Source organism: Actinomadura rifamycini DSM 43936, assembly GCF_000425065.1.
GTDB lineage: Bacteria > Actinomycetota > Actinomycetes > Streptosporangiales > Streptosporangiaceae > Spirillospora > Spirillospora rifamycini.
In genome coordinates this window covers 1-57,671 of the sequence record NZ_AULB01000028.1, presented here as the reverse complement: position 1 = coordinate 57,671, position 57,671 = coordinate 1, and the positions used below count along the sequence as shown (strand labels likewise).

Genomic DNA, 57,671 nt, shown 5'->3' with positions numbered 1-57,671 from the left:
CAGCGGGTCGTCGGCGCCGAGCGCGATCGGGACGCCCGCCTCCTGCAGGGCCCGCACCGGGACGTCCGCCGCCGTCGCCGCGACGCCGAGGCCCACGTTCGACGCGGGGCACACCTCCAGCGTGACGCCCCGGCTCGCGATGGCGTCCAGCAGCCGCGGGTCCTCGACGGCGCGCACCCCGTGCCCGATGCGGTCGGCGCCGAGCGTCTCCAGGCACTCCCGGACGCTCGCGGGCCCCAGCAGCTCGCCGCCGTGCGGGTCCGACAGCAGCCCGCCGCGCCGCGCGATCCGGAACGCGCCCTCGAAGTCGTAGGCGCGGCCCCGCCGCTCGTCGTTGGACAGCCCGAACCCGACGACGCCCTGCCCCGCGTACCGGACGGCGAGCCGCGCGAGCGTCTTCGCGTCCAGCGGGTGCCGCGTCCGGTTCGCGGCGATCACCAGCCCGATCCCGACGCCGGTCGCCGCCGACGCCTCCCGCGCCGCGTCGAGCACGAGCTCGACGGTCGGGGTGAGCCCGCCGAACCTCGCCGCGTACCCGCTCGGGTCGACCTGGATCTCCAGCCAGCCCGACCCCTCGGCGGCCTCGTCCTCGGCCGTCTCGCGCAGGAGCCGCCGCAGGTCGTCCGGGGTCTGCAGGACGGAGCGCGCGATGTCGTAGAGCCGCTGGAACCGGAACCAGCCCCGCTCGTCCGTCGCGTGCAGGCGCGGCGGCCAGTCGTCCACGAGGGCGTCCGGCAGGTGCACCCCGTGCAGCCGGGCCAGCTCGACCAGCGTCGAATGCCGCATCGAGCCGGTGAAGTGCAGGTGCAGGTGCGCCTTCGGCAGCAGCGCCGTGTCCGGGCGCGCGGCGCCGCGCGCGACGGGCCTCTCGCGGGCACCCTCGTCGACCGGACGGGCGGGAACGGTACGGGCCTCCATGGACCAATGTTGCCGGATGGCGCGCCGCGGTGACCGTCCGCCCCACCAGGATCATCACTCCGGACTACCTCCCATGACACGCGGCGGCCATCACGCCCCATGGGCATGCCCGAAAAATCTTGTGATTTCCGTGCAACCCTGCTCACCGTCCGTGCGTAGACGAGGGGCGCAAGAGTGTTGCGGGGCAGAAGGGAATCACGATGATCACGCTCAAGGCCGCCCTCGTCGCCGCGTCCGCCGTCGGGACGCTGTCCGTCGGCGGCGGCGTCACGTGGGCCATGGCGGGCGCGGGCTCGGACACCGCCGTGCCCGCGGGCGCGAACGCGTCCGCCCCCGCCGCCGCGCGGGAGGCGGGCGGCGCACCGGCCGCGGCGCCGACCTGCGTCCCGGCTCCCGGCGTGAAGCTGCCCGGGACGGAAGAACTGCGCCGGCAGGACGCACCGAAGGTGCCGACCATCGTCCTGCCCACCGAGGCGACCGAGGCCGCAAAGGCCCGCGCGAGCGAAGCCGCCAAGGGCGCGACGGGCGCGGCGGGTGAAGCCGCCGGAGGTGCGGCGGGCGCTGCGGGCGGAGCCGCCGAAGGCGCGAGGGCCCGCGCGGGCGAAGCCGCCGGAGGCGCGACCGGCGCTGCGGGCGAGGCCGCCGGCGGTGCGACGGGCGCTGCGGGCGAGGCCGCCGGAGGCGCGAAGGCCCGGACGGGTGAGGCCGCCGAGGGCGCGAGGGCCCGCGCGGGCGAGGCCGCCGGAGGTGCGGCCGGGGCCGCCGGGGCTGGGCAGGAGGTCGGGGAGCTGCCCGTGTGTCCGACTGCGGGTGGGGATGTGCCGGTGAGTGCGCCTGCGGGTGCGCCGGACGCGCGGGTTCCCGCGGCGCCCGCCGTGCCCGAGGCGCCGACGCCGCGCCTCGACTGCCGCGACCTCGACCCGGCCGTCCCGGTCGGCGGGCCGGTGGAGAAGGCCCTCGTGCTCACCAAGGGCCTGCGCCACGAGGCGACGTCCCGCGCCGCCCGCGACCTCGGCGGCGAGAAGGTCTGCACGGTCGCCCAGAAGTGGACGGGCGCCGCGGGCCGGTGGCTCGCCGTGCTGGTCGTCGAGGCCCCGTCCGGCGTCACCGGGCAGGAGCTGCGCCGGGGGCTGAAGCTGCCCTTGGGCGGCACGCCCGTCGCCGTCCCCGGGGCGGCCGCGTGGCAGCTTCCGGGCGGGCACGGCGTCCTCGTCCACGAGCGGGACGGCCGCTTCGTGCACGTCCACGGTTCGCCCTCGCTCGGCCAGGTGAAGGACGTCGCGGCCGGGCTGCGCTAGCACCGCCGGCCGGACCCGACCCGAAGACCGGCGGGCGGTCCCGGGCGCCGACCCCGCGGCCCGGGACCGCCCGTCCCCGATGACCGTTACCGCACGAGCCGGACGGAGCACAGTGGGGCGTCGAGACGACGAGTCGTTCGTGGAGTTCGTGGCGGCACGCGGCAACGCGCTGCTGCGCACGGCGGCGCTGCTGTGCGGCGCCGGGCAGGACGCCGAGGACATGCTGCAGACCGCGCTCGAGAAGGCGTACCGGCACTGGGGCAGGCTCGACCCCGACGCCGACCCCGAGCCGTACGTCCGGCGGATCCTGGTGAACCTCATGATCAGCCGGGCGCGGCGGTGGAAGGTGCTGCGCGAGATCCACATGGCCCGGCTCCCCGAGACGCCGGCCGTGTCGCCGCACCACTCCGTCGAGCTGAGAGGGGCGCTGATGGACGAGCTGCGCCGGCTGGGCCCGCGCCAGCGCGCCGTGCTCGTCCTGCGCTTCTGGGAGGACCTCTCGGAGGCGGAGACCGCGCGGGTGCTCGGCTGCTCCGTCGGGACCGTGAAGAGCCAGGCGTCGCGGGGACTCGCCAGGCTCCGCGAACGCCTCGACACGAACCTGGCGCCGATGGGGGGATGACATGGACGTAGAGGACGAACTGCGCCGCGCGATGGCCGAGACGGTCGCGGGCGCGCGGGCGCCGAGGTCGCTCGCCGCGGACGTCCGGCGCCGACACCGCCGCCGCAAGGCCCGGATCCGGACCGCGGCGGCGGTGGCCGGGGCGTCCGTCGCGGCGCTCGCGCTGGTCCCGGCGTACCGGTCGATCCAGCCCGCGCCCGCCGGGGCGCCCGAGGGCGTCGTCCCGTCCGCCGCCGCGTCCGGGGACGGCGCGCCCGAGCGGGTGCCCGCGCCCGCCCCGTCCCGTCCGGCCGAGTCCGGGAAGGGCGGGACGGCGGAGCCGCGGACGCCGCGCCCGTCCACCGGCGCCCCCGACGCCCCGGCCGCCGAGGCGCCGCGCGCCGAGCCGTCCCTGCCCGCGTGGCTCGCCTACCTGCCGGACGGCCTCGACGCCGCGCGCCCGTGCGCCACCGAGCGCGGCACCGCCCGCACCACGACCGTCTGCGAATGGCGCGGCGACCCCGGCTGGGTGCGGATCCGGCTGGTCGAGGGCACCGGCATCGGCGGCCCCGAGGAGCTCGCACCGCCCGTCGGCGTGCCGGTCCGCACGTCCGTCCGGGGGACGCCCGCGCTCGCGGGCGCCGCGCCCGGCTCGGGGCGGCAGGTCTCCTGGCTGCCGCGCGCCGGCCTCGGTGCGACCGTCCAGGCGGGCGGCGCCGCCGCCGGCGACCTCATGCGCATCGCCGAGGGCGTCCGCCCATAGGGAAGGGCCCCGAGCCGGAGCCCGGGGCCCTTCCCTCGTCCGCGCCGGGCCTCAGCCCGCCTCGGACAGCAGCTTCGCGACGCGGGAGACGCCCTCGACGAGGTCGTCGTCGCCGAGCGCGTACGACAGGCGGAAGTAGCCGGGGGTGCCGAACGCCTCGCCCGGCACCAGCGCCACCTCGGCCTCCTCCAGGATCAGCGAGGCCAGCTCCACGGACGTCGCGGGGCGCTTGCCGCGGATCTCCTTGCCCAGCAGCTCCTTGACCGACGGGTACGCGTAGAACGCGCCCTCGGGCTCCGGGCAGAGCACGCCGGGGATGTCGTTCAGCATCTTGACCATCGTGTGGCGGCGCCGGTCGAACGCCTTGCGCATCTCCGCGACGGCGTCGAGGTCGCCCGTCACGGCGGCGAGCGCGGCGGCCTGCGAGACGTTCGCCACATTCGACGTCGCGTGCGACTGCAGGTTCTGCGCGGCCTTCACGACGTCCGCCGGGCCGATCATCCAGCCCACCCGCCAGCCGGTCATCGCGTACGTCTTCGCGACCCCGTTCAGGACGAGCGTGCGGTCCGCGAGCTCCGGCACCACGACGGGCATCGAGTGGAACTCGGCGTCCCCGTAGACGAGGTGCTCGTAGATCTCGTCCGTGATCACCCACAGGCCGTGCTCGTCCGCCCAGCGGCCGATCGCCTCGATCTGGTCGCGGGTGTAGACGGCGCCGGTCGGGTTCGACGGGGAGACGAACAGCAGCACCTTCGTCCGGTCGGTGCGGGCCGCCTCGAGCTGCTCGACGCTCACCCGGTACCCGGTCGTCTCGTCGGCGACGACGTCCACCGGGACGCCCCCGGCGAGCTTGATCGACTCGGGGTAGGTCGTCCAGTACGGGGTGGGGACCAGCACCTCGTCGCCCGGGTCGAGCAGCGCGGCGAACGCCTCGTACACGGCCTGCTTGCCGCCGTTGGTGACCAGGACCTGGGACGGCTCGACCTTCAGGCCCGAGTCGCGCTCGGTCTTCTCGGCGATCGCCGCGCGCAGCTCCGGCAGCCCGCCGGCCGGGGTGTACTTGTGGAACCGCGGGACGCGGCAGGCCGTCACCGCGGCCTCGACGATGTAGTCGGGCGTCGGGAAGTCGGGCTCTCCGGCGCCGAACCCGATGACCGGGCGCCCGGCCGCCTTCAGCGCCTTGGCCTTGGCGTCGACGGCCAGCGTGGCGGACTCGGAGATCGCGGATATGCGCTTGGAGATGCGCGGACGGTCGGTGCTCATACCCCTATCGTTACAGACGCCGGACGGTGACCAGAGCGATATGTTCGGGCCGGTGGGGGCGCGTTCCGCGCGCCGGCCGCGCGTCCGCCGCGACGCCCGCGGCGGGTTTCGGTTCGACGCGGGGGCCGCGGCCACGTAGACTCCTGCGACTAGTGACGCGTCACCGGCTATGAGGCTGTCCGCACGAGCGACCCTCGGGAGGCCGTAAGCTGGTAACCGGCACGAGCTCGGCCACCCGGCCGGGCAGTTCTCCGTCACCGGAGAATGAAGGGCAGTGGCTCAATTGGTAGAGCACCGGTCTCCAAAACCGGCGGTTGGGGGTTCGAGTCCCTCCTGCCCTGCGAGGTGCGGTGCGCGCACCCGTGCCGGCCGCGTCGCGGCGGCCGACGCCGTGACGCGCGAAGGCGCGAACGGCGCGGCGACCACGAGGTGGTCCGAACACGACCGATGGGGTGAACGGCGGCATGGCGACTGAGACGCGCGGCGAGCCCGAGGCCAAGGACGAAGGCAAGGGCAAGCGGAAGAAGGTCGGGAAGCGGACCTCCCCCGCGCTGTTCGTGCGCCAGATCGTCGCCGAGCTGCGCAAGGTCATCTGGCCCACCCGCCGGGAACTGATCACCTACACGACGGTCTCCCTGGTGTTCGTCATCTTCATGGTCGCGCTCGTCTCCGGCGTCGACTGGGGTCTGCAGGAAGGCATCTACGCCATCTTCGGCTGATCCCGCCCCGCGGGGACGACCGCGTCGGGACGACCGGCGCCGGGGCATCCGGGCCGCGCGGCCCGCCGAACGGCCACATGCCGTACCGTCGTACAACCAGTCAGCGCAGACCGAGAGAAAGAGACACCGTGTCCGAGTCCTCACAGCCCTACGACGAGGCCGTGGAAGAGGCCCAGTCCGCTGCGGCTGCTGCGGCCGGCCAGGCGGCCGAGCCCGCCGACGAGGCGGCCGAGGCGGCCGTCACCGCCGGGGAAGGCGAGCCCGCGGACACGAAGCTCGAGGGCGAGGAGCCCCCCGGTCCGGAGGTCGCCGAGGGCGCCGCCGACCTCGCCGCCGAGGTGCGCGCCGAGGACGAGGACGCCGAAGCGGGCGAGGACGCCGAGCCGGGCGAGGAGGGCGAGGAGGCCGAGGCCCCCGCCGGGCCCCCGGCCGACCCGTACGCCGACTTCAAGATGGAGCTGCGGCTCCAGCCGGGCGACTGGTACGTCGTGCACACCTACGCGGGCTACGAGAACCGGGTCAAGACCAACATCGAGACCCGGACGCAGACCCTCAACATGGAGGACTACATCTTCCAGATCGAGGTCCCGCAGCACGAGGTCACCGAGATCAAGCAGGGCAAGCGGCAGAAGGTCAACGAGAAGGTCCTGCCGGGCTACATCCTCGTCCGCATGGACCTCACCGACGAGTCCTGGGCCGCGGTCCGCAACACCCCGGGCGTCACCGGGTTCGTGGGGCTGCTGAACAAGCCGTCCCCGCTGAGCCTGGACGAGGTCGCGAAGCTGCTGGCCCCCGAGCCCGAAGAGGCCGCCGGGGCCGTCAAGACCAAGGAGCCCGCGAAGGCGCAGGCGACCGTCGACTTCGAGGTCGGCGAGTCCGTCACCGTCATGGACGGCCCGTTCGCGACCCTCCCGGCGACGGTCAACGAGATCAACATCGAGGCGCAGAAGCTCAAGGTCCTCGTGTCGATCTTCGGGCGCGAGACTCCGGTCGAGCTGTCCTTCAACCAGGTCTCCAAGATCTGACAGACCCGCCCCGACCAGGGGCGTACAGCGGCTCCCACACGGCGGAATCGTCCCAGCCACCGTGTTGCCCGGAACTCCGGGAGTCGGAGCCATCGAGAAAATGGGACGCGAGGGGTGAGGCATGCCTCCCAAGAAGAAGGTCGCCGCCGTCGTCAAGGTGCAGCTGCAGGCCGGTGCCGCGACCCCGGCGCCGCCGGTCGGTACCGCTCTCGGTCCGCACGGCGTCAACATCATGGACTTCTGCAAGCAGTACAACGCTGCCACGGAGTCCCAGCGCGGCAACGTCATCCCCGTAGAGATCACCATCTACGAGGACCGCTCGTTCACCTTCGTCACCAAGACCCCGCCGGCCGCGCAGCTCATCCTGAAGGCCGCGGGCGTCGAGAAGGGCAGCGGCGAGCCGCACAAGAACAAGGTCGGCTCGGTCACCGCGGACCAGATCCGCGAGATCGCCACCACCAAGATGCCCGACCTCAACGCCAAGGACATCGAGGCCGCCGAGAAGATCGTCGCGGGCACCGCGCGGTCCATGGGCATCGAGGTCAAGTAAGTCCGTCACGTGGGAGGGCCGGGCGCGGCCCGCGACCACGGGTTCCACTGGAGGAACAGCATGAAGCGCAGCAAGGGCTACCGCGCCGCGGCCGAGAAGATCGACCGCGACCGGCTGTACTCGCCGGCCGAGGCCGTGAAGCTCGCCAAGGAGACCGCGGTCACCAAGTTCGACGCGACCGTCGAGGTCGCCCTGCGGCTGGGCGTCGACCCCCGCAAGGCCGACCAGATGGTGCGCGGCACAGTCAACCTGCCGCACGGCACCGGTAAGACCGCCCGCGTGCTGGTCTTCGCCGGCGGCGCGAAGGCCGACGAGGCCCGCGAGGCCGGCGCCGACTTCGTCGGCTCCGACGACATGATCGAGCGGATCCAGGGCGGCTTCCTGGACTTCGACGCGGTCGTGGCGACGCCCGACCAGATGGGCAAGGTCGGCCGGCTGGGCCGGGTGCTCGGTCCGCGCGGCCTGATGCCGAACCCGAAGACCGGCACGGTCACCATGGACGTGGCCAAGGCCGTCTCCGACATCAAGGGCGGCAAGATCGAGTTCCGGGTCGACCGGCACGCGAACCTGCACTTCATCATCGGCAAGGCGTCCTTCGACGAGCGCCTGCTGGTGGAGAACTACGCGGCGGCGATCGAGGAGATCCAGCGGCTCAAGCCGTCGGCCGCCAAGGGCCGGTACGTCAAGAAGGCCGTGCTGACCACGTCGATGGGCCCGAGCATCCCGCTGGACCCGAACGCGGTCCGCAACCTGACGGCGGAGCTCGAGACCGCCTGATCCGTCCGGCGTGATCACAGGGCGTCCCCGCACGGGGGCGCCCTGTGGCGTTTCCGGCGAAAAACCGGGGATTACCGGATATCGGGTCCGGAAATGGCCAAACCGATATGCGAAGACCTTTGTTACCGCCGGGGAACTTGGTGTTGAATCGGGTCCGTGAAGCGTAGAACGGACCGCATCATCGCGATTTCCGCGCTCGGTGCCGTGGCGGTCGTCCCCACGGTCGTCCTGGCGGTGGTGAAGACCGGCGGCGGCCCGGGGCCGGACGCCGGGGCGATGCCGCCCGCCGCCGCCATGGCGGACCGGGAGGCCGCCGGGGAGGGGCCCGGCACGGGAACGCTGTCCCCCTCCGGCGGCGCCGTTCCCGGGTCCGGGACGGGCTCCGGCGCGGGCGCCGGGACCGGTTCGGGCGCGGGCGCGTCCGGCGGCGCCGGGACGGCCGCGGCGGGCGGCGGGAGCGCGGCCGCGAAGGCCGTGCTGCCCGACGAGCAGCCGAAGCCGAGCCCCGATCTGCGCGCGTTCGTCCGCGAGACCGAGGTGAAGCTGACGCACGGGACGGGCGGCGACTACACGCACGCGGCGGAGACCGCGACGTTCACGCTCTTCCCCGAGTTCTCGCTGACCGCGACGGGCGTCACCACCACGGTGAAGGACGGCCAGACGTCCAAGGTGACCGAGAAGGTCATCGTGCAGGACGGCGTCCTGAAGGGGTACGACGGGCAGGAGTGGACGCAGTCCAAGCTGACCCAGGCCCAGTTGACGACGCTGCAGACGCAGTCGGACCCGCGCCAGTTCACGTACCTGATGGCGAGCCTGCCCGACCTGTTCGCCGAGGGACCGGACGCGCAGGGCCGGACGCACTTCCTCGCCGACAGCAGGCTGGGCGACCTGTACGGGCTGCTGCCGCGGCAGGCGGCGGAGCAGATCGGGCGGGTCATCCCGGCGGAGACCGGGGTCGGCGTGGACCTGTGGGCGAACGCCAAGGCGCGTCCGACCTGGATCGGGCTGAAGGCGCAGGCCCCCGGTGGTGCGCTGGACGGGTCGATGACGTTCGGCTCGTACCGCTGACGTCCGGCTCGCGCCTCTGAGGCGTCCCCAGGAGCCCGTTCGTCGTCCGGGGTAACCCCCCCATGGTCGTACTCGTCCGCCGAGCATTCGTACCATCGGGGGATGCCGCGTTTCCGCCGGGCCTACAGACTGGTGGGAACGAGCAGGGCGATCAAGGAGGCTCGAGAACCGATGAACCGACGACTCATGGTCGCCGCCGGCGGAACCGCGATGGGGGCGGTGCTCCTGCTGTCCGGCTGCGGCGGGGACGGGTCGGGCGGCACGGCGGCCAACGTGAATCTCAGCGCGAACGAGGCGCTGCTGGCCTCGTCGAAGGAGACGAGCAAGGCCGACACGTTCCACGCCGACCTGACCGTCACGACCGAGGAGGACGGCGGCGGGAAGATCCGCGCCAACGGGCAGTTCCAGCTGCGGCCGACGCTGAAGTTCTCCGCCGAGCTGGACGAGGCGACGCGGGGCGGGTCGGCGATCCCGGGCCTTCAGGGACGCGCCGTCTACACCGGTGACATGCTGTACGCGAAGGTCCCGCAGCTCGCCCGGTTCGTCGCCGGCGGCAAGCCGTGGGTGAAGATCGACGTGAACCGGGTCGCGCAGCAGAACGGCTTCGACGTCCGGCAGCTCATCGACCAGGTGCGCAAGGTGAACCCGGCCGAGCAGACGAAGATGCTCACCGGCTCCGAGGACGTCCGCCGCGTCGGCACCGAAGAGGTCAACGGCGTCGAGACGACGCACTACGCGGGCACCGTCACCGTCCAGGACGCGCTCAGCCGCCTCGACGCGGAGGCGCGCGAGGAGGCGAAGCGGCACATGCCGCAGGACGCCGACGCGACGATCGAGTTCGACCTGTGGACCGACGGCGACAACCTGCCGCGCAAGCTCGAGACGGACGTGAAGGGCGACCAGGGGCACGCGGGCAAGGTGACGGTCGTCTACAGCGAGTACGGCGAGTCGGTGTCGGTGAACCCGCCGCCGGCCGAGCAGGTCGGGACGCTCTCGCTGGAGTCGTTCCTCGGCGGCAGCTGACCGATTCTTACGGAAATTCCCAGTTCGACGCGAACTTGACGGGGGTCTCCGGCGTCATAAGGAAGAAGTAAAGAGCGGTCCGGCCCCGGGTCGGGCCGCTCTTCGACGACGCAAGGAGATCGTGAAGATGATCCGTCGGTTCGCCGTGGGGACCGCGTTGGTCACCAGCCTGACCCTCTCGCTCACCGGCTGTCTCGGCGATGCCGGCGACAAGGTGAGCCAGGCGGGCGAGAACCTGAAGCTGAGCGCCGCGCAGGTGCTCGGCAAGAGCGCCGAGAAGACCGGCCAGATCGACAGCTTCCAGGCCGACTTCGACATGAACGTCTCGGCCCCCGACGGGAACGTCAAGGCGTCCGGCGCCATGCAGTACCAGCTCAAGCCCGAGCTGGCGTACAGCATGAAGTACAACGAGATGTCCGTCGGCGGCCAGTCCATGGGCGGCATGGAGCAGCTGCTCGTCGGCCGCACCATGTACATGAAGATGCCGATGCTCTCGGAGCTGCCCGGCGCCTCCGCGAAGCCGTGGATCAAGATCTCCCTCGAGGAGGCCGGACGCGCGGCCGGGCTGAACATCGACCAGATGCTGCAGCAGTCGCAGCAGATGGACCCGGTGGCGAACATGAAGAAGCTGACCGCGTCCAAGGACGTCCGCGAGGTCGGCAAGGAGAACGTGAACGGCGTCGAGACGACGCACTACTCGGGCTCGTACAACATGGCGGACGCCATCGCGGAGCTTCCCGCGGACCAGCAGGAGGCGGCCCGCGCGGCCATCGCCCAGACCGGCATGGAGTCGATGAAGTTCGACGTGTGGGTCGACGGGCAGCAGCTCCCGCAGAAGATGGCGATGTCGACGCCGTCGTCGGCCGCGGGCGCGATGACGATGACGATGACCTACCGCGACTACGGCAAGCCGGTGCAGGTCACGGCGCCGCCCGCGAACCAGGTCACCGACATGGCGGAGATGATGCAGGGGCTGGGCGGCGGCCTCGGCGGAAGCTGACCGCACGGGATTCCGACCCGGATCGAGGGGGCCGCGCCGGAGGGCGCGGCCCCCTCGCCGTTGCGCGACGCGCCGATTTGGTCTAAGGGCGTCTCTGCGCGTAGTCTGTTTCCTGCCGAAGACCGCCGGTCGCCGCCCGCTCACGGGCGGCCGAAGGACCCGAAGAGATTCGGGCGGCCCGCGTAGGTGAGACGAGAGCTTCCGCATGGCCTCCGCGTCATGCTCACGCCCCGTGCGCCTGCGCCGGGGCGTTCCCTTTTCCGAGACCTTTTTCGCCCCGGCGGCTTCCCCAAGGTAATCGGAAGGAGGGCCATGGCCAAGGACCACAAGGATGCGGCCATCGCCGAGCTCAAGAGCGAGTTCGAGAGCTCGAACGGCGCCGTGCTGACCGAGTACCGCGGGCTGTCGGTCGCGCAGGTCACCGAGCTGCGCGGCAACCTCGGCGAGGTCGCACGTTTTCGCGTTGTGAAGAACACGCTGACCAAGCGCGCCGCGAACGAGGCCGGTGTCGACGAGCAGTTCCGCGAGCTGCTCGAGGGCCCGTCGGCCATCGCGTTCGTCCGGGGCGACGTGGTCGAGGCCGCCAAGGGCCTGCGCGACTTCGCCAAGGCGAACCCGGCGCTGGTGATCAAGGGCGGCTACATCGACGGTCAGTCGATGGACGCCGCGCAGATCACGAAGCTGGCCGACCTGGAGTCTCGCGAGGTGCTCCTCGCGAAGCTGGCCGGCGCGATGAAGGGCTCCATGGCGAACGCCGCGGGCCTCTTCAACGCCCTGCCGACGCAGGCGGCCCAGCTCGCCGAGGCGCTGCGCGCCAAGCGCGAGGGCGAGGGCGAGAGCGCCCCCGCCGAGGCGTCCGCCGAATAGGCACCCGCGGTTCCGTACACCCCAGTTTTTCAGCCATAGCGGAGGAAACATCATGGCGAAGCTCAGCACCGACGAGCTGCTCGACGTCTTCAAGGAGATGACCCTTCTCGAGCTCTCCGAGTTCGTGAAGCAGTTCGAGGAGGTCTTCGACGTCAAGGCCGCCGCGCCGGTCGCCGCCGTCGCGGCCGCCCCGGGCGCCCCCGGCGCTCCGGCCGAGGAGGCCCCGGCCCAGGACGAGTTCGACGTCATCCTCGAGGGCGCCGGCGACAAGAAGATCCAGGTCATCAAGGAGGTGCGCGCGCTCACCAGCCTCGGCCTGAAGGAGGCCAAGGACCTGGTCGACGGCGCGCCGAAGCCGCTGCTGGAGAAGGTCAACAAGGAGACCGCCGACAAGGCCAAGGAGGCCCTGGAGAAGGCGGGCGCCTCGGTCACCGTCAAGTAAGACGGTCCACCTTCGCACCGGAGCCGTGCGGCTCGGCTCCACCGCGTCACGGAAGGCGGTCACCCGTTCGGGTGGCCGCCTTCTCGCATGTCCGGCTTCGGACGCGGGCCGGCCTTGTCGGCGGCTGCGCAACCGTGCTGGTCAGGGGATTCGTTTCCTGTGCCGAGGTGATAAAGGGCCGCCGCAAACCGTGTGCCACGGCGGGTTGTGCAGGTCACATACCGGGGCGTAGCGTCCCGTTCTGGTGCTGTGGCCCCACCGGGCCGCTCCCGTAACGACCGCCCGTCGGGCAACAGCGGACGGCCGGGCCGTGACCCCCGGCTTGAGGAGCCGGTTCTTGGACCACTAGTCTCATAGGCGATGTAAGTAACGATTGTCTTACGACGTCGCATTTGGCCACTGATCTGGTCCGGTACCTCTTCCATTTGCCCGGGAGGTCGCTACGGTAGTGGCACCCGTCGCGGCTACCGGACGGTAGCAAGGAGACGGGCACGCGGTGTGACGACAGAGCCTCGGTAAGACAGCCTCGGTAAGACAGAGCCTGAGTACTACTCGCTCATTGGTTCGGGATTCCCCCCGGCCTGGACGAAAGGTGACGAGTGGGCGTCGAGATCAGAGTTGAGGGCCTGACCAAGTCCTTCGGCCGCCAGGTGATCTGGCAGGACGTGTCGCTGACCATTCCCGCAGGGGAGATCTCCGTTCTCCTCGGCCCATCCGGCACCGGCAAGTCGGTCTTCCTGAAGTCCCTCGTCGGGCTGCTCAAGCCGGACCGCGGGCACATCTGGATCGGCGACCGGGACCTGCCCAACCTGCCCGAGTCGCAGTTGTACGAGACGCGGAAGCTGTTCGGTGTCCTCTTCCAGGACGGCGCCCTCTTCGGCTCGATGAACCTGTTCGACAACATCGCGTTCCCGCTGCGCGAGCACACCAAGAAGTCCGAATCCGAGGTCAAGCGAATCGTCCTCGAGAAGATGGAACTGGTGGGTCTGCTCGGCGCCGAGTACAAACTTCCCGGCGAGATCTCCGGCGGTATGAAGAAGCGCGCCGGCCTGGCCCGCGCGCTGGTGCTGGACCCGGAGATCCTGCTGGTGGACGAGCCGGACTCCGGCCTCGACCCGGTGCGCACCGCGTTCCTGAACCAGGTGTTCATCGACCTCAACGCGCAGATCAACGCGACGTTCCTGATCGTCACCCACGACATCAACACCGCCCGGACCGTCCCGGACAACATCGGCCTGCTGTACCAGCGGAACCTGGCGATGTTCGGGCCGCGGGAGATGCTGCTGTCGAGCGAGGAGCCGGTCGTCCGGCAGTTCCTCAACGCGAGCAAGATCGGCCCGATCGGCATGTCGGAGGAGAAGGACGCCTCCGAGCTGGAGGCCGAGGCGAAGATGGGCCACGACCCGGGCAAGCTGCCGCCGATCCCGCCGCAGCAGATGCCGACGAACGGCCTGCTGCGCGCGGGCCAGCACGCGCCCGGCGCGTGGTGCGCCGCGCACGGCGTCGTCCCGCCGCCCGGGTCGTTCATCGACGACCTGGGCCGCAACTGGGTCGAGGAGTGGCCGCGGTACGTGGCGTCGCTGTCGACGGCCGGCGGCGTGCCCGCCGCGCCCGGCCAGTTCCCGGGCGGTCCGCCGCCGGGGCAGTACGGGGCGGGTGCGAAGTACTGATGTCCACTCCTGGTATCGGCGCGGACCAGGGCGGTGAGAAGAGCACTTCGTCCCGTGTGTCGCTGCGCAAGATCGGCGACGGCGCGACGAACGTCGCGGTCCGGGAGCCGGGGCGGTTCTTCGCCCTCTGCCTGGACACGGGCCGCGCGATGTTCCAGTGGCCGTTCCAGTGGCGCGAGTTCATCCAGCAGGCCTGGTTCATCGTCAGCGTCACGGTCGTCCCGACGATGCTGGTCGCGATCCCGTTCGGCGGCGTGCTGTCGCTGCAGGTCGGGGGGCTGATCCGGCAGCTCGGCGCGCAGTCCTACACGGGCGCGACGGCGGTCGTGGCGATCGTCCGCGAGGCGAGTCCGCTGGTGACGTCGCTGCTGATCGCGGGCGCGGCCGGATCGGCGATGTGCGCGGACCTCGGGTCCCGGAAGATCCGCGAGGAGATCGACGCCATGGAGGTGCTGGGGATCAACCCCCTGCACCGCCTGGTCGTCCCGCGGATGCTGGCGTGCGCGTTCGTGGCGCTGTTCCTGAACGGCCTGGTGTCGGTGGTCGGCCTGATGGGCGGCTACGTCTTCAACGTCATGCTGCAGGACGGGACGCCGGGCGCGTATCTGGCGTCGTTCAACGCCATTGCGCAACTACCCGACCTGCTGCAGGCGGAGTTCAAGGCGTTCGTCTTCGGAATCACCGCCGGCCTTGTCGCCGCCTATAAGGGGCTGAACGCAAAGGGAGGCCCGAAGGGCGTGGGGGACGCGGTCAACCAGACCGTGGTCATCACCTTCATGCTCCTGTTCGTGGAGAACTTCCTGATCTCCACGCTGTACTTCCAGTTCGTTCCGTCGAAGGGCATGTAGATGGCGGCCCCAGGCAAGACGGGGAAGGCCGTCTCCCGTGCGGTGAACGCACCCCTGCAGCGACTGGACGACTTCGGGCACCAGCTGTCGTTCTACCTGCAGGCGTTCGCGTGGACGTTCCGGGCGCTGCGCCGGTACCGCACCGAGGTGATGCGGCTGCTGGCCGAGGTGAGCCTCGGCACCGGCGGGCTCGCGGTGATCGGCGGCTCGGTGGTGATCGTCGGCTTCATGACGTTCTTCACCGGCAGCCAGGTCGGCCTCCAGGGATTCGAGTCGCTGGACCAGATCGGGACGGCCGCGTTCACCGGGTTCGTCGCGTCGTACTTCAACACCCGGGAGATCGCGCCGCTGGTGTCGGCGCTGGCGCTGTCGGCGACGGTCGGGTGCGGGTTCACCGCGCAGCTCGGCGCGATGCGGATCTCCGACGAGATCGACGCGCTGGAGGTCATGGCCGTCCCGTCGGTGCCGTTCCTGGTGACGACGCGGATGATCGCCGGGATGATCGCGGTGATCCCGCTGTACATCGTGGGCCTGCTGGCGTCGTACGGCGCGACCCGGATCGTCGTGACGACGTTCTACGGGCAGTCGACCGGCACCTACGACCACTATTTCGACTTGTTCCTACCGCCGAACGACATCCTGTGGTCGTTCGGAAAAGTGATCGTCTTCTCCGTCCTGGTGATGCTGATCCACTGCTACTACGGCTACAACGCGAGCGGCGGTCCGGCCGGCGTGGGCGTCGCGGTGGGCCGCGCGGTGCGGACCAGCCTCGTCGTGATCAACGTGGCGGACCTGATGCTCGGCATGGCGATCTGGGGCACCGACACGTCGGTGCGGATCGCGGGGTGAGGGCGCGATGACCGAACGGATGCGACTGCGTCTGCTGGGCGTGACGATGGTCGTGGTGATCCTCCTCGCGCTGGCTCTGACGGTGGCGTTCTACAACAAGGCGTTCCGGCCGGTGGTGAACGTGAAGGTCTCCGCCGAGCGGGTGGGGCTGCAGCTGCTGCCGCACTCGGACGTCAAGGTGCGGGGCCTGATCGTCGGCGAGGTGCGCGACACCGAGGTGACCGACGACGGCGCCGTCCTGCACCTGGCGCTGGACCCGGACAAGGCGGAGCTGATACCGCGGAACGTCCAGGCGCGGATGCTGCCGAAGACGCTGTTCGGCGAGAAGTACGTGTCGCTGGAGATGCCCGCGCAGCCGGGGCCGACCGGTCTGACGGACGGCATGACGATCCAGCAGGACCGGTCGCGCGCGGCGGTCGAGGTGAACCGGCTGCTGGACGACCTGCTGCCGCTGCTGCAGGCGGTGAAGCCGGCGGAGCTGAACACGACGCTGAACGCGCTGGCGACGGCGCTGCAGGGCCGCGGCGACCAGCTCGGCGAGAACCTGGAGCAGGCCGACGCGCTGCTGCAGAAGATCAACCCGGAGCTGGGGACGCTGGTCGAGGACCTGCACGGCCTCGCGGACGTCGCGGACGTCTACAACGCCGCGGCGCCCGACCTGCTGCAGACCCTCCGGAACCTGAACGTGACGAGCCGGACGATCACCGACAAGGAGCGGACGATCGAGCAGCTCATCCCCGCGGTGACGGCGCTGTCGGAGGACGGGAACACGTTCATGCGGCAGAACGGCCCGAAGATCATCGGGGTGAACATCGCGAACCGGGACGTGCTGCAGATCGTCGCGAAGTACTCGCCGGCGATGCCGTGCGTCCTGGAGGGCCTCATGGAGGCCAAGCCGGAGCTGGAGCGGGTCGGCGGCGGCGGCGGGTCGAAGACCTACAACCTGACGATCGAGATCGTGAAGCCGCGGCCGGCGTACACGTACCCGCTGGACAAGCCGGAGGCCCGGGACCACCGGAACCCGCGCTGCTACGGGATCCCGAACTCGAAGGTCCCCTTCCCGGACTACCTGGCGCTGGACGGCACGCAGGACGACCTGTGGTGGAAGAACCCCGACCCGGCGAACGCCGGCGCGGCGGGGAACCGGGGCCGCGCGGTGTCGAACGTGTTCGTCGAGCCGGGCTCCGGTGACGACAACGAGACGATCAAGAACATCGTCGCGCCGCTGACCCGGACGCCGTCCGACGAGCTGTCGGACATGTCGGCGCTGATGTTCGGGCCGCTGCTGCGGGGATCGGTGGTGACGGTCGAGTGAAGACGACGGGCGCGGCGGTCAAGCTGGGGATCTTCGTGGTCCTCACCTCGCTGACCACGGGCGTGCTGGCGATGACGATCTCGAACCTGCGGTTCGGTCCGTCGGAGACCTACAAGGCGGTGTTCTCGGACGTCACCGGGCTGCTGGAGAACGACGACGTGCGCGTCGCGGGCGTGCGGGTCGGGCAGGTCGAGGACATCGAGCTGCACAAGGGCAAGCAGGCGCTGGTGACGTTCAGCGTCGACAGCGACGGGGTGTTCCGGGCGGGGCTGCCGAAGTCCACCCAGGCGCACATCCGGTACCGGAACCTGATGGGGCAGCGCTACCTCGCGCTGACCGACGGGGCCGGGCAGGCGAACCAGTTCCTCGACCCGGGCGACACGATCCCGCTGGCGCAGACCAAGCCGGCGCTGGACCTGACCGTCCTGTTCAACGGGTTCCGGCCGCTGTTCCGGGCGCTGGAGCCGCAGGACGTCAACACCCTCGCGATGCAGATCATCAAGGTGCTGCAGGGCGAGGGCGGGACGATCAACAGCCTGCTGCGGCACACGGCGTCGCTGACGAACACGCTCGCGGACCGGGACGCGGTGATCGGCCGGGTCATCGAGAACCTCAACGAGGTGCTCGGCACGATCGACTCGCGGCACGAGCAGGTCAACAAGATGGTCGTGGACCTGCGGAGCTTCGTCAGCGGGCTGTCCCACGACCGTGAGGCGATCTTCGAGTCGGTCGAGGCGATCAACGGGCTGGAGTCGGCGACGGCGGGCCTGCTGCGGGACACCCGGCCGGACATCAAGGACGACATCGCGGGGCTGCGGAAGCTCACCGGGACGCTCGACGACCACAGCGCGACCCTCGACAAGGGGCTGCAGCGGACGCCGCGGCGGCTCGAGGAGCTGCTGAACATCTCGTCCTACGGGTCCTGGTTCAACATGTACGTCTGCGGTCTCGACGCGCGGGTGCGGCTGCCGGGCGGACCGGTCTACCAGACACCGGCGATCGTGAACGAGAACGCGAGGTGCAAGTAGATGAGGATTCCGTTCCGGGAGCGAAACCCGGTCCCCATCGGCCTCTCCGCGTTCGCGGTCATCATCGTCGCGCTGCTCGTGGTGATGAACCTGGAGAGGATCCCGTTCGTCACCGGAGGGACGACCTACACGGCGTCGTTCCGAGAGGCCGCGGGGCTGAAGCCGGACGAGGAGGTCCGCATCGCGGGCGTCAAGGTCGGCCAGGTTCGCGCGGTCGAGCTCGACGGCGACAAGGTGAAGGTCACGTTCCGGGTGGACGACGGCGTGAAGCTGGGCGACCGCACCGAGGCCAGCATCAAGATCAAGACGCTGCTGGGCGCGCACTACCTCGGGCTGTCGCCGAACGGGTCGCGGCCGATGAAGGCGCACATCCCGCTGGAGCGGACGCACACGCCGTTCGAGGTCGTCCCGGCGATCAGCGAGCTGGGCGAGCGCGTCGGGCAGATCGACGTGCAGCAGGTCGCGAAGTCGTTCGACGTGCTGTCGACGACGTTCGCGAACTCGCCGGACGAGGTGAAGGCGTCGCTGCAGGGCCTGCGGCGGCTGTCGGACACCATCTCGTCCCGCGACGACGAGCTGCACGAGCTGGCCGACCGGGCCCGCAGCGTGTCGGGCCTGCTCGCGGACCGCAACAAGGACTTCGAGAAGCTCGTCCAGGACGGCGACCGGCTGCTGGCGGCCGTCCAGGCGCGGCGCGAGGTCATCCACCGGCTGCTGGTGAACACCGTCCAGCTGTCCCAGCAGGTCAACGCGCTGATCAACGAAAACCAGGCGCAGCTCAAGCCGATGCTGGACAACCTGGAGCAGGTCAACCAGGTGCTGCTGAAGAACCAGAAGAACCTGGACCGGATCCTGCAGATGTTCGGGCCGTTCGCCCGCCAGTTCGCGGACGTCACCGGCACCGGCCGCTGGTTCGACGCCTACCTGCAGAACCTCATCCCGATCCCGGCGGCCATCGACGACTCGAACGCCGGGACGAAGAGCCAGGGCGGCCACGGCGCCGCGCGGAACGGCACCCCGAACGGCGCTCAGAACGGCCAGAACCAGACCAGGCAGGGCCAGAACGGCCAGAACCAGGGCGACAGCCCGCTCCCCTTCCTCCCGTGACAGCAGGCAGGTACCGGTAGTGCGAAACTCGGCAACGATTCTCCGCCTCGGCGGCGCGATGCTCGCCGTCGCGGTGCTGGTCGCCGCGCTCGTCCTGCTGTTGCAGGAGCCGAAGCAGCGGCACATGACCGCGTACTTCACCAAGGCCGTCGGCCTCTACGCCGGCGCGGACGTCCGCATCCTCGGCATCAAGGTCGGGGAGGTGGAGCGGGTCGACCCGGTCGGCGACTCGGTCCGGGTGCGGCTGCGCTACGACGCCAAGTACAAGATCCCGGCGAACGCGCAGGCCGTCATCGTCAACCAGACGCTGGTCGCCGACCGGTACGTCCAGCTCACGCCCGCCTACAAGAACGGGCCGGTGCTGAAGGACGGCGCGACGCTGACGACGAGCCGGACGGCCGTCCCCGTGGAGGTCGACTCGATCAGCGGCAGCCTGAACGAGCTGAGCGAGGCGCTCGGCCCGCAGGGCGCCAACGCGCCGGGCGCGACGGGCGAGGGCTCGCTGTCGCGGCTGCTGCGGGTCGGCGCGGAGAACCTGCAGGGCCAGGGCGACGACATCAACGAGACGATCAAGAACACGTCGGAGATGCTCGGCACGCTGAGCACCGACCGCGAGGACGTCGCGAAGACGATCGAGAACCTGCGGATCATCACCGACGCGATGAAGCGGAACGACCAGCAGATCAAGTCGTTCACCACCCGGCTCAACTCGGTCTCCGGGCAGCTGTCCCAGGAGAAGGAGGAGCTGAGCGCGGCGCTGAACACGCTGGGGCCGACGCTGCGGAACGTCGAGACGTTCGTGAAGGAGAACCGCGGGCAGCTGTCCGACAACGTCGAGCAGCTCGCGCAGATCACCGGCGTCCTGGTGAAGGAGAAGGAGGCGCTGGCCGAGATCCTCACGGCCGGCCCGCTCGCCATCAACAACCTGGCCCGCGCGTACGACCCGATCAGCGGCACCATCCACAACCGGGCCGACCTGCGCCAGTTCAACAACCTGGCCGACTGGGTGTGCTCGCTGGCGTACTCGGTCGGGACGCCCGCCGACCAGTGCCTCGACTTCGTCGAGCCCTACAACGGCATCGGCCAGGCACTGGGCGGCCTCCACCTGGACCTGTCGTGGATCACGGCGCTGACCACGCACTACGACCCGGTCCCGATCCCGCCGGACGCCTACGGCCCGAACGACCCCGAGAACCCGAACCGGGGCGGCGCCCGGACGAACGCGCAGCCGAACAAGGCGCGGACCAACGCGCAGGGCGGCGCGCAGGGCGGCGCCCAGGGGAACGCGGCCCACGCGCCGCAGGGACTCTCCGCACTGCTGCCTGGAGGTGGCCGATGAGCAGGACACGGCCCGTGCGCGGCGCGCGGCGCCGGGCGCGGCTGCTCGGCGCGGCGGCGCTGGCCGGCGTGACGGCGCTGTCGGGCTGCTCGTTCGACGGCGTGGCGTCGCTGCCGCTGCCCGGCGGCCCCGACCTCGGCGACGACCCGCAGACCTTCAAGGTCGAGTTCGCGAACGTGCTGGACCTCGTCCCGCAGTCGGTGGTCAAGGTCAACGACGTGTCGGTCGGCCAGGTCGAGAACATCGAGCTGGCCGGCGGCGAGGGCGGCTGGCGCGCGGTCGTCACGGTCGCGGTCCGCAAGGACGTCGAGCTGCCCGACAACGCGAACGCGCGGATCTCGCAGACGAGCCTGCTCGGCGAGAAGTTCGTGGACCTGTCGCCCCCGGCGAACGAGCCGCCGCGCGGCCGGCTCGGCACGGGCGACGTGATCCCGCTGGCCCGCACCGCGCAGGGCACCGAGATCGAGCAGGTGCTGTCGGCGATGTCGCTGCTGCTGAACGGCGGCGGCCTGGAGCAGGTCTCGACGATCAGCCACGAGCTGCAGGCCGCGATGGGCGGCCGCGAGGCGACGATCAAGTCGGTGCTGAACCGGGTGAACGTGTTCGTCGGCACCCTCGACCAGAACCGGGACGCCATCACGCGGGCGCTCGACAGCCTCGACCGGCTCACGGCGAAGCTGTCGGCCGAGCGGAAGACGATCCAGGACACGGTCGACGAGACCGGTCCCGCCATCGCGGTGCTGGAGCAGAACCGCGAGGACCTCACCGAGATGCTCGTCGCGCTGGACAAGCTCAGCCGCACCACCACGAACGTGATCAATCGGTCGCACCAGGACCTGGTCGGGAACCTCAAGCAGCTCGACACGATCCTCCAGAACCTGAACAAGGCGGGTTCCGACCTGCCGAACGCGCTGGAGATGCTGATCACCTACCCGTTCCCGACGACGTTCGAGAACGTCATCGAGGGCGACTACGGCAACGTCCACCTGACCGTCGACCTGGACTTCGAGTCCCTCGCGCAGAACCTCCTGGGCGGCACCGACCTGGAGAGCTCGCTCGGCAGCGGGCAGGAGATGCGCAAGATGATCCAGGTGCCGAACCTGACGCTGCCGGACGCGCCGCTGGGCGTCCTCCCGCCGGACGGCGCCGCCGGCGCGGCGGGCGGGACGCGCCAGAAGCCCGGCGGCGGGGGCGGCGCCCCCGGCGGCTCGACCCCCGCGCCGACACCGGACGCGACGCCCACCGGGGAGAAGACCCCCGGCACCGGCGGCGAGAAGAAGGACAAGGACGGCGGGGACTTCTGGGACCTCTTCGGCGGCGGCGAGAACCGCCCCGGGGCGTTCGGTCAGCGGCCGAGCGGTCTGTCGACCCTGATGACGGGGGGCCTGTCGTGATCCTCAAGCGCGGCGTCAAAGTCCAGCTGATCGCCTTCGTGCTGATCACGATCATCGGCGTGTCGGTCGTGTCGGTGAAGTACATCGGCTTCGGCCGCGAGATGCTCGGCCGGCAGTACACCGCCTACGTCGACCTCACCGACTCCGGCGGCATCTTCACCAACGCCGAGGTCACCTACCGCGGCGTGCCCGTCGGCCGGGTCGGCCCGATCAGGCTGACCGACTCCGGCATCAAGGTCGAGCTGGAACTGGAGCGCGGCGAGCGGATCCCGCGGCAGGGCATCACGGCCGTCGTCGCGAACCGCTCCGCCGTCGGCGAGCAGTACATCGACCTGGTGCCGTCCGGGAAGAACGGCCCGTACCTCGACGAGGGCGACCCGTACACGATCCCCAAGGAGCGCACGAAGCTGCCGGTCTCCACGGCCGAGCTCCTGCAGAACGTCGACGCCCTCGTCACCTCCGTGAACACCCGGGACCTCGGCATCGTCATCGACGAGCTGAACCAGGCGTTCACCGGAACCGCCGAGGACCTCCAGCAGATCCTCGACGACACCGACCGGATCCTGGACACCGCCGACGAGGCGTACCCGGACACCAAGAAGCTCCTCGACAACAGCCTGACCGTCCTGGACACCCAGCGGAGCCAGGGCGCGAACATCCGGGGTTTCGCCCGGAACCTGAACGAGCTGAGCTCGTCCATCCGCGACGACGACAAGGCGCTGCGGCGGACGATCGACGCCGCGCCGGGCGCGGTGAACCAGACCCACCAGGCCATCAACCAGCTGTCCCCGACGCTGCCGGTGCTGCTGGCGAACCTCACCACCACCGGGCAGATCATCACGACCCGCCAGGCGGGCCTGCGGTCGCTGTTCATCCTCTACCCGGTGACCGTCGCGGGCCTGCCCACGGTCATGCCCGGCGACGGCACCCAGCACATGGGCCTGGTGCTGAACATCAACTCGCCGCCCAACTGCACCAAGGGCTACGAGAAGACCGACCAGCGGTGGCCGCAGGACACCGAGCACAAGAAGCCCAGGCTCGACGTCGGGTGCGCCGAGCCGCACGACTCCGAGAAGGCCGTCCGCGGCGCCCGCAACTTCCCGCCCGAGGCCCTGGTGCCCGCGCCGAAGCTGCCCGAGGGCGCGACCGCGGGCGCCGGGTTCCCGACGGGCGGCTCCGGTTCGGACGGCGGTTCCGGTTCGGACGCCGCGTCCGCCGCGGGCTCGTCCGGCGGCTCCGGCGGGACGTCGGACGCCACCGGGAAGGCCGCGGAATCGTCCGGCGGCGCGATGCTGGCGAACGGGCAGCTCTACATGTCATATCCGGCCGATTCGGTGAAATTCGCTGGATACGATCCTTCGACCGGCGCGGTCTACGGCGCCGACGGCAAGCGATACGTCATGCCCCGCACCGCAGGTTCGCGGGAGTTGGGAGAGGAATCATCGTGGAAGTGGCTCCTGCTCGGACCTCTGAGCCAGTGAGGCCGGCCCGATGAGCCGCCTCGGGGGGAAAGGGACCCGCGTGCTGGCCGCGGTGCTGAGCGTGGCCGTCGTCGGCCTGCTCGCCGGCACCGGCTGGCTCGGCTTCCGCGCCTGGCAGAACGGCGGCGACGCCGACGACTGGGCCCAGGCGCGGCAGTCGGCGCGGCAGATGGGCGTCAACCTGCTGACTCTGGACAGCAAGACCGCCCAGCAGGACCTCGACCGGATCGTGTCCGGTTCGACCGGCGACCTGAAGGACGAGCTCAGCTCCCAGTCCAAGGTCTTCCTGGACCAGCTGAACAAGACCAAGGCCCAGTCGACGGTGACCGACGTCGAGGCCGCGGTCGTCTCCATCGACGGGGACTCGGCCGAGGTGATGGTCTCCCTCAACGGCACGGTCACCAACGAGAAGGTCAAGAACGGCGTCACGCGCGCCTACCGGTACCTGATGCAGATGACCAAGGTCGATGACCGTTGGCTCGTTTCCCAGCTGGAGATGGTCCCGTGACAATGCTCGGCCGGGGCAAGCGCTCCTCCACAGACAAGCCAGGCAAGCCAGGTAAGGGCCGCAAGGGCGGCAAGGGCGTCCTGGAGAAGGACCCCGACGAGGGCCTGACCCAGGAAGAGGCGGCCGAGCGGGCCGCCGAGGCGGAAGAGAAGGCGCGCCTGGCGGCCGAGCGGGCCGCCAAGGCCGAGGAGGCCGCCGAGGCGGCCCGGCACGCCGAGGAGGCGGCCGCCCGCGCCAAGGAGGCCGCGCGGCTCGCGCAGATCGCCGCCGACGCCGCCTCCGCCGAGGCCGGGGCGGACGGCGACGCGGACGCCCCGGAGAAGCCCGGCAAGGCCGCCACATCGCTCGAGAAGCGACGGAAGCGACGGAAGGGCTCCGAAGTCGCACCCGAGGGTGACGAGGCCGCAGCGGACGACTCAGCGGCGTCCACGGCCGTTTCCGCCGACGCCGAGACCCGCGCGGACGGCGAACTCACCCGCGAGCGGACCGACGGCGACCGGACCGACGACGAGGACGACCTCGCCGCCGACGACGAGGACACCGACGAGGACACCGACGAGGACGACGACCTCGACGACCTCGACGACGAGGACGACTCCGAGGACGAGGACGACGAAGAAGACGAGGACGACGAGGACGAGGACGACGCGGAGACCGCGACGCCGTCCGCCGAAGCGGACGGCGGCGAGTCCGCGCGGTCGTCGCGGCGGCGCGGCTCTCCCGCCGTCGTGATCGGCGTCCTGTCCGTCGTGGCGGCCGCGCTCGCGGCCGGGGCGGTGTTCCTCGGGCTGGAGGTCCGCGAGCAGCAGGCGACCGCCGACGCCCGCCGCGACGCCGTCGCGGCCGCGTCGAACGCGGCGAAGGCGCTGTCGTCCTACGACTACCGGACCCTCGAGACCGACCTGAAGTCCGCGTCCGCGACCACCACGGGCGAGCTGCGCGGCGAGTTCGACAAGCTCGCCGCCCAGCTGCGGACGCAGGCGACGCAGCAGCAGGCCGTGTCCACGACGACGGTCCTCAAGGCCGGCGCGGTGAGCGCGAAGCCGGACGAGGTCGTCGTGCTGGTGTACGCGAACCGCGCGTCGGCGACGAACAAGGACACCGAGGCGCGGCTGCCGGAGCCGCTGCGCATCCGGATGGTCATGGTCGAGAAGGACGGCGAGTGGCTGGCGCGGAAGCTGCAGGTCATTTCCTGACCTGAGCACGCGTTCCGGACCGGGCGACCACCCTCCGCGGGCGGTCGCCCGGTCCGCGTCCGGAGCCACTTCCACACCCGCCGGACGGCCTCGTCAAGGGCCCGTCGAGAGGGTTCCGCGGGGGTCTGAAGTGCCCGGAATCGCCCGTCTCCAGGGGCCTGCCGCCGGGTAGGGGGAGGGATCCTAAACTATGGCCTTCCTCACTGCAGGTCAGAGCCCGAAAAGTCCAAGTCCGCTCTTGACTGCACGGGCGCGAGGGGCGATGCTCCAAGGCAACGTGATGCATACTGCGGCGCTAGAGTTGCGAGCGGTGTGGCGGGTCGGCTACACTGCCCCTTTGCGCTGCCCTCTGACTATCCACGTGTGAGAGCACCCCTACAGGAGTCCGTTTTGGACCCTATCGCGTAGGTCTTGGACGTGGATCGTCTGGCGTGCGTGTCGTCAGTTACGCCGCGAGCCCTCGGAAGGACCACTCTTGGCAGCCTCGCGCAACGCCTCGAATACCGCAACCGGTCCGAACCGCGTCTCCTTCGCGCGCATCAAGGAGCCGCTCGAAGTCCCGGACCTCCTTGCTCTGCAGACCGACTCTGTTGACTGGCTGCTGGGCAATGAGAGGTGGAAGGCCCGGGTCGAGGCGGCCCAGAAGGCCGATAGTAAGAGCGTCCCGACCCAGTCGGGCCTCGAGGAGATCTTCGAAGAGATCAGTCCCATCGAGGACTTCTCCGGGACCATGTCCCTCTCGTTCCGCGACCACCGGTTCGAGCCGCCCAAGTACTCCGTCGAGGAGTGCAAGGACAAGGACATGACCTACTCCGCCCCGATGTTCGTCACGGCGGAGTTCATCAACAACACCACCGGTGAGATCAAGAGCCAGACGGTGTTCATGGGCGACTTCCCGCTCATGACCCCGAAGGGCACCTTCGTCATCAACGGCACCGAGCGCGTCGTCGTGTCGCAGCTGACCCGCTCGCCCGGCGTGTACTTCGACCGCGCCCTCGACAAGGCGTCGGACAAGGACATCTACGGCTGCCGGGTCATCCCGAGCCGCGGCGCCTGGCTCGAGTTCGAGATCGACAAGCGCGACAACGTCGGCGTGCGCATCGACCGCAAGCGCAAGCAGCCCGTCACCGTGCTGCTCAAGGCGCTCGGCTGGGACGAGGCGCGCATCCGCGAGCGCTTCGGCTCCTACGAGTCGATCAACGTGACCCTGGAGAAGGACCACACCTCCGGCCAGGACGACGCGCTGCTGGACATCTACCGCAAGCTGCGCCCGGGCGAGCCGCCGACGCGCGAGTCCGCGCAGACGCTGCTGGAGAACCTGTACTTCAACCCGAAGCGCTACGACGTCGCCAAGGTCGGCCGCTACAAGATCAACAAGAAGCTCGGCCTCGACCTGGACATGAACCAGGGCACGCTCACCGAGGACGACATCGTCGCCACGATCGAGTACCTCGTCCGGCTGCACGCCGGCGAGGAGGAGGCGACCCTCGGCTCCGTCCCCGTGCCGATCGAGGTCGACGACATCGACCACTTCGGCAACCGGCGCCTGCGCACGGTCGGCGAGCTGATCCAGAACCAGGTGCGGCTCGGCCTCGCCCGGATGGAGCGCGTCGTCCGCGAGCGGATGACCACCCAGGACGTCGAGGCGATCACGCCGCAGACCCTGATCAACATCCGGCCGGTCGTCGCCTCCATCAAGGAGTTCTTCGGCACCAGCCAGCTCTCCCAGTTCATGCAGCAGACCAACCCGCTGGACGGGCTGACGCACAAGCGGCGGCTCAACGCGCTGGGTCCGGGCGGTCTGTCGCGTGAGCGGGCGGGCATGGAGGTCCGCGACGTCCACCCGTCGCACTACGGGCGCATGTGCCCGATCGAGACGCCGGAAGGCCCCAACATCGGCCTGATCGGCTCGCTGGCCGCGTTCGGGCGGGTCAACCCGTTCGGCTTCGTGGAGACCCCGTACCGCCGGGTCACCGACGGCGTGGTGACCGACCAGATCGACTACCTCACCGCCGACGTCGAGGACCGCTACGTCATCGCGCAGGCCAACTCGGCCCTCAACGATGACGGCTCGTTCGCCGAGTCGCGCGTCCTGGTCCGCAAGAAGGGCGGCGAGATCGAGCTGGTCACGCCGAACGAGGTCCAGTACATGGACGTCTCGGCGCGCCAGATGGCCTCGGTCGCGACCGCGATGATCCCGTTCCTGGAGCACGACGACGCCAACCGCGCGCTCATGGGCTCCAACATGCAGCGCCAGGCGGTGCCGCTGCTGCGCAGCGAGGCGCCGCTGGTCGGCACCGGCATGGAGTACCGCGCGGCGGTCGACGCCGGCGACGTCATCACCGCCGACAAGGCCGGCGTGGTCGAAGAGGTCTCCGCCGACTACATCACGGTCATGAACGACGACGGCACCCGGACGACGTACCGGGTGACCAAGTTCAAGCGCTCCAACCAGGGCACCTGCTTCAACCAGAAGCCGATCGTCGAGGAAGGCCGGCGCGTCGAGGAGGGCCAGGTCATCGCCGACGGGCCCTGCACCGACAACGGTGAGATGGCGCTCGGCAAGAACCTCCTCGTGGCGTTCATGCCGTGGGAGGGCCACAACTACGAGGACGCCATCATCCTCTCCCAGCGCCTCGTGCAGGACGACGTCCTGTCCTCGATCCACATCGAGGAGCACGAGGTCGACGCCCGCGACACCAAGCTGGGCCCCGAGGAGATCACCCGGGACATCCCGAACGTCTCCGAGGAGGTCCTGGCCGACCTCGACGAGCGCGGCATCATCCGGATCGGCGCGGACGTCGTCCCCGGCGACATCCTGGTCGGCAAGGTCACCCCGAAGGGCGAGACCGAGCTGACCCCCGAGGAGCGGCTGCTGCGCGCGATCTTCGGTGAGAAGGCCCGCGAGGTCCGCGACACCTCGCTGAAGGTGCCGCACGGCGAGCAGGGCAAGGTCATCGGCGTCCGGGTGTTCTCCCGCGACGAGGGCGACGAGCTCCCGCCCGGCGTGAACGAGCTGGTCCGGGTGTACGTCGCGCAGAAGCGCAAGATCACCGACGGTGACAAGCTGGCGGGCCGGCACGGCAACAAGGGCGTCATCTCCAAGGTGCTCCCGGTCGAGGACATGCCGTTCCTCGAGGACGGCACCCCGGTCGACATCGTCCTGAACCCGCTGGGCGTGCCCGGCCGGATGAACGTCGGCCAGGTCCTGGAGACCCACCTCGGCTGGGTCGCCAGCCGCGGCTGGAAGGTCGAGGGCGACGACGCCGACTGGAAGCGCGCCCTCAAGGAGATCGGCGCCGACGAGGCCCCGCCGTGGACCAACACCGCGACGCCGGTCTTCGACGGCGCCCGCGAGGACGACGTCGTCGGCCTGATCGAGTCCACGCTGCCGAACCGCGACGGGCAGCGGCTCGTCGGCCCCGGCGGCAAGGCCCGGCTGTTCGACGGCCGCACCGGCGAGCCCTTCAAGGACCCGATCTCGGTCGGCTACATCTACATCCTCAAGCTGCTGCACCTGGTCGACGACAAGATCCACGCCCGGTCGACCGGTCCGTACTCCATGATCACCCAGCAGCCGCTCGGCGGTAAGGCCCAGTTCGGCGGCCAGCGCTTCGGTGAGATGGAGGTGTGGGCACTGGAGGCGTACGGCGCCGCCTACGCCCTGCAGGAGCTCCTGACCATCAAGTCCGACGACGTCCTCGGCCGGGTGAAGGTCTACGAGGCCATCGTCAAGGGCGAGAACATCCCCGAGCCCGGCATTCCCGAGTCCTTCAAGGTGCTCATCAAGGAAATGCAGTCGCTCTGCCTCAACGTCGAGGTGCTCTCCAGCGACGGCATGTCCATCGAGATGCGCGACACCGACGAGGACGTCTTCCGCGCCGCGGAGGAGCTCGGCATCGACCTGTCCCGGCGCGAGCCGAGCAGTGTCGAAGAGGTCTGATCAACTCAAGGGGAAAACACGTTGCTTGACGTCAACTTCTTCGACGAGCTTCGCATCGGCCTGGCGACCGCCGACGACATCCGCCAGTGGTCCCACGGCGAGGTGAAGAAGCCGGAGACGATCAACTACCGGACCCTCAAGCCGGAGAAGGACGGGCTCTTCTGCGAGAAGATCTTCGGTCCGACCCGCGACTGGGAGTGCTACTGCGGCAAGTACAAGCGCGTCCGGTTCAAGGGCATCATCTGTGAGCGCTGCGGCGTCGAGGTGACCCGCGCCAAGGTGCGGCGCGAGCGGATGGGCCACATCGAGCTGGCCGCGCCGGTCACCCACATCTGGTACTTCAAGGGCGTCCCGTCGCGCCTGGGGTACCTGCTGGACCTGGCCCCGAAGGATCTCGAGAAGATCATCTACTTCGCGGCCTACATGATCACCAGCGTGGACGCCGAGCGCCGCGACCGCGACCTGCCGACGCTGGAGGCCCACATCTCCGTGGAGCGCCAGCAGATCGAGCAGGCCCGCGACGCGCAGGTCGAGGCCCGCCAGCAGAAGCTGGAGGCCGACCTGGCCGAGCTGGAGGAGGCCGGCGCGAAGGCCGACCAGAAGCGCAAGATCCGCGACGGCGCCGAGCGGGAGATGAAGCAGCTGCGGGACCGCTCGCAGCGCGAGATCGACCGCCTCGACGAGGTGTGGAACCGGTTCAAGAACCTCAAGGTCCAGGACCTCGAGGGCGACGAGCTGCTCTACCGCGAGATGCGCGACCGGTTCGGCCGGTACTTCGAGGGCGGCATGGGCGCCGCGGCCATCCAGGCCCGGCTGCAGAACTTCGACCTCGACGCCGAGGCCGAGAAGCTGCGCGACATCATCCGCACGGGCAAGGGCCAGAAGAAGGCCCGCGCGCTCAAGCGGCTGAAGGTCGTGTCCGCGTTCCTCAACACCCGCAACAGCCCGCTCGGCATGGTGCTGGACTGCATCCCGGTCATCCCGCCGGACCTGCGCCCGATGGTGCAGCTCGACGGCGGCCGGTTCGCCACGTCCGACCTGAACGACCTGTACCGCCGGGTCATCAACCGGAACAACCGCCTCAAGCGGCTGCTCGACCTCGGCGCGCCCGAGATCATCGTCAACAACGAGAAGCGGATGCTGCAGGAGGCCGTCGACGCGCTGTTCGACAACGGCCGCCGCGGCCGCCCGGTCACCGGGCCGGGCAACCGTCCGCTGAAGTCGCTGTCCGACATGCTCAAGGGCAAGCAGGGCCGGTTCCGGCAGAACCTGCTGGGCAAGCGCGTCGACTACTCCGGCCGTTCGGTCATCGTCGTCGGCCCGCAGCTCAAGCTGCACCAGTGCGGCCTGCCCAAGCAGATGGCGCTGGAGCTGTTCAAGCCGTTCGTCATGAAGCGGCTCGTCGACCTGAACCACGCGCAGAACATCAAGTCCGCCAAGCGGATGGTCGAGCGCGCGCGCCCGGTCGTGTGGGACGTCCTGGAAGAGGTCATCACCGAGCACCCGGTGCTGCTGAACCGGGCGCCGACCCTGCACCGCCTCGGCATCCAGGCGTTCGAGCCGCAGCTGGTCGAGGGCAAGGCCATCCAGATCCACCCGCTGGTCTGCACCGCGTTCAACGCGGACTTCGACGGCGACCAGATGGCGGTGCACCTGCCGCTGTCCGCCGAGGCGCAGGCCGAGGCGCGGATCCTGATGCTGTCCACGAACAACATCCTCAAGCCGTCCGACGGCAAGCCCGTCACCATGCCCACCCAGGACATGGTCATCGGCCTGTACTGGCTGACGACGCAGAAGGACGGCGCGCAGGGCGAGGGCCGCGCGTTCGGCTCGGTCGCCGAGGCGATCATGGCCTACGACCGGAGCGAGCTCGACCTGCAGGCCAGGGTCTCCATCCGGCTGAAGGACGTCCCGCCGCCGCGCGGCTGGACGGCCCCGGAGGGCTACGACCCGTCGCAGCCGTACCGGCTGGAGACGACGCTCGGCCGCGCGCTGTTCAACGAGGCGCTGCCCGCCGACTTCCCGTTCGTGGACGCGGAGATCGGCAAGAAGCAGCTCTCGGCGATCGTCAACGAGCTGGCGGAGACCTACCCGAAGGTCACCGTCGCGAACTCGCTCGACGCGCTCAAGAGCACCGGGTTCCACTGGGCGACCCGGTCGGGCGTCACCATCGCGATCGACGACGTGGTGACCCCGCCCGGCAAGCAGGAGATCCTGAGCGGCTACGAGGCCCGCGCCGAGAAGGTGCAGCGCGAGTTCAACCGCGGTCTGATCACCGATGACGAGCGCAAGCAGGAGCTCATCGAGATCTGGAACAAGGCCACGGTCGACGTCGCCAAGAACATGGAGGAGGCGTTCCCGAAGGACAACCCGATCTGGATGATGATCCAGTCGGGTGCCCGCGGCAACCCGCTCCAGCTCCGGCAGATCGCCGGCATGCGCGGCCTGGTCTCCAACCCGAAGGGCGAGACGATCCCGCGGCCGATCAAGTCGTCGTTCCGCGAGGGCCTGTCGGTCGTCGAGTACTTCGTCTCGACGCACGGCGCCCGCAAGGGTCTGGCCGACACCGCGCTGCGGACCGCCGACTCGGGTTACCTGACCCGTCGTCTGGTGGACGTCGCGCAGGACGTCATCGTCCGCGAGGTCGACTGCGGCACCGACCGCACGATCCCGTTCGAGGTCGCCGAGCGGCTGCCGGACGGCACGCTCGTCAAGCTCGCCACGACCGAGACGGCGCTGGTCGGCCGGACGATCGCCGAGGACGTCGAGGTGGACGGCACGGTGATCTTCCCGGCCGACACCGACCTGTCCGACGCGGTCGTCACGCGGCTCGTCGAGGCCGGCGTGGAGAGCGTCCGGACCCGCAGCGCCCTGGTCTGCGAGGCCAAGGTCGGGGTCTGCGCCGCCTGCTACGGCCGCTCGCTGGCCACCGGCAAGCGGGTGGACGTCGGCGAGGCCGTCGGCATCATCGCCGCGCAGTCCATCGGCGAGCCCGGCACGCAGCTCACCATGCGGACGTTCCACACCGGCGGTGTCGCCGGCGGCGACATCACGCACGGTCTGCCGCGTGTCCAGGAGCTGTTCGAGGCGCGGATGCCCAAGGGCGTCGCGCCGATCAGCGAGGTCGCCGGCCGCGTCAAGATCGACGAGACGGAGAAGGCCCGCAAGGTCGTCATCGTCCCGAACGACGGCTCCGACGAGATCGCCTACCAGGTGCCGATGCGGTCGCGCCTGCTGGTGAAGGAGGGCCAGCCGGTCGACGTCGGCCAGCAGCTCATCGCGGGCGCGATCGACCCGCACGAGGTGCTGCGCATCCTCGGCCCCCGCGCGGTGCAGCTCCACCTGGTCCAGGAGGTCCAGGAGGTGTACCGGTCGCAGGGTGTGTCGATCCACGACAAGCACATCGAGATCATCGTCCGCCAGATGCTGAAGCGGGTGAACATTCTCGAGTCGGGCGACACCGATCTGCTGCCGGGCGACCTGGTCGAGCGGCCGATCTTCGAGGAGACGAACCGGAACGTCGTCGCCGAGGGCGGCCAGCCCGCCGCCGGCCGTCCGGTCCTGATGGGCATCACCAAGGCGTCGCTCGCGACCGAGTCGTGGCTGTCGGCGGCGTCCTTCCAGGAGACGACCCGGGTCCTCACCGAGGCCGCGATGCACGCCAAGAGCGACCCGCTGCTCGGCCTCAAGGAGAACGTCATCATCGGTAAGCTCATCCCGGCCGGTACCGGCATGCCGCAGTACCGCAACGTCCGGGTCGAGCCGACCGAGGAGGCGAAGGCCGCGGTGTACTCCGTCGGCTCCTACGACGACGGAGCCGAGTACGCCTTCGGGCAGGGCTCGGGCGAGGCCGTGCCGCTGGAGGAGTACGACTTCGGGCAGTACAACCGCTGACCGGCCACGGCCGGTACCGCGCACTGACGACGCGCACGGCGAGGCCCCTTCCGACGGAAGTCGGGAGGGGCCTCGCCCTTTTTCTCGTCCTCCGGCCGGGCCGGGATTACCCACGTGAGTGATGGCAGCGGCCCCCGCCGCCGAAGAGACTGATCTCGCTTCCGGCGCGCGGGATGCGGCCGGCCATGCCGGGACGGGCGCGAGCGTCCGGTCCCGGGCGAAGGAGTGGGGGTGCCATGCGGCGGCTCGAAGTGGCGTTGATCGGCGCGGGTCTGATCGCGCGCCTGCATCTGGAGGCGTGGACCGCGGTCGGGGCGGCCGTCCGGGTGTACTCCACGGACGGCCGGGCGCCGGAGCTGGCGCGCGAGTTCGGCGCCGCGGCCGCCGGGTCGCTGGACGAGGCGCTGGACGGCGCGGACGCGGCGGACATCTGCACGCCGACGGGCAGCCACCGCGAGATCGCCCTGGCCGCCATCGCGGCGGGCGCGGGCGTGGTGTGCGAGAAGCCGCTGGCCGCCGACACGGCGGAGGCCGAGGAGATCGTGGCCGCGGCGGAACGCGCCGGCGTGCGGCTCTATCCGGCCCACGACGTACGGTTCGACCCGGCGTTCGCGCGGCTTCACGAACTGGTCGCTTCGGGCCGTCTGGGGAAAGGCGCCGTCGCCCGGTTCGACGTCAGCGGTTACCATCCGCGGCCCTGGACCGGCCATTTGTCCGCGCGGTCCGGTGGAATCCTGACCGACCAGATGCTGCACGGCGCCGACCTCGCCTATTGGATTTTCGGGGACGTGGTGCGGGTGTACGCGCAATACCAGGGCGAGATCGCCGCACCGGCCCCGGAAGGGGCCGTCGCGGTCGGCACCGCCGTTCTCACGCATGCCGGTGGCGCGCTCTCCCAGATCGTGAGCCGCTGGACGGCGACACCTGATCCGCCCGCCCGTATATCGCTCAAGGTGACGGGCACCGGTGGAACCGTCGTCTATGACACGCAATGGCCGCAGCAGGTCCGGGCGACCGGCGATGCGGTGGGGAAGATTGGAAGATTCGGTTATGTAGGGGAATTGCCTTTCGTGACCGAGATCCGGGAGTTCGCTCGGGCGTTCCAGGGCGGGCCCGAGCCGCGCATCGGGGCCCGGGACGGGCTCGCCGCCGTGCGCATCACCCAGGCCGCGGCGGAGTCCGCGTGGACGGGCCGCGCGGTGGAGCTGCCGGTCGAGGGGGCTGCATGAGGATCGCCGTGTCGTCGCCGGCCCACGGGCGCGCCGCGACCTACGCCCGGCTGCTCGCCGGCATGCCGGGGGTCGAGCTGGTCGTCGCCGACCTCGACGGCCCCCCGGACGGCCCCCCGGACCCCCCGGACGGCCCGGACCGCGGCCCGGCCGCGGCCCGCCGCCTCGGCGCGGAGTACGCCGCGACCTGGGACGAGGCGCTCGCGTCGGCGCCCCGGGCCGTGGTGGTGACCGGTGCGGCCGCGCGCCGCCGGGAGCAGGTCGAACGGGCGGCGAAGGCGGGCGCGCAGGTGCTGTGCGAGCCGCCGCTGGCGGCGGCGGAGGCCGACGCCCGGGCCATGGTGGACGCCTGCGCGGCCGCCGGGGTGCGGCTGACCATGGCGTCGCCGGGCTGCTTCGGCCCGGCGTTCGCCGCCGTGCGCGAGGCGCTCGCCGAGGGCGCCGCCGGCCGGTTGACGACCGTCCACGGCGCCTGCAACGCCCCCGGGCCGGTCCGTCCGGACTCCGCGGCGGGGGCCGGGACGGCGGCCGAGCTGTTCGCGGCCGGCGCGGCGCACCTGCTCGACATGGTGGACGCGGTCCTCGCCGGGGAGCCCGCGGAGCAGGTGTACGCGCAGGCCAACGGCGTGCTCAGCGGGTCCCCGGACGTCGTGAGCGCCGCGCTGCTGACCGTGCGCTACCCGAGCGGCGTGGTCGCGGCCCTCGACTGCAGCTGGAGCCTGCCGGGGGACCGCCCGGCGGCGGACGGGCCGACGATGGCCTTCATCGGCGAGCGGGCGTCCGCGGAGTTCACCGCCCGCCCGCGGCTGCTCGGCGGGTTCGACGCCGCCGCCGGCGGCGAACGGTGGGAACCCGCCGGGGACGACCCGTCCGCGGTCATGCTCGGCGCGTTCGTCGCCGCGGTCGGCGAGGGGCGCGCGGCCGGGCCGGACGGCGCGGCGGGGCTCCGCGCGCTCCGGGTCGTGGAGGCGGCCCGCGAGTCGGTGCGCACCGGCCGCCCGGTCGATATCGAATGACCTCACCGGCCTCGGTCGTGGGCCTACCAGGCTGAGGGATGGCGGCCGCTCCCGGCTCGTCTAACTTGGTTTTGGAAATACCGGACTTGTCGTCGGTGGCGTTTCACGAAACCGGCTGACGGCGGAATGCATGTTGTCCCGAGTGAGAAGGATTCCATGACCGACGCCATTCCTTTCGAAGTGCCCTGGGCGCGGACCGACAAGTTCGATCCTCCTTCGGTTTTCGCCGAACTCCGGGCGAAGCGCCCGCTCGCAAAAATGACTTACCCGGACGGGCACATCGGCTGGATCGTGTCCAGTTACGACCTCGTCCGCGAAGTCCTGAGCGACCCGCGTTTCAGCCACAGCTGCGAGATTGGGCATTTCCCGGTGACGCACCACGGCGAGGTGATCCCGAACCATCCGCTGATCCCCGGGATGTTCATCCACATGGATCCGCCCGACCACACCCGCTACCGGAAGCTGCTGACGGGCGAGTTCACGGTCCGCCGGGTGACCCGGTTGCAGGCGAACGCCGAGGCGGTGGCCGCCGAGCAGATCGCCGCCATGCGCGCCCAGGGCGCCCCCGCGGACCTGGTGACGGCCTTCGCCCGCCCGCTCGTCCTGCGGATGCTGTCGGACCTGGTGGGCCTGCCCTACGACGAGCGCGACCGGTACGTGCCCGCGGTGACCCTCCTGCACGACCCGGACGCGTCGCCGGAGGCGTCCGACGCCGCCTACGGGCAGGCCCAGGGCTTCTTCGACGAGATCATCGAGCGGCGCCGCAAGGAGCCCGCGGACGACCTGATCAGCCGGCTGGTCGCCGACGGGGGGCTGACCACCGAAGAGCTCCGCAACATGGTCACCCTGCTGCTGTTCGCGGGCTACGAGACCACCGAGAGCGCGCTGGCCGTCGGCGTCTTCGCGCTGCTGCACCACACCGACCAGCTCGCGGCGCTGCGCGCGGACCCGGGGAAGACCGAGGCCGCCGTCGAGGAGCTGCTGCGCTACCTCACCGTGAACCAGTACCACACCTACCGGACGGCGCTGGAGGACCTGGAGCTGCACGGCGAGCCGATCAAGAAGGGGGACACCGTCACGGTGTCGCTGCCCGCGGCCAACCGCGACCCGGCCAAGTTCGGCTGCCCGGACGCGCTGGACATCGAGCGCGACACCTCCGGCCACGTGGCGTTCGGCTTCGGCGTCCACCAGTGCCTCGGCCAGAACCTGGCGCGCGTCGAGCTGCGCGCGGGCCTGTCGGCGCTGCTCGCCGCGTTCCCCGACCTGCGGCTCGCCGTCCCGGCGGACGAGGTGCCGCTGCGGCTGCGCGGGTCCGTCTTCGCGGTGGGGAACCTGCCCGTCGCCTGGTGAGCGTTCCTCCCCCCGGCCACGAAAGGAACTGCGGCACAGTGCGCACCGACCTCATCAAGCCGCTGCCCGCCACGCTCAAGGAGCACGCGGCCCGCTTCCCCGGCAAGGCGGCTTTCGAGGACGACCACCGGGCGGTCACCTACGGGGACCTGGAGGCGCGGACCGGCAGGCTCGCCGGGCACCTGGCGGACCTGGGCGTCCGCCCGGGCGACCGGGTGGCGATCTGCCTGCGCAACTCGGTGGCCGCCGTGGAGAGCTACCTGGCGATCGTGCGCGCGGGCGGTGTCGGGGTGCCGCTCAACCCGGCCTCGGCCCGCGCCGAGCTGGAGTACCTGCTGGACGACAGCGGCGCCGCGGCCGTCGTCACCGACGCCGTGCAGGCGGCGCGGCTGCCGGTCGCGCCGCACGTCACGCTGCTGGTGACGGGCGACACCGCGGAGCGGCCGGGCGATGCCGCGGAGCGTCCGGGCGATGCTGCGGAGCGTCCGGGCGATGCTGCGGAGCGGCCGGGCGATGCTGCGGAGCGTCCGGGCGTGCACTCCTACGACCGGCTCGCCGTCACCGAACCCGCCGTTCCCGCCCGCGACGACCTGGGTCTCGACGACGTGGCCTGGATGTTCTACACGTCGGGGACGACCGGCCGGCCGAAGGGCGTGCTGTCGACGCAGCGCAACTGCCTCTGGTCCGTCGCGGCGAGCTACGTCCCGATCCCGGGGCTGACGGATGACGACCGGGTGCTGTGGCCGCTCCCGCTGTTCCACAGCCTGTCGCACATCGCGTGCGTCCTGTCCGTGACGGTGGTGGGCGCTACCGCCCGCCTCGTGGACGGCGGCGACGCGGGGGACGTGATCCGCGCGCTCCGCGAGGAGGAGCCGACGTTCCTGGCGGGCGTCCCCACGACGTACCAGCACCTGGTGACGGCCGCGCGGGAGCAGGGGTTCGCCGCGCCCGGCCTGCGGATCGGGCTGGTCGGCGGCGCGGTCCTCGGGTCCGGGCTGCGCCGCGACTTCGAGGAGACGTTCGGCGTCCCGCTGGTCGACGCGTACGGCAGCACCGAGACGTGCGGGGCCATCACCATGAACGCGCCGGACGGCGCTCGCGTCGACGGCTCGTGCGGCCGTCCCGTGCCGGGCGTCGGAGTGCGGGTCGTCGACCCCGACACCGGGCTGGACGTCCCCGCCGGGACGGAGGGCGAGGTGTGGGTGCGCGGGCCGAACGTCATGGTCGGCTACCACAACGGCGCCGAGGAGACCGCGGCGGCGATGCGGGACGGCTGGTTCCGGACCGGCGACCTTGCCCGGTGCGACGAGGAGGGCTACTTCACCATCCGCGGGCGGGTCCGGGAGCTGATCATCCGCGGTGGGGAGAACGTGCATCCCGCCGAGGTGGAGGCGGTCGTGCGCACGGCGCCGGGCGTCGCCGACGCCGCGGTGGCCGGCGCGCCGCACGGGACGCTCGGCGAGGTGCCGGTCGCGTACGTGATCCCCGGCCCGTCCGGGGTCGACGTCCAGACCCTGGTGGAGCTGTGCCGCGAGAAGCTCTCCGCCTACAAGGTGCCCGAACGGGTCTACGAGGTCGCTCGGATCCCCCGCACCGCGTCGGGCAAGACCCAGCGGCGCCTCCTGGCGGACGAGCCGGGCCGGCTGCGGTACGCGGCGAGCGGGCGGCACGACGCGCTGACGGGCGTGGACTGGGTCGCGGTGCCGGAACCGGCGGACCCCGCGCCGCCGGAGAGCTGGGCGCTGGTCGGTCCGGCGGACGGGCTCGCCGCCGCGCTGGAGGCGGCGGGCGCCCGCGTGCGGCGGTACCCGGACCTCCCGGCGGCGGCCGCGGCGGAGCCGGTCCCGGACGTGACGGTGCTCGTGCGGCCGGACGGTCCGGCGCCGGATCCGGTCGCGGCGGGCCGCGCCGGCGCCCGCGCCCTGGCGGACGGCGTGCGGGCCCGGTCGGCCCGGCCGGACGCGGCGGCGTCCCGGCTGGTCGTCCTCACCCGCGGCGCGGCCGGTGCCGTCGAGGGGGACGGCGCCCTGAACCTGGCCGACGTCCCGCTGTGGGCCGCCGCCCGCTCCTTCCCGGACGTCCCCCTCACGATCGTCGACCTCGCCCCCGGCGCGGAACCGGACCCGGACGTCCTGCGGGCCGCGGTCGCGGCGGACGAGCCGCACGTCGCGGTGCGGTCGGGCGCGCTGCTGGCGCCCCGGCTGGCCCGCCTGCCCGTGGACGGCGCGCCGCGCCCGGAGCCGTGGGCCGGAGCCGGCGGCACGGTGGTGGTCACCGGAGCGGGCACGGAGCACGGCGCGGCCGTCGCGGGCCGCCTGGCGGTGGTCCACGCGGTGAGGAGCCTGCTCCTGGTCGATGCCCCCGGCGCCGGACCGGCGCCCGCCGTGGCGGGCGCCGACGGGACGGACATCGTCCGGGTGACCGCGGACGGGCGCGCGCCGGAGCCGCTGCGGGCGGCGCTGGCCGCCGCGCGCCCCCCGGTGACCGCGGTCGTCCACGCCGCCGACGACCTCGACCTGGCGGTGCTGCTGGACGAGCTGACCGCGGGCGACGCACCCTCCGCGTTCGTCGTGGTGGCCGACGCCGCCGGGCTGCCGGGACCGTCCGGCGACCCGGGCGCGGTCGTGGACGGCGCCCTCGCCGCGGCGCTCGTGCGGAACCGCCGGCTGCGGGGCCTGCCGGGAAGCTTCGTCGCCTGGTCCCGCGAGGCCGGACGGCCGAGCGATCTGCTCGCGGCGTTCGACGTCGCCGTCACGGCGGGCCGCTCGCCGGTGCTGGCGCTGCCGCCGGGCACCCCGGCCCCGGGCGCCGACGTCCCCGCGCTGTTCAGGGACCTGGTCGAGGCGCCGTCGCGGGGCCGCGAACCCGACGCGGCCGTCACGGCGGCGCTGCGCGACCGCCTGGCGGACCTGGACGAGCGCGCGCAGCTCGCGCTGCTGGAAGAGCTGGTGCGCACGCAGGCCGCGCTCGTGCTGAGGGAGCCGGGACCCGAGTCGGTCCCGGCCGACCGCGCCTTCCGCGACCTCGGCTTCACGTCCCTGGCCATCGTGGAGCTGCGCGACCGGCTGACGGAGGGCACCGGGCTGCGGCTGCCCGCCGCGGCCGCGTTCGACCACCCGACCCCGGCGGCGCTGGCGGCCCGCCTCCGGGCCGACGTCCTCGGCGTCTCCCGGCCGCCCGCCGGGACGGCCCCGCCCGCGGAGGCCGACGCCGGCGAGCCCGTCGCGATCGTGGGCATGGCCTGCCGCCTGCCCGGCGGCGTCGCCGGGCCGGAGGACCTGTGGCGGCTGGTGGCCGAGGGCGGCGACGCCGTCTCCGGCTTCCCCGACGACCGGGGCTGGGACCTGGAGCGCCTGTTCGACCCGGACCCCGACCGCGCGGGCACCTCCTACACGAGCCGGGGCGGCTTCCTGCGCGACGCGGCGGCGTTCGACGCGGGGTTCTTCGGGATCTCGCCGCGCGAGGCGCTCGCGATGGACCCGCAGCAGCGGCTGCTGCTGGAGACGTCGTGGGAGGCGCTGGAACGCGCCGGAGTCGACCCGCTGTCCCTCAAGGGCGGCGACGTCGGCGTGTTCTCCGGCGTGTTCGGGCACGGCTACGGCGCCGGAGCGGACGCGCCGGAACTGGAGGGCTTCGCGACCACCGGGTCCGCGTCGAGCGTGGCGTCGGGCCGGGTGTCGTACGTGTTCGGGTTCGAGGGCCCGGCGGTCACCGTGGACACGGCGTGCTCGTCGTCGCTGGTGGCGCTGCATCTGGCGGCGCAGGCGCTGCGGTCGGGCGAGTGCTCGATGGCGCTGGCGGGCGGCGCGACCGTGATGGCGACGCCCGACACGTTCGTCGAGTTCTCCCGGCAGCGGGCCCTCGCCCCCGACGGGCGCTGCAAGGCGTACGCGGACGGCGCCGACGGCACCGGCTGGGCCGAAGGCGCGGGCGTGCTCGTCCTGGAGCGGCTGTCGGTCGCGCGGGAGCGCGGGCACCGGGTGCTGGCGGTGCTGCGGGGGTCGGCGGTGAACCAGGACGGCGCGTCGAACGGGTTGACGGCGCCGAACGGCCTCGCGCAGCAGCGGGTGATCGGCAGGGCGCTCGCCGCCGCCGGGTTCGCGCCGTCCGACGTGGACGCGGTCGAGGGCCACGGCACCGGGACGGCGCTGGGCGACCCGATCGAGGCGCAGGCGCTGCTCGCCGCCTACGGGCAGGGCCGCGAGCCCGGGAAGCCGCTGTGGCTCGGGTCGCTGAAGTCGAACATCGGGCACGCGCAGGCCGCGGCGGGCGTCGCGGGCGTGATCAAGATGGTGCAGGCGATGCGGCACGGCGTCCTTCCGGCGACGCTGCACGTGGACGCGCCCACGACCGAGGTGGACTGGTCCGCGGGGGCCGTCGAGCTGCTGACCGAGTCCCGCGAGTGGCCGCGCACCGGGCGTCCGCGCCGGGCGGGCGTGTCGTCGTTCGGTGTCAGCGGGACGAACGCGCACGTGATCCTCGAAGAGGCCCCCGAGGAACCGGCCGTCGAGGAGGCGGCGCCGTTCGACGGCCCGGTGCCGCTGGCGGTGTCGGCGCGGAGCGCCGCGTCGCTGGCCGGGCAGGCCGGTCGGCTCGCCTCGTTCATCGGGTCCGCCGCTGCCTCCCCGGCGGGCGCCGCCCGGGCGCTGGCGTCCGGCCGGGCGGTGCTGGACGAGCGTGCCGTCGTGGTCGCGGGCACCCCCGAGGAGGCCGCGTCCGGCCTGGAGGCCCTGGCGCGCGGCGAGCACGCGCCCGGTCTCGTCACGGGCAGCGCGGACGTCCCGGGGAAGGTCGTGTGGGTCTTCCCTGGCCAGGGCACGCAGTGGGTCGGCATGGGCCGCGAGTTGCTGGAGTCGTCCCCGGTGTTCGCCGCGCGTGTTGCCGAGTGTGCTGCCGCGTTGGAGCGGTGGGTGGATTGGTCGCTGACGGACGTCCTGCGCGGCGACACCGAGCCGGGGTTCCTGGACCGGGTCGATGTCCTCCAGCCCGCGAGTTTCGCGGTCATGATCGGCCTGGCGGCGGTGTGGCAGTCGGTCGGCGTCCAGCCCGACGCCGTGGTGGGGCACTCCCAGGGCGAGATCGCGGCCGCGTGCGTGGCGGGCGCCCTGTCGCTGGACGACGCCGCGCGGGTGGTGGCGCTGCGAAGCCAGGCCATCGCGACCGAGCTGTCGGGACGCGGCGGGATGGCGTCGGTCGCGCTGTCGGAAGCCGACGTGGCGGCCCGCTTGGAGCCGTGGGCGGGCCGGGTGGAGGTCGCGGCGGTCAACAGCCCCGTGTCGGTGGTGATCGCCGGGGACGCCGACGCGCTCGACGAAGCGGTCGAGGCGCTGGACGCCGACGGCGTGCGGGTGCGGCGCATCGCGGTCGATTACGCGTCCCACAGCAGCCACGTCGAGGACATCGAGGACACCCTTGCCGAGGCGCTGGTCGGCATCGAGGCGCAGGCGCCGACGATTCCGCTGCTGTCGACGGTGACGGGCGAGTGGGTCCTCTCCGAGGCCGGGGAGGTCGACGGCGGCTACTGGTACCGGAACCTGCGCAACCGGGTCCGGTTCGGACCCGCCCTCTCCGCCCTCCTCGACCAGGGGCACGGCGTGTTCGTGGAGGTCAGCGCCCATCCCGTCCTGGTCCAGCCGATCAGCGAGATCGCCGACGACGGTGTCGTGGTCGGGTCGCTGCGCCGCGATGACGGCGGGATGCGGCGGTTGCTGACCTCGATGGCCGAGTTGCACGTCCGGGGCGTCGACGTCGACTGGACGTCCGTCCTGCCGCCCGCGTCAGGCTGGGTGGACCTGCCGACGTACGCGTTCGACCATCGGCGCTACTGGCTCGAGCCCGCCCGGTCGGCGTCGGACGCCGCGTCGCTCGGGCAGGCGGCGGCCGACCACCCGCTGCTGGGCGCGGTCGTCGGCCGGCCGGGCTCGGCCGGGTTCACGGCGACGTCGCGGTGGTCGGCGCAGTCGCAGTGCTGGTTCGCCGACCACGCGGTGGGCGAGGCGGTCGTGGTGCCGAACGCGGCTCTGGTCGAGGTGGCCGTCCGGCTCGGCGACCTGGCCGCCGTCCCCGTCCTCGACGTCCTGACCGTGGACGCGCCCGTGGTGCTGCCGCGGCGCGGCGGACGCGACGTCCAGGCCGTCGTCGGGGAACCGGACGGCGCGACGCGGCGGCGGTCGGTCGAGATCTACTCGCGCGCCGCGGACGCCCCGCTGGACGCGGCGTGGACGCGGCACGCGCACGGCACGCTGGCGCCCGCCGCCTCCCCGGCGCCGCCGCCCGCAGACACCGCCGAGGCCGCCGAGGTCGGTCTGGACGGCGACGCGGTCCGCGACGCGGACCGCTACGGGATGCATCCCGCGCTGCTCGACGCCGCCGTCCGCACCGTCGTCCCCGACGGGGAGGTGCCGTCGGTGTGGACCGGGGTGACGCTTCGGGCGGCGGGCGCGGCCGCGCTGCACGTCCGTCCGGGCGCGGTGTCCGACCGGGGGACCGGCCTGGTGCTGACCGACCCGGCGGGCGGGCCCGTGATGACCGTGGAGGCGGTTCGCGGGACGCCGTTCTCTCCCGAGGACGCGGGCGTCGCCGGTGCGGCCGCGTCCGCGCGCGATGCCCTGTTCCACGTGGACTGGGTGCGGTCGCCGCTCCCGGCCGTGGACCGCGAACCCGCCGTCGTGCCCGTCGCGGCCCGCGAGGACGTCGCCGCGTCGGCCGCGTCGGCGCCCGACGTGCTGCTGTACGAGGCCGGGGCCGCCGCGGACCCCCGCGCCGCGATCGGCGCCGCGCTGGGAGTGCTCCAGGGCTGGCTCGCCGAACCGGCCCTGGCGGACGCCCGGCTGGCCGTCGTCACGGGGGACTGCACCGGACTCGCCGCGGCCGCCGTGTGGGGCCTGGTGCGGTCGGCGCAGTCCGAGCACCCGGGGCGGATCGTCCTGGTCGACCTCGACGACGCGTCCCGGGGCGCGCTCCCCGCCGTGCTGCTGAGCGGCGAGCCGCAGGTGAGGCTGCGCGACGGCGTCGCGGAGGTGCCGCACCTGGCGCGCGTTCCGGCGGACGAGGCGGCGGAGCGCCGTCCGCTCGACCCGGACGGCACGGTCCTGATCACCGGCGGCACCGGGACGCTCGGCGCGATGGCGGCGCGGCACCTCGTCACCGCGCACGGCGTGCGGCACCTGCTGCTGGTCAGCCGCCGGGGGCACGCCCCCGCGCTGCGCGACGAGCTGACCGCCCTGGGGGCGTCCGTCACCGTCGCCGCCTGCGACACGGCGGACCGGGCGCGGCTGGCGGAGGTGCTGGCCGCCGTCCCGGCCGAGCATCCGCTCACCGCCGTGGTGCACACCGCGGGCGTCCTGGAGGACGGGGTGCTCACGGAGCTGACCCCGGACCGCGTCGACACGGTGCTGCGGCCGAAGCTGGACGCGGCGCTCCACCTGGACGAGCTCACCCGCGACCTGGACCTGGCCGCGTTCGTGCTGTTCTCCTCGGCGGCGGGCGTGCTGGGCAACCCCGGGCAGGCCAACTACGCCGCCGCCAACGCCGCGCTCGACGCGGTGGCCGTCCGGCGGCGCCGCCTCGGGCTCCCGGGCGTCTCGCTCGCCTGGGGCTACTGGGAGACGGCCAGCGGCATGACCCGGCACCTCGGCGCCGCGGACCTGCGCCGCAACCGGCGGACGGGCATGGCCGCGCTCTCCGCCGCGGAGGGTATGGCGGTCCTGGACGCCGCGCTGGGCGCCTCCGGCGCGTTCGTGGCGGCGAAGCTCGACCCGCGGGTCCTCCGCGCGAACGCGGGCGCGGGCGAGCCGGTCCCGCCGCTGCTGCGCGGGCTCGTCCCGGCGGCGCGGCCCGCGGCGCGGGCGGCCCCGGCGGCGGCCGCGGCCGGGTCCCCGGCGGACCGCCTCGCCGGGCGCACCGCCGCCGAGCAGACCGAGGCCGTGCTGGACCTGGTGCGGCGGCACGCCGCCGAGGTGCTCGGGCACGACACCGCCGAGTCCGTCCGTCCCGACCGGTCCTTCAAGAGCGCCGGGTTCGACTCGCTGACCGCCCTGGAGCTGCGCAACCGGCTGGCGGCGGCGACCGGGCTCGCGCTCTCCCCGACGCTGGCGTTCGACTACCCGAAGCCGGCCGCGCTCGCCGAGCACCTGCGGGGCCTGCTCACCGGCGGCGCGGCGGACCGCCCCGACGGCCGCCGCCCCGCCGGGCCGGGGCCCGCGCCGGACGACGAGCCGATCGCGATCGTGGCGATGTCGTGCCGCCTGCCGGGCGGCGTCCACGGCCCGGAGGACCTGTGGCGGCTGGTGGCCGAGGGGGGCGACGCCGTCACCGGGTTCCCGACCGACCGGGGCTGGGACACCGAGGGGCTGTTCCACGCCGACCCCGACCACGAGGGCACCACCTACGTGCGGCACGGCGCCTTCCTGGACGACGCCGCCGGGTTCGACGCCGCGTTCTTCGGCATCTCACCGAACGAGGCGCTGGCGATGGACCCGCAGCAGCGGCTGCTGCTGGAGGCGTCCTGGGAGGCGTTCGAGCGGGCCGCGATCGACCCGACCGCGCTCGCCGGGCAGGACGTCGGCGTCTTCGTCGGCGTCAACGCCCACGACTACAGCATGCGGACGCACGGGGCGCCGGGCGTCGAGGGGTTCCGGCTCACCGGCGGCTCGGGGAGCGTCGTGTCCGGGCGGGTCGCCTACCACTTCGGGTTCGAGGGCCCCGCCGTCACCGTGGACACGGCGTGCTCGTCGTCGCTGGTGGCGCTGCACATGGCGGCGCGGTCGCTGCGGTCGGGCGAGTGCTCGATGGCGCTGGCGGGCGGCGTGATGGTGATGGGCGGCGTGGAGACCTTCGTGGAGTTCTCCCGGCAGCGCGGCCTCGCCCCCGACGGCCGGTGCAAGCCGTTCGCGGACGGCGCGGACGGCACCGGCTGGTCCGAGGGCGTCGGGCTGCTGCTGGTGGAGCGGCTGTCGGAGGCCCGCCGCCGGGGCCACCGGGTGCTGGCCGTCGTCCGCGGCTCGGCGGTGAACCAGGACGGCGCGTCGAACGGGCTGACGGCGCCGAACGGGCCGTCGCAGCAGCGGGTGATCCGCAGGGCGCTCGACAGCGCCGGCCTGGCCCCGTCCGACGTCGACGCCGTCGAGGCGCACGGCACCGGCACCGTGCTCGGCGACCCGATCGAGGCGCAGGCGCTGCTCGCCGCCTACGGGCAGGGCCGCGAGCCCGGGAAGCCGCTGTGGCTGGGGTCGGTGAAGTCGAACATCGGGCACGCGCAGGCCGCGGCGGGCGCCGCCGGCGTGATCAAGATGGTCATGGCGATGCGGCACGGCGTGCTGCCCCGGACGCTGCACGTGGACCGTCCGTCGTCCAAGGTGGACTGGTCGGCGGGCGCCGTGGAGCTGCTGACCGAGGCCCGCGCGTGGCCGCGGGACGGGCGGCCGCGCCGGGCGGGCGTGTCGTCGTTCGGGATCGGCGGCACCAACGCGCACGTCATCCTGGAGGCCGCCCCCGACGAGCCGACGCGCGGCGAACCGTCGCCCGACAGGCCGGAGCCCGCGCCGGAGGCGGCGGACGTCCCCGTTCCGCTGCCGGTGTCGGGACGGACACCGGCCGGGCTCCGCGGCCAGGCGGGCCGCGTCGCGCGCTTCCTGGACGACCGTCCGGACGTGCGCCTCGCCGACGCCGCCCACGCGCTCGGCACCGCGCGGGCCCACCTCGACCACCGCGCCGTGGTCGTGGCACCCGACCGGGACCGCGCCGCCGCGGACCTGGCCGCGTACGGGAGCGGCACCGAGCCGGCCGCGGTCGTGTCGGGCTCCCCGGTCGACGGCAAGCTGGCGTTCCTGTTCACCGGGCAGGGCGGCCAGTGGGCGGGCATGGGCCGCGGGCTCGCCGCCGCGTTCCCGGTCTTCCGGGACGCCTTCGCCGCCGCGTGCGCGGCCGTGGACGGGCACCTGCGCGGGCACGCGGAACGTCCGCTGCGCGAGGCGGTGTTCGCGCCGGACGGCGACCTGCTCGACCGCACCATGTACACGCAGGGGGCCCTGTTCGCCCTGGAGACGGCGCTGTTCCGGCTGTTCGAGTCGTGGGGCGTGCGGCCGGACCTGCTGGCCGGGCACTCGATCGGTGAGATCACCGCCGCGCACGTCTCCGGAATGCTCGACCTGGAGGAGGCGGCGGCGCTGGTCGCGGCGCGCGGCCGGCTGATGCAGGACCTGCCCGCGGGCGGCGCGATGGTCGCGGTCCAGGCGACCGAGGCCGAGGCGGCCGAGCTGCTCGCCCGGACCGGCGGCGGCGCGGCGTGCGTCGCGGCGGTGAACGGGCCCGACGCGGTGGTCCTGTCCGGCGCGGAGGGCGCGGTGCTCGCCGCCGCCGCGGAACTGGCCGGACGCGGCCGCAAGACGCGGCGGCTGCCGGTCAGCCACGCCTTCCACTCGCCGCTCATGGAACCCGCGCTGGCGGAGTTCCGCACCGTCCTGGCCGGCCTGCCGGTCCGCCCCGGCGACCTGCCGATCGTGTCCACGCTGACCGGCCGGGTGATGGAGGACGGGACGTTCGGCACGCCGGACTACTGGGCCGACCAGGCGCGCGGCGCGGTCCGGTTCGCCGACGCGGTCACCGCGCTGCGCGACCGGGGCGCGGCGACGTTCCTCGAACTGGGGCCCGGCGGGTCCCTCGCCGCGATGGCGCTCGGCACGCTGGGCGGGGAGGAGCGGAGCTGCCTGGCGACCCTGCGCAGGAACGGCGCCGAGGCCGCCGACGTCCTGACCGCGCTGGCGGGCCTGCACGTGCGCGGCTCGTCCGTCGACTGGGCGGCGGTGCTCGGCCGTCCGGCGGCGGAGGTCGGGCCCGAGCTGCCCACCTACGCGTTCCAGCACCGCCGCTACTGGGTCGAGGCCGGCCCGGCGGCGGGCGGCGCGGACCGGCTCGGCGTCCCGCACCCGCTGCTCGACGCGGTGGTCGAGGTGCCGGGCACCGGCGGCGTCGTCCTCACCGGGCGGCTCCCGGCGCCGGACGGCACCGGGCACCCGGCCGCCGTGCTGCTGGAGGTGCTCGTGCGGGCGGGCGCCGAAGCGGGCTGCGGCGCCCTCGAACAGGTCGCCGTCGAGGCGCCGCCGGCACCGCCGGAACCCGGTCGCCTCGACGTGCGGGTGACGGTGGACGGGCCCGGACCGGACGGCCGCCGCCGCGCGGCCGTCCACACCCGGCCCGCCGGTCGCGGGCGCGGGCCGTGGACCCGCCGCGCCGGGGCCGTGCTGGTCCCCGGGCTGCCCGAACCGGCCTTCGACCTGCGGGACGCGGCCGGCCTCACCGAACTCGCGCTGCCGGACGACGCGGCCGGGCGGGACGGCGCGTTCGTCCTGCACCCGCTGCTCGTCGACGCCGCGCTGCGCGCCGCGGCGGGCGACGGCGGCGGCGACCTGGCGTCCTGCGCCCGCCTGGCGGTGTTCGCCGAGCGCGCGACCGCGCTGCGGCTGCGGATCACCCCGGCGGGGGACGGCGGCCCGCTGCTGGAGTTCGCGGACGCGGCGGGCGCCCCCGTCGCGGCCATGGGCCCGGTGACCTTCGCCGCCCCCACCGGCGCACCCGCGGAACCGGCGGACCCGGCGGACCGTGCACGGCACGTCCGGCCGGTGCCGCTCGACCGGCGCGCGGCGGCGCGGTCGAACGGCGCGGGCGGCACGATGGCGGACCGGCTGGCCGGGCTGCCGGACGCCGACCGGTTCCGGGCCGTGCTGGACCTGGTCCGGGAGAGCACCGCGGTGGTGCTCGGGCACGGCGGCCAGGACGGCTTCGAGGAGGACCGCTCGTTCCGCAGCCTCGGCTTCGACTCCCTCGGCGCGGTCAAGCTGCGCAACCGGCTGCGCGACTTCACCGGGGTGGACCTGCCCAGCACCCTGGTCTTCGACCACCCCACGCCCGCGCGGCTCGCCGAGCACCTGCGCGCCGAACTGCTCGGCGAGCGCGCGGCGCCGCGGGCCGTCCCGGCGGCGGTCCGCGACGCCGACGAGCCGATCGCGATCGTCGCGATGAGCGCGCGGCTGCCGGGCGGCGTGGACGGTCCGGAGGACCTGTGGCGGCTGGTGGCCGAGCGCCGGGACGCCGTCTCCGGCTTCCCGCTGGACCGCGGCTGGGACGTCGAGGGGCTGTACGACCCGGACCCCGCCCGCGCGGGCACCAGCTACACCCGCTCGGGCGGGTTCCTGTACGACGCCGCGCAGTTCGACGCCGGGCTGTTCGGGATCTCGCCGCGCGAGGCGCTCGCGATGGACCCGCAGCAGCGGCTGCTGCTGGAGACGTCCTGGGAGGCGCTGGAGCGGGCCGGCATCGACCCGCTGTCGGTACGCGGCAGCGACGTCGGCGTGTTCACCGGCATCGTCCACCACGACTACGTGACCCGGCTCCGCGAGGTGCCCGAGGACGTCCAGGGCTACCTGATGACCGGCACCGCGTCGAGCGTGGCGTCGGGCCGGGTGTCGTACGTGTTCGGCCTCGAAGGCCCGGCGGTCACCGTGGACACGGCGTGCTCGTCCTCGCTGGTCGCGATCCACCAGGCCGCCCACGCGCTGCGCTCCGGCGAGTGCTCGATGGCGCTGGCGGGCGGCGCGACGGTCATGGCGAGCCCGGACGCCTTCCTGGAGTTCTCGCGGCAGCGGGGGCTGTCGGCCGACGGCCGGTGCAAGGCGTACGCGGACGGCGCGGACGGCACCGGCTGGGCCGAGGGCGTCGGCGTCCTGCTGCTGGAGCGGCTGTCGGTCGCGCGGGAGCGCGGGCACAAGGTGCTGGCCGTGATCCGCGGCAGTGCGGTGAACCAGGACGGCGCGTCGAACGGGCTGACGGCGCCGAACGGGCCGTCGCAGCAGCGGGTGATCCGCGCGGCGCTGGCCAAGGCCGGGCTCGGCCCCCTCGACGTGGACGCCGTCGAAGGGCACGGCACCGGCACGGCCCTCGGCGACCCGATCGAGGCGCAGGCGCTCCTCGCCACCTACGGGCAGGGCCGCGACCCGGAGCACCCCCTGTGGCTGGGGTCGCTGAAGTCGAACATCGGGCACACGCAGGCCGCCGCGGGCGTCGCCGGCGTGATCAAGATGGTGCAGGCGCTGCGGCACGGGGAGCTGCCCGCGACCCTGCACGTGGACGAGCCCACGACCCAGGTGGACTGGTCGTCGGGTGCGGTGCGGGTGCTGACGGAGTCCCGCGCGTGGCCCCGCGGCGGCCGTCCGCGCCGGGCCGCCGTGTCCTCCTTCGGCGCCAGCGGGACGAACGCCCACCTCATCATCGAGGAGGCCCCCGCCGAGGAGCCGTCCGGCGCGGCCGACGCCCCGGACACCGGGGTGGTGCCGCTGGTCGTCTCGGCCGGGAGCGCGGGTGCGCTGGCGGGGCAGGCCGGCCGGCTGGCGGCGTTCCTCGACGGCTCCGCCGGGACGCCGCTCGCCGCCGTGGCCGGGACCCTGCTGTCGTCCCGGGCGACGCTGGCGCGGCGGGCGGTCGCGGTGGCGGGCACCCGCGAGGAGGCCGTCGCCGCGCTGGGCGCGGCCGCCCGCGGCGAGAACGCGCCCGGCCTGGTGACCGGCACCGTGGACGTGCCGGGAAGGCTGGCCTGGGTGTTCCCGGGGCAGGGTTCGCAGTGGGTCGGCATGGGCCGCGAACTGCTGGACGACTCGCCGGTGTTCGCCAAGCGGGTCGCCGAGTGCGCCGCCGCGCTGGAGCGGTGGGTGGACTGGTCGCTGACGGACGTCCTGCGCGGCGACACCGAGCCGGGCTTCCTGGACCGGGTCGACGTCCTCCAGCCCGCGAGCTTCGCGGTGATGATCGGCTTGGCGGCGGTGTGGGAGTCGGCAGGCGTGCGACCGGACGCCGTGGTGGGGCACTCGCAAGGCGAGATCGCCGCCGCGTGCGTCGCGGGCGCACTGTCGCTGGACGATGCAGCGCGAGTCGTGGCCTTGCGAAGCCAGGCCATCGCGGCGGAGCTGTCCGGACGCGGCGGGATGGCATCGGTCGCGCTGTCGGAGGCGGACGCGACCGCCCGCCTGGAGCGGTGGGCGGGCCGCGTCGAGGTCGCGGCGGTCAACAGCCCCGTGTCGGTGGTGATCGCCGGGGACGCCGACGCGCTCGACGAAGCGGTCGAGGCGCTGGCCGCCGACGGCGTCCGCGTGCGGAGGGTCGCCGTGGACTACGCGTCCCACAGCCGCCACGTGGAGGACATCGAGGACACCCTCGCCGAGGCCCTCGCCGGGATCGATGCCCGAGCACCGGCGGTCCCGTTCTTTTCGACGGTGCTGGGCGAGTGGATCACAGAGGCCGGGGTGGTCGACGGCGGCTACTGGTACCGGAACCTTCGCAACCGGGTCGGTTTCGCTCCGGCCGTGGCGGCGCTGGCCGACGAAGGCCACGGCGTGTTCGTCGAGATCAGCGCCCACCCCGTCCTGCTCCAGCCCATCAGCGAGATCGCCGACGGCCGCGACACCGACGCCCTCGTCGTCGGGTCGCTGCGGCGCGACGACGGCGGCCCGCGCCGCCTGCTGGCCTCGATGGCCGAACTGTTCGTCCGCGGCGTCCCCATCGACTGGACGTCCGTCCTGCCGCCCGCGCCCGGACGGGTCGACCTCCCCACCTACGCCTTCGACCGCCGCCACTACTGGCTGGACGAGGCGGACGCCGCGGCCGTCGAGGGCGAGGCCGCCGGAGGCGCCGACGCCGACTTCTGGTCGGCGGTCGAGAAGACCGACGCCGACTCCCTGGCCGACCTGCTGGAACTGGCGTCCGCCGAGCAGCGCGGGGCGCTGCGCGACCTCGTCCCGGTGCTCGCCGGCTGGCGGGAGAAGCGCCGGGAGCGTTCGGACGCGGAGCGGCTCCGCTACCACGTCACCTGGAAGCCGCTCGACCGCGACGCCGCGGGCGTGCCGGGCGGCCGGTGGCTGGTGGTCGCCCCGGCGAGCCCGGCCGGCGACGAGCCGGACGACGGCCTCCTCGCCGAGCTGACCGGGCAGGGACTCGGCACGGTCCTGCTGGAGGTCGGCGGCGGCGACCGCACCCGCGAGCGGCTCGCCGAACGCCTGCGCGACGTCCTGGCCGGGCACGACGTCGACGGGGTGCTGTCCCTGCTCGCGCTCGACCGCGGCGCCGCGGCCCCGGCCGAGTGCGCCGCGACGGCGCTCGCGCTCGTCCAGGCCCTGGGCGACGCCGGCGCCTCCGCGCCGCTGTGGTGCGTGACCCGGGGCGCGGTGAACATCGGCATCCAGGACGCCGTCACCGCACCGGCCCAGGCGGCGGTGTGGGGGCTCGGCCGGGCCGCCGCGCTGGAGCGCCTCGACCGGTGGGGCGGGCTGGTGGACCTGCCCGCGACGGTCGACCGGCGCGCGGTGCGGGCCCTCCTCGGCGTGCTGTCCGGCGCCGCCGGCGAGGACCAGCTCGCGGTCCGGCGCTCCGGCGTCTACTGCCGGCGGCTCGTCCGCAGGCCCGTGCCGGAGCCCGCGGGGGACCGCTGGCGGCCGCGCGGCACGGTCCTGGTCACCGGCGGCGCGGAGGGCCTCGGCCGGCACGCCGCCGGGTGGCTCGCGCTCGCCGGCGCGGAGCGGCTCGTCGTCACCACCACCGCGGCCGCGCCGGACGGCTGCGTGCCGGAGCTGCGGGACGCACTGGCCGGGATGGGGCTGGACGTCGCCGTCGAGTCCTGCGCCGACGCCGACCGCGACGCGATCGCGCGGCTGGTCGCCCCGGACGTCCCGGACGACCCGGACCGGCCTCCGCTCACGGCCGTCGTCCACACCGCCGACATCGCCCGGACCGGCACCGTGGACGACACCGGTGAGCGCGACCTCGCCGAGGTCTTCGCGGCCAAGGTGGACACCGCCGTGTGGCTGGACGAGCGGTTCGCGGACACGCCGCTCGACGCGTTCGTCGTCTTCTCCTCGATCGCCGGCGTGTGGGGCGGCGGCGGCCAGGGCCCGTCGGGCGCGGCGAACGCCGTCCTCGACGCGCTCGTCGAGCGGCGCCGCGCCCGGGGCGGGCGGGCCACCTCGATCGCCTGGGGCGCCCTCGACGAGGTCGGGGTCGGGATGGACGAGGCGACGCTCGTCCAGCTGCGGCGCCGCGGCGTGCTGCCCATGGCGCCGAAGCTCGCGGTCACCGCGTTCGCGCAGGCGGCGGAGGGCAACGAGAAGTCCGTGACCGTGGTCGACATGGACTGGGACGCCTTCATCCCCGCGTTCACGTCGGTCCGGCCCAGCCCGCTGTTCGCCGACCTGCCGGAGGCGCGGGCGGCGCTCCGCGCGGCCCAGCCGGACGGCGAGGACGGCGACGCCGCCGCGTCCCTCGCGGAGTCGCTGCGCGGGGTGCCGGACGCCGAGCAGAACCGCGTCCTGCTCCGGCTGGTCCGCAAGCACGCCTCGACGGTCCTCGGCCACGGCGACGTCGAGGGCGTCGGCCCGCGCCAGGCGTTCCAGGAGGCCGGCTTCGACTCGCTGGCCGCCGTCAACCTGCGCAACAGCCTGCTCGCGGCGACCGGGCTGCGGCTGCCCGCGACGCTGATCTTCGACTATCCGACCCCCGAGGCGCTGGTCGGCCACCTGCGCGCGGAACTCCTCCGGGAGCCCGACGACGGCCCGGACGGCCGCGAGGAGGAGCTCCGGGGGGTGCTGGCGACCGTGCCGCTCGCCCGGTTCCGGGAGGCGGGCGTGCTCGACGCGCTGCTCGCCCTCGCCGAGCCGGACCCCGCGGACGGCGACGGCGCGGGCGAGCCGCCGCCGACCGCCGCGCCCGGGAGCGCGGGCGACGCGGAAGCGATCGACGAACTGGACGTCGCCGGCCTCGTGCAGCGGGCCCTCGGCGGGACGGGCTGAACACCGATGGAGAACGACCCGAGGAGAGTTATGTCGGCGCCAGACGAGCAGGTCGTCGAGGCACTGCGTGCCTCGCTGAAGGAGAACGCGCGGCTCCGGCAGGAGAACGACGACCTCGCCGCCGCGGCGGCGGAGCCCATCGCGATCGTCTCCATGGCGTGCCGGTACGCGGGCGGCATCCGGGGCCCGGAGGACTTCTGGCGGGTGGTGTCCGAAGGCACCGACGTCTACACCGGCTTCCCCGACGACCGGGGCTGGGACCTCGAGGGCCTCTACCACCCGGACCCCGACAACCCCGGCACGACGTACGTGCGGGAGGGGGCGTTCCTGCACGACGCGGCGCAGTTCGACGCCGGGTTCTTCGGGATCTCGCCGCGCGAGGCGCTGGCGATGGACCCGCAGCAGCGGCAGCTGCTGGAGGTCTCCTGGGAGACCCTCGAACGCGCCGGCATCGCCCCCGACTCGCTGCGCGGCACCGACGTCGGCGTGTTCGCCGGCGTCGTCCACCAGGACTACGCGCCCGACCTGAGCGGGTTCGAGGACTTCATGAGCCTGGAGCGCGCCCTCGGCACCGCGGGCGGCGTCGCGTCCGGCCGGGTCGCCTACGCGCTCGGCCTGGAGGGCCCGGCGGTGACCGTCGACACGATGTGCTCGTCGTCCCTGGTGGCGATCCACCTCGCCGCGCAGGCGCTGCGCCGGGGCGAGTGCTCGATGGCGCTGGCGGGCGGCGCGACGGTGATGGCGACGCCCGGCGGGTTCGTCGGCTTCGCGCGGCAGCGGGCGCTGGCGTTCGACGGGCGCTGCAAGTCCTACGCGGCGTGCGCGGACGGCTCCGGCTGGGCCGAGGGCGTGGGCGTCCTGCTGCTGGAGCGGCTGTCGGTGGCGCGGGAGCGCGGGCACCGGGTGCTGGCCGTGATCCGCGGCTCGGCCGTGAACCAGGACGGCGCGTCGAACGGTTTGACGGCGCCGAACGGCCCGTCGCAGCAGCGGGTGATCCGCAAGGCGCTCGACAGCGCCGGCCTGGCCCCGTCCGACGTCGACGCCGTGGACGGCCACGGCACCGGCACCGTGCTCGGCGACCCGATCGAGGCGCAGGCGCTCCTGGCCACCTACGGCAAGGACCGGGACCCCGAGGAGCCGCTGTGGCTCGGCTCGGTGAAGTCCGTCATCGGCCACACCCAGGGGGCGTCCGGTGTCGCCGGGGTGATCAAGATGGTGCAGGCGCTCCGGCACGGGGAGCTGCCCGCGACCCTGCACGTGGACGCGCCGAGCCCGCAGGTCGACTGGTCCTCGGGGGCGGTCCGGCTGCTGACCGAGCCCCGGGGTTGGTCCCCCGCCGGGCGTCCGCGCCGGGCGGGCGTGTCGTCGTTCGGCGCCAGCGGGACGAACGCGCACCTCATCGTCGAGGAGGCGCCCGCCGAGGAGGCCGCGCCCGAGGCGGCGGACGGCGTGCCGGGCGGGGCGGTGCCGCTGGTGGTCTCGGCCGGGACCGCCGCGTCCCTGGCCGGCCAGGCGGAGCGCCTCGCGGCGTTCCTCCGCGACGCGGAGGACGTCCCGCCGGCGGCCGTGGCCGGGGCGCTGGCGGCGGGCCGTTCGGTGCTGCACGAGCGCGCGGTCGTGGTCGCGGACTCCCGCGAGGAGGCCCTGGACGCGCTGGACGCGTTGGCGCGCGGGGAGAACGCGTCCGGTCTGGTCGCGTCCCCCGGGGCTTCCGGTGCGCCGGGCAAGGTCGTGTGGGTCTTCCCGGGGCAGGGCACGCAGTGGGTCGGCATGGGCCGGGAACTGCTGGAGTCGTCCCCGGTGTTCGCCGACCGGATCGCCGAATGTGCCGCCGCGCTGGAGCGGTGGGTGGACTGGTCGCTGACGGACGTCCTGCGCGGCGACACCGAGCCGGGTTTCCTGGATCGGGTCGACGTCCTCCAGCCCGCGAGCTTCGCGTTCATGATCGGCCTGGCGGCGGTGTGGCAGTCGGTCGGCGTCCAGCCCGACGCCGTGGTGGGGCACTCCCAGGGCGAGATCGCAGCCGCGTGCGTCGCGGGCGCGCTGTCTCTGGACGACGCCGCGCGAGTCGTGGCGCTGCGAAGCCAGGCCATCGCCGCCGAGCTGTCCGGGCGCGGCGGCATGGCGTCGGTCGCGCTGAGCGAGGACGACGCGACCGCCCGCCTGGAGCCGTGGGCGGACCGCGTCGAGGTCGCGGCCGTGAACGGGCCCTCCTCCGTCGTGATCGCGGGCGACGCCCGGGCGCTCGACGAGGCGCTGGACGTGCTCGACGAGCAGGGCGTCCGCGTGCGGCGGGTCGCCGTGGACTACGCGTCCCACAGCCGCCACGTCGAGGACGTCCGCGGCACCCTCGACGAGGCGCTCGCGGGCATCGAGGCGCAGGCCCCGGCGGTGCCGTTCTACTCGACGGTGACCGGCGAGTGGATCGAGGAGGCCGGGGTCGTCGACGGCGGCTACTGGTACCGGAACCTGCGCAACCGGGTCCGGTTCGGGCCTGCCGTCACCGACCTGCTCGACCAGGGCCACGGCGTGTTCGTCGAGGTCAGCGCCCACCCGGTCCTGGTCCAGCCGATCAGCGAGATCGTGGACGGGACCGACGCCGACGTCGTGGTGACCGGGTCGCTGCGCCGCGACGACGGCGGCCTGCGGCGGCTGCTGACCTCGATGGCCGAACTGTTCGTGCGCGGCGTCGCGCTGGACTGGCCCGCGATCCTGCCCGCGGGCGCGACGTCCCGGCACGTGGACCTGCCGACGTACGCGTTCGACCACCGGCACTACTGGCTCCGGCTCGGCGACTCGGCGACCGACGCGGCGTCGCTGGGGCTGACCGGCGCCGACCATCCGCTGCTGGGCGCGGTGGTGCCGCTGCCGCAGTCGGACGGGCTGGTGTTCACCTCGCGGCTGTCGCTGCGGACGCACCCCTGGCTCGCCGACCACGCCATCGGCGGCGCCGTGCTCATCCCCGGCACGGTGTACGTCGACCTCGCGGTGCGGGCGGGCGACGAGTTCGGCTACGGCGTCCTGGACGAGCTCGTGATCGAGGCGCCGCTGGTGCTGCCCGAGCAGGGCGGGGTCCGCCTCCAGGTCGCGGTCGGCGGACCGACCGGCACCGGCGCGCGCACGGTGGACGTGTACTCCCTGCGCGAGGACTCCGGCGAGGACACGTGGACGCGGCACGCCACCGGCCTGCTGTCGGACACGTCCCGCCCCAGGGAGACGCAGTTCGACTTCACGGCCTGGCCGCCGCCCGGCGCGGAGCCGGTCGAGATCACCGGCTTCTACCCCGACCTGGTGGAGCGCGGCTACGCCTACGGCCCGGCGTTCCAGGGCCTGCGGGCGGTGTGGCGGCGCGGCGAGGAGGTGTTCGCCGAGGTCGCCCTGCCCGGCGAGCACCGGGAGGACGCCGGCCGCTTCGGCGTCCACCCCGCGCTGCTGGACGCGGCGCTGCACACGAACGCCTTCGCCGACCCCGGCGACGACCGCCGGGTGCTGCCGTTCGCGTGGAACGGGCTGGTGCTGCACGCCGTCGGCGCGTCCGCGATGCGGGTGCGGGTCGCGCCGTGCGGGACGGACGCGCTGTCGTTCCAGGCCGCCGACGAGACCGGCGGCCCGGTGCTGACCATGGATTCGCTGGTGTCGCTGCCGGTGTCCGACGACCAGCTGGAGACGGCCGCGGCCGCGGGCGGCGACGCGCTGTTCGGGGTGGAGTGGACCGAGGTGCCCCCGGCGCCGCGGGCGGACGCGCCGCCGTGGACGCCGGTCGCCACCGCCGACGACGTGGCCGCGCTGCCGCCGGACGCGCCCGCGGTGACCGTCCTGGACGCCTCCGGCGGAGCGGGCGCGCCCCTGGCGCTGACCGCGCGGGTGCTGGAGGTCCTGCAGCGCTGGCTGGACGGCGCCGGCGCCGCGGACGCGCGGCTGGTGGTGCTGACCCGGGGCGCGGTGCCCGCCGGGGACGGCGCGGTGGCCGACGCCGCCGGCGCGGCGGTGTGGGGCCTCGTCCGCGCCGCCCAGGCCGAGAACCCGGACCGGATCGTCCTGCTGGACCGCGACCCCGCGGGCGACCCGCTCGGGGACGCGGGGCCGCTGCTGGGGACGGCGCTGGCCTGCGGCGAGCCGCAGCTCGCGGTCCGCGGCGGGACCTGGTCCGCGCCCCGCCTGGCGCGGGCCGCCGGGGAGGCCCCGGACGCGCCCGCCGTGTTCCGCCCGGACGGGACGGTCCTGGTCACCGGCGGCACCGGCTCGCTGGGCGGCGTCGTCGCCCGCCACCTGGTCGCCCGGCACGGCGTCCGGCACCTGCTGCTGGCCAGCCGCCGGGGCCCGGACGCCGACGGCGTCGACGCCCTGGTCGCCGAACTCGCCGA

At 73.2% G+C, this 57,671-nt stretch carries 32 protein-coding genes and 1 tRNA gene (1 of these 33 running past the window's edge); 31 read left to right on the top strand and 2 right to left on the bottom strand.

Annotated features, from left to right (window positions below; genetic code table 11):
* On the bottom strand, window positions 1-786 hold the 5' portion of the coding sequence (locus tag H505_RS0125410; protein ID WP_051301161.1) for an adenosine deaminase. The gene continues 174 nt to the left of window position 1, outside the view; only the first 786 of its 960 coding nucleotides appear in the window; the start codon lies at window positions 784-786; its stop codon lies beyond the left edge, outside the window.
* Between the two features lie 332 nt (window positions 787-1,118).
* On the opposite strand from H505_RS0125410, the gene H505_RS50055 reads away from it, so the two are divergent.
* The 3 genes from H505_RS50055 (at window position 1,119) to H505_RS0125395 (ending at window position 3,580) form a co-directional block, all read left to right on the top strand.
* Window positions 1,119-2,216, top strand: coding sequence for a hypothetical protein (locus tag H505_RS50055; RefSeq protein ID WP_026404235.1), 1,098 nt, complete (start codon window positions 1,119-1,121; stop codon window positions 2,214-2,216).
* 112 nt (window positions 2,217-2,328) lie between these two features.
* The gene (locus H505_RS0125400) at window positions 2,329-2,838 is read left to right on the top strand and encodes a SigE family RNA polymerase sigma factor (protein ID WP_026404234.1); all 510 of its coding nucleotides are present in this window, start codon (window positions 2,329-2,331) and stop codon (window positions 2,836-2,838) included.
* Between the two features lies 1 nt (window position 2,839).
* The gene (locus H505_RS0125395; RefSeq protein WP_026404233.1) at window positions 2,840-3,580 is read left to right on the top strand and encodes a hypothetical protein; all 741 of its coding nucleotides are present in this window, start codon (window positions 2,840-2,842) and stop codon (window positions 3,578-3,580) included.
* A gap of 51 nt (window positions 3,581-3,631) precedes the next feature.
* Here H505_RS0125395 and H505_RS0125390 read toward each other — a convergent pair whose 3' ends face one another.
* A complete protein-coding gene (locus H505_RS0125390; RefSeq protein WP_026404232.1) occupies window positions 3,632-4,843 on the bottom strand; it encodes a pyridoxal phosphate-dependent aminotransferase in 1,212 nt (403 codons plus the stop codon).
* A 268-nt stretch (window positions 4,844-5,111) separates the two neighbouring features.
* Here H505_RS0125390 and H505_RS0125385 point away from each other — a divergent pair.
* From H505_RS0125385 to H505_RS0125250, 28 genes are all read left to right on the top strand, one after another.
* A tRNA-Trp gene (locus tag H505_RS0125385) sits at window positions 5,112-5,184 on the top strand.
* Window positions 5,185-5,307: 123 nt separating this feature from the next.
* Complete coding sequence (secE, locus tag H505_RS0125380) at window positions 5,308-5,562, top strand: preprotein translocase subunit SecE (RefSeq protein ID WP_026404231.1); 255 nt, start codon at window positions 5,308-5,310, stop codon at window positions 5,560-5,562.
* A gap of 128 nt (window positions 5,563-5,690) precedes the next feature.
* On the top strand, window positions 5,691-6,587 hold the full coding sequence (gene nusG / locus H505_RS0125375) for a transcription termination/antitermination protein NusG (protein WP_026404230.1): 897 nt from the start codon (window positions 5,691-5,693) through the stop codon (window positions 6,585-6,587).
* 121 nt (window positions 6,588-6,708) lie between these two features.
* Complete coding sequence (gene rplK / locus H505_RS0125370) at window positions 6,709-7,137, top strand: 50S ribosomal protein L11 (RefSeq protein WP_026404229.1); 429 nt, start codon at window positions 6,709-6,711, stop codon at window positions 7,135-7,137.
* Between the two features lie 60 nt (window positions 7,138-7,197).
* Window positions 7,198-7,914: a 50S ribosomal protein L1 gene (rplA, locus tag H505_RS0125365; protein WP_026404228.1), complete on the top strand. Its 717-nt coding sequence runs from the start codon at window positions 7,198-7,200 to the stop codon at window positions 7,912-7,914.
* A gap of 156 nt (window positions 7,915-8,070) precedes the next feature.
* Window positions 8,071-8,982, top strand: a complete 912-nt coding sequence (locus H505_RS0125360) for a hypothetical protein (RefSeq protein WP_157433118.1) — start codon at window positions 8,071-8,073, stop codon at window positions 8,980-8,982.
* 171 nt (window positions 8,983-9,153) lie between these two features.
* Entirely contained in the window at window positions 9,154-10,005 is an 852-nt protein-coding gene (locus H505_RS0125355; RefSeq protein ID WP_233617377.1) for an SCO4651 family lipoprotein, read from the top strand.
* Between the two features lie 127 nt (window positions 10,006-10,132).
* Complete coding sequence (locus H505_RS44265; RefSeq protein WP_064743703.1) at window positions 10,133-11,005, top strand: SCO4651 family lipoprotein; 873 nt, start codon at window positions 10,133-10,135, stop codon at window positions 11,003-11,005.
* A 312-nt stretch (window positions 11,006-11,317) separates the two neighbouring features.
* On the top strand, window positions 11,318-11,872 hold the full coding sequence (gene rplJ, locus H505_RS0125345) for a 50S ribosomal protein L10 (protein ID WP_026404225.1): 555 nt from the start codon (window positions 11,318-11,320) through the stop codon (window positions 11,870-11,872).
* Window positions 11,873-11,924: 52 nt separating this feature from the next.
* Window positions 11,925-12,314, top strand: a complete 390-nt coding sequence (gene rplL, locus H505_RS0125340; protein WP_026404224.1) for a 50S ribosomal protein L7/L12 — start codon at window positions 11,925-11,927, stop codon at window positions 12,312-12,314.
* 599 nt (window positions 12,315-12,913) lie between these two features.
* Entirely contained in the window at window positions 12,914-13,984 is a 1,071-nt protein-coding gene (locus tag H505_RS0125335; RefSeq protein ID WP_026404223.1) for an ABC transporter ATP-binding protein, read from the top strand.
* Window positions 13,984-14,832, top strand: coding sequence for an MlaE family ABC transporter permease (locus H505_RS0125330; RefSeq protein ID WP_051301145.1), 849 nt, complete (start codon window positions 13,984-13,986; stop codon window positions 14,830-14,832). Before H505_RS0125335 ends, H505_RS0125330 begins: the two co-directional genes overlap by 1 nt.
* The gene (locus H505_RS0125325; RefSeq protein WP_026404221.1) at window positions 14,833-15,681 is read left to right on the top strand and encodes an MlaE family ABC transporter permease; all 849 of its coding nucleotides are present in this window, start codon (window positions 14,833-14,835) and stop codon (window positions 15,679-15,681) included.
* A 19-nt stretch (window positions 15,682-15,700) separates the two neighbouring features.
* On the top strand, window positions 15,701-16,996 hold the full coding sequence (locus tag H505_RS0125320) for an MCE family protein (RefSeq protein WP_051301160.1): 1,296 nt from the start codon (window positions 15,701-15,703) through the stop codon (window positions 16,994-16,996).
* A complete protein-coding gene (locus H505_RS0125315) occupies window positions 16,993-18,024 on the top strand; it encodes an MCE family protein (RefSeq protein ID WP_026404219.1) in 1,032 nt (343 codons plus the stop codon). Before H505_RS0125320 ends, H505_RS0125315 begins: the two co-directional genes overlap by 4 nt.
* On the top strand, window positions 18,025-19,131 hold the full coding sequence (locus H505_RS0125310; RefSeq protein WP_026404218.1) for an MCE family protein: 1,107 nt from the start codon (window positions 18,025-18,027) through the stop codon (window positions 19,129-19,131).
* A gap of 19 nt (window positions 19,132-19,150) precedes the next feature.
* Window positions 19,151-20,470: an MCE family protein gene (locus H505_RS0125305; protein WP_026404217.1), complete on the top strand. Its 1,320-nt coding sequence runs from the start codon at window positions 19,151-19,153 to the stop codon at window positions 20,468-20,470.
* Window positions 20,467-21,864, top strand: coding sequence for an MCE family protein (locus tag H505_RS0125300; RefSeq protein WP_034519769.1), 1,398 nt, complete (start codon window positions 20,467-20,469; stop codon window positions 21,862-21,864). The genes H505_RS0125305 and H505_RS0125300 overlap by 4 nt, the downstream gene beginning before the upstream one ends.
* Complete coding sequence (locus tag H505_RS44260) at window positions 21,861-23,345, top strand: MCE family protein (protein ID WP_026404215.1); 1,485 nt, start codon at window positions 21,861-21,863, stop codon at window positions 23,343-23,345. Before H505_RS0125300 ends, H505_RS44260 begins: the two co-directional genes overlap by 4 nt.
* Before the next feature lie 10 nt (window positions 23,346-23,355).
* The gene (locus tag H505_RS44255) at window positions 23,356-23,853 is read left to right on the top strand and encodes a hypothetical protein (protein WP_125611704.1); all 498 of its coding nucleotides are present in this window, start codon (window positions 23,356-23,358) and stop codon (window positions 23,851-23,853) included.
* Window positions 23,850-25,049: a hypothetical protein gene (locus H505_RS0125285; RefSeq protein WP_157433117.1), complete on the top strand. Its 1,200-nt coding sequence runs from the start codon at window positions 23,850-23,852 to the stop codon at window positions 25,047-25,049. The genes H505_RS44255 and H505_RS0125285 overlap by 4 nt, the downstream gene beginning before the upstream one ends.
* 475 nt (window positions 25,050-25,524) lie before the next feature.
* Window positions 25,525-28,992, top strand: a complete 3,468-nt coding sequence (gene rpoB / locus H505_RS0125280; RefSeq protein WP_026404213.1) for a DNA-directed RNA polymerase subunit beta — start codon at window positions 25,525-25,527, stop codon at window positions 28,990-28,992.
* Window positions 28,993-29,013: 21 nt separating this feature from the next.
* The gene (locus H505_RS0125275; RefSeq protein ID WP_026404212.1) at window positions 29,014-32,886 is read left to right on the top strand and encodes a DNA-directed RNA polymerase subunit beta'; all 3,873 of its coding nucleotides are present in this window, start codon (window positions 29,014-29,016) and stop codon (window positions 32,884-32,886) included.
* 236 nt (window positions 32,887-33,122) lie between these two features.
* Window positions 33,123-34,115 carry a Gfo/Idh/MocA family protein gene (locus H505_RS0125270; protein WP_026404211.1) on the top strand — a complete coding sequence of 331 codons (993 nt, stop codon included), beginning with the start codon at window positions 33,123-33,125 and terminating at the stop codon, window positions 34,113-34,115.
* Window positions 34,112-35,131, top strand: coding sequence for a Gfo/Idh/MocA family protein (locus H505_RS0125265; RefSeq protein WP_026404210.1), 1,020 nt, complete (start codon window positions 34,112-34,114; stop codon window positions 35,129-35,131). The genes H505_RS0125270 and H505_RS0125265 overlap by 4 nt, the downstream gene beginning before the upstream one ends.
* Before the next feature lie 258 nt (window positions 35,132-35,389).
* The gene (locus H505_RS0125260; protein WP_245592625.1) at window positions 35,390-36,481 is read left to right on the top strand and encodes a cytochrome P450; all 1,092 of its coding nucleotides are present in this window, start codon (window positions 35,390-35,392) and stop codon (window positions 36,479-36,481) included.
* Window positions 36,482-36,519: 38 nt separating this feature from the next.
* Entirely contained in the window at window positions 36,520-53,307 is a 16,788-nt protein-coding gene (locus H505_RS52495) for a type I polyketide synthase (protein WP_034519766.1), read from the top strand.
* A 30-nt stretch (window positions 53,308-53,337) separates the two neighbouring features.
* On the top strand, window positions 53,338-57,671 hold a 4,334-nt coding region (locus H505_RS0125250), incomplete at its 3' end, for a type I polyketide synthase (RefSeq protein WP_026404208.1).

Coding starts and splice junctions, on each gene's coding strand:
- H505_RS50055 (WP_026404235.1), top strand. CDS start 1,119: ATGATCACGCTCAAGGCCGCCCTCGTCGCCGCGTCCGCCGTCGGGACG.
- H505_RS0125395 (WP_026404233.1), top strand. CDS start 2,840: ATGGACGTAGAGGACGAACTGCGCCGCGCGATGGCCGAGACGGTCGCG.
- H505_RS0125390 (WP_026404232.1), bottom strand. CDS start 4,843: ATGAGCACCGACCGTCCGCGCATCTCCAAGCGCATATCCGCGATCTCC.
- secE (WP_026404231.1), top strand. CDS start 5,308: ATGGCGACTGAGACGCGCGGCGAGCCCGAGGCCAAGGACGAAGGCAAG.
- rplK (WP_026404229.1), top strand. CDS start 6,709: ATGCCTCCCAAGAAGAAGGTCGCCGCCGTCGTCAAGGTGCAGCTGCAG.
- rplA (WP_026404228.1), top strand. CDS start 7,198: ATGAAGCGCAGCAAGGGCTACCGCGCCGCGGCCGAGAAGATCGACCGC.
- H505_RS0125355 (WP_233617377.1), top strand. CDS start 9,154: ATGAACCGACGACTCATGGTCGCCGCCGGCGGAACCGCGATGGGGGCG.
- H505_RS44265 (WP_064743703.1), top strand. CDS start 10,133: ATGATCCGTCGGTTCGCCGTGGGGACCGCGTTGGTCACCAGCCTGACC.
- rplJ (WP_026404225.1), top strand. CDS start 11,318: ATGGCCAAGGACCACAAGGATGCGGCCATCGCCGAGCTCAAGAGCGAG.
- rplL (WP_026404224.1), top strand. CDS start 11,925: ATGGCGAAGCTCAGCACCGACGAGCTGCTCGACGTCTTCAAGGAGATG.
- H505_RS0125330 (WP_051301145.1), top strand. CDS start 13,984: ATGTCCACTCCTGGTATCGGCGCGGACCAGGGCGGTGAGAAGAGCACT.
- H505_RS0125325 (WP_026404221.1), top strand. CDS start 14,833: ATGGCGGCCCCAGGCAAGACGGGGAAGGCCGTCTCCCGTGCGGTGAAC.
- H505_RS0125320 (WP_051301160.1), top strand. CDS start 15,701: ATGCGACTGCGTCTGCTGGGCGTGACGATGGTCGTGGTGATCCTCCTC.
- H505_RS0125310 (WP_026404218.1), top strand. CDS start 18,025: ATGAGGATTCCGTTCCGGGAGCGAAACCCGGTCCCCATCGGCCTCTCC.
- H505_RS0125300 (WP_034519769.1), top strand. CDS start 20,467: ATGAGCAGGACACGGCCCGTGCGCGGCGCGCGGCGCCGGGCGCGGCTG.
- H505_RS44255 (WP_125611704.1), top strand. CDS start 23,356: ATGAGCCGCCTCGGGGGGAAAGGGACCCGCGTGCTGGCCGCGGTGCTG.
- H505_RS0125270 (WP_026404211.1), top strand. CDS start 33,123: ATGCGGCGGCTCGAAGTGGCGTTGATCGGCGCGGGTCTGATCGCGCGC.
- H505_RS0125265 (WP_026404210.1), top strand. CDS start 34,112: ATGAGGATCGCCGTGTCGTCGCCGGCCCACGGGCGCGCCGCGACCTAC.
- H505_RS0125260 (WP_245592625.1), top strand. CDS start 35,390: ATGACTTACCCGGACGGGCACATCGGCTGGATCGTGTCCAGTTACGAC.